General features: G+C 60.5%; 33 protein-coding genes and 1 pseudogene. 17 read left to right on the top strand and 17 right to left on the bottom strand.

What is annotated here, in order from left to right:
* Positions 1-582: 582 nt before the first annotated feature.
* Complete coding sequence (locus J7I89_RS23545; RefSeq protein ID WP_214975559.1) at positions 583-1,161, bottom strand: TetR/AcrR family transcriptional regulator; 579 nt, start codon at positions 1,159-1,161, stop codon at positions 583-585.
* 197 nt (positions 1,162-1,358) lie between these two features.
* Here J7I89_RS23545 and J7I89_RS23540 point away from each other — a divergent pair, with 197 nt between their 5' ends.
* Positions 1,359-2,849 carry a 4-hydroxyphenylacetate 3-hydroxylase N-terminal domain-containing protein gene (locus J7I89_RS23540; RefSeq protein ID WP_214975557.1) on the top strand — a complete coding sequence of 497 codons (1,491 nt, stop codon included), beginning with the start codon at positions 1,359-1,361 and terminating at the stop codon, positions 2,847-2,849.
* A 742-nt stretch (positions 2,850-3,591) separates the two neighbouring features.
* Here the strand turns inward: J7I89_RS23540 and J7I89_RS23535 are convergent.
* Entirely contained in the window at positions 3,592-4,629 is a 1,038-nt protein-coding gene (locus tag J7I89_RS23535) for an MBL fold metallo-hydrolase (protein ID WP_214975555.1), read from the bottom strand.
* A gap of 1,089 nt (positions 4,630-5,718) precedes the next feature.
* On the opposite strand from J7I89_RS23535, the gene J7I89_RS23530 reads away from it, so the two are divergent.
* Entirely contained in the window at positions 5,719-7,875 is a 2,157-nt protein-coding gene (locus J7I89_RS23530; protein ID WP_214975553.1) for a glycogen debranching N-terminal domain-containing protein, read from the top strand.
* Positions 7,876-8,289: 414 nt separating this feature from the next.
* Here the strand turns inward: J7I89_RS23530 and J7I89_RS23525 are convergent, their stop codons facing one another.
* Positions 8,290-8,772, bottom strand: coding sequence for a MaoC family dehydratase (locus tag J7I89_RS23525; RefSeq protein WP_214975551.1), 483 nt, complete (start codon positions 8,770-8,772; stop codon positions 8,290-8,292).
* Positions 8,773-10,218: 1,446 nt separating this feature from the next.
* Here J7I89_RS23525 and J7I89_RS23520 point away from each other — a divergent pair.
* Entirely contained in the window at positions 10,219-10,992 is a 774-nt protein-coding gene (locus J7I89_RS23520; protein WP_214975549.1) for a hypothetical protein, read from the top strand.
* Between the two features lie 1,798 nt (positions 10,993-12,790).
* Here J7I89_RS23520 and mobF read toward each other — a convergent pair.
* Together mobF and J7I89_RS23510 are read right to left on the bottom strand one after the other, a co-directional pair.
* On the bottom strand, positions 12,791-16,363 hold the full coding sequence (gene mobF / locus J7I89_RS23515) for a MobF family relaxase (RefSeq protein WP_214975547.1): 3,573 nt from the start codon (positions 16,361-16,363) through the stop codon (positions 12,791-12,793).
* Positions 16,360-16,893: a hypothetical protein gene (locus tag J7I89_RS23510; RefSeq protein WP_214975546.1), complete on the bottom strand. Its 534-nt coding sequence runs from the start codon at positions 16,891-16,893 to the stop codon at positions 16,360-16,362. Before J7I89_RS23510 ends, mobF begins: the two co-directional genes overlap by 4 nt.
* A 213-nt stretch (positions 16,894-17,106) precedes the next feature.
* Between J7I89_RS23510 and J7I89_RS23505 the strand changes: the two genes are divergently transcribed.
* The 4 genes from J7I89_RS23505 to J7I89_RS23490 all read left to right on the top strand — a co-directional run bounded on the left by J7I89_RS23505 (position 17,107) and on the right by J7I89_RS23490 (position 20,327).
* On the top strand, positions 17,107-17,676 hold the full coding sequence (locus J7I89_RS23505; RefSeq protein WP_214975544.1) for a hypothetical protein: 570 nt from the start codon (positions 17,107-17,109) through the stop codon (positions 17,674-17,676).
* The gene (locus J7I89_RS23500; protein WP_214975542.1) at positions 17,673-18,701 is read left to right on the top strand and encodes a hypothetical protein; all 1,029 of its coding nucleotides are present in this window, start codon (positions 17,673-17,675) and stop codon (positions 18,699-18,701) included. Before J7I89_RS23505 ends, J7I89_RS23500 begins: the two co-directional genes overlap by 4 nt.
* Complete coding sequence (locus J7I89_RS23495) at positions 18,698-19,147, top strand: hypothetical protein (RefSeq protein WP_214975540.1); 450 nt, start codon at positions 18,698-18,700, stop codon at positions 19,145-19,147. The genes J7I89_RS23500 and J7I89_RS23495 overlap by 4 nt, the downstream gene beginning before the upstream one ends.
* Before the next feature lie 127 nt (positions 19,148-19,274).
* Positions 19,275-20,327, top strand: a complete 1,053-nt coding sequence (locus tag J7I89_RS23490; protein WP_214975538.1) for an alpha/beta hydrolase — start codon at positions 19,275-19,277, stop codon at positions 20,325-20,327.
* 8 nt (positions 20,328-20,335) lie between these two features.
* On the opposite strand, the gene J7I89_RS23485 is transcribed toward J7I89_RS23490, so the two are convergent.
* The 8 genes from J7I89_RS23485 to J7I89_RS23450 form a co-directional block, all read right to left on the bottom strand.
* Positions 20,336-21,367, bottom strand: a complete 1,032-nt coding sequence (locus J7I89_RS23485; RefSeq protein WP_214975536.1) for a DUF4192 domain-containing protein — start codon at positions 21,365-21,367, stop codon at positions 20,336-20,338.
* Between the two features lie 1,193 nt (positions 21,368-22,560).
* Entirely contained in the window at positions 22,561-23,025 is a 465-nt protein-coding gene (locus tag J7I89_RS23480) for a DeoR/GlpR family DNA-binding transcription regulator (RefSeq protein WP_214975534.1), read from the bottom strand.
* Between the two features lie 119 nt (positions 23,026-23,144).
* Complete coding sequence (locus tag J7I89_RS26050; protein ID WP_374102041.1) at positions 23,145-23,348, bottom strand: DeoR family transcriptional regulator; 204 nt, start codon at positions 23,346-23,348, stop codon at positions 23,145-23,147.
* A gap of 892 nt (positions 23,349-24,240) precedes the next feature.
* Positions 24,241-25,032 carry an SDR family NAD(P)-dependent oxidoreductase gene (locus tag J7I89_RS23470; protein ID WP_214975530.1) on the bottom strand — a complete coding sequence of 264 codons (792 nt, stop codon included), beginning with the start codon at positions 25,030-25,032 and terminating at the stop codon, positions 24,241-24,243.
* Positions 25,033-25,207: 175 nt separating this feature from the next.
* A complete protein-coding gene (locus J7I89_RS23465) occupies positions 25,208-26,029 on the bottom strand; it encodes a sugar phosphate isomerase/epimerase (protein WP_214975528.1) in 822 nt (273 codons plus the stop codon).
* A 181-nt stretch (positions 26,030-26,210) separates the two neighbouring features.
* A complete protein-coding gene (locus tag J7I89_RS23460) occupies positions 26,211-27,629 on the bottom strand; it encodes an MFS transporter (RefSeq protein ID WP_214975526.1) in 1,419 nt (472 codons plus the stop codon).
* 400 nt (positions 27,630-28,029) lie between these two features.
* The gene (locus J7I89_RS23455) at positions 28,030-28,575 is read right to left on the bottom strand and encodes an AAA family ATPase (protein ID WP_214975524.1); all 546 of its coding nucleotides are present in this window, start codon (positions 28,573-28,575) and stop codon (positions 28,030-28,032) included.
* A complete protein-coding gene (locus J7I89_RS23450) occupies positions 28,572-29,219 on the bottom strand; it encodes a bifunctional 4-hydroxy-2-oxoglutarate aldolase/2-dehydro-3-deoxy-phosphogluconate aldolase (RefSeq protein ID WP_214975522.1) in 648 nt (215 codons plus the stop codon). Before J7I89_RS23450 ends, J7I89_RS23455 begins: the two co-directional genes overlap by 4 nt.
* A 148-nt stretch (positions 29,220-29,367) precedes the next feature.
* Between J7I89_RS23450 and J7I89_RS23445 the strand changes: the two genes are divergently transcribed.
* From J7I89_RS23445 to J7I89_RS23405, 10 genes are all read left to right on the top strand, one after another.
* Entirely contained in the window at positions 29,368-30,354 is a 987-nt protein-coding gene (locus tag J7I89_RS23445) for a Gfo/Idh/MocA family protein (protein ID WP_214975521.1), read from the top strand.
* Positions 30,347-31,342 carry a LacI family DNA-binding transcriptional regulator gene (locus J7I89_RS23440; protein WP_214975519.1) on the top strand — a complete coding sequence of 332 codons (996 nt, stop codon included), beginning with the start codon at positions 30,347-30,349 and terminating at the stop codon, positions 31,340-31,342. Before J7I89_RS23445 ends, J7I89_RS23440 begins: the two co-directional genes overlap by 8 nt.
* Positions 31,339-31,905 (top strand): VOC family protein, encoded by a 567-nt coding sequence (locus J7I89_RS23435; RefSeq protein WP_214975518.1) that lies wholly within the window; start codon positions 31,339-31,341, stop codon positions 31,903-31,905. Before J7I89_RS23440 ends, J7I89_RS23435 begins: the two co-directional genes overlap by 4 nt.
* 3 nt (positions 31,906-31,908) lie before the next feature.
* A complete protein-coding gene (locus J7I89_RS23430) occupies positions 31,909-32,799 on the top strand; it encodes a sugar phosphate isomerase/epimerase (protein WP_214975516.1) in 891 nt (296 codons plus the stop codon).
* Positions 32,799-33,791: a Gfo/Idh/MocA family protein gene (locus tag J7I89_RS23425; protein ID WP_214975514.1), complete on the top strand. Its 993-nt coding sequence runs from the start codon at positions 32,799-32,801 to the stop codon at positions 33,789-33,791. The genes J7I89_RS23430 and J7I89_RS23425 overlap by 1 nt, the downstream gene beginning before the upstream one ends.
* A 103-nt stretch (positions 33,792-33,894) precedes the next feature.
* On the top strand, positions 33,895-35,181 hold the full coding sequence (locus J7I89_RS23420) for a CynX/NimT family MFS transporter (RefSeq protein ID WP_214975512.1): 1,287 nt from the start codon (positions 33,895-33,897) through the stop codon (positions 35,179-35,181).
* A gap of 194 nt (positions 35,182-35,375) precedes the next feature.
* Positions 35,376-36,101 carry a Gfo/Idh/MocA family protein gene (locus tag J7I89_RS23415; RefSeq protein ID WP_251045780.1) on the top strand — a complete coding sequence of 242 codons (726 nt, stop codon included), beginning with the start codon at positions 35,376-35,378 and terminating at the stop codon, positions 36,099-36,101.
* Positions 36,102-36,182: 81 nt separating this feature from the next.
* On the top strand, positions 36,183-36,410 hold the full coding sequence (locus J7I89_RS25465; RefSeq protein WP_251045779.1) for a hypothetical protein: 228 nt from the start codon (positions 36,183-36,185) through the stop codon (positions 36,408-36,410).
* A gap of 122 nt (positions 36,411-36,532) precedes the next feature.
* Entirely contained in the window at positions 36,533-37,282 is a 750-nt protein-coding gene (locus J7I89_RS23410; RefSeq protein WP_214975510.1) for an SDR family NAD(P)-dependent oxidoreductase, read from the top strand.
* A 217-nt stretch (positions 37,283-37,499) separates the two neighbouring features.
* Positions 37,500-37,964 carry a VOC family protein gene (locus J7I89_RS23405; RefSeq protein ID WP_214975508.1) on the top strand — a complete coding sequence of 155 codons (465 nt, stop codon included), beginning with the start codon at positions 37,500-37,502 and terminating at the stop codon, positions 37,962-37,964.
* 948 nt (positions 37,965-38,912) lie between these two features.
* Here J7I89_RS23405 and J7I89_RS25460 read toward each other — a convergent pair.
* The 4 genes and pseudogenes from J7I89_RS25460 to J7I89_RS23390 all read right to left on the bottom strand — a co-directional run.
* Positions 38,913-39,146: pseudogene (locus J7I89_RS25460) on the bottom strand (hypothetical protein); the annotation flags it as partial.
* A 231-nt stretch (positions 39,147-39,377) separates the two neighbouring features.
* Positions 39,378-40,238, bottom strand: a complete 861-nt coding sequence (locus J7I89_RS25455) for a carbohydrate ABC transporter permease (protein WP_214975506.1) — start codon at positions 40,236-40,238, stop codon at positions 39,378-39,380.
* Entirely contained in the window at positions 40,235-41,167 is a 933-nt protein-coding gene (locus J7I89_RS23395) for a carbohydrate ABC transporter permease (RefSeq protein WP_251045778.1), read from the bottom strand. Before J7I89_RS23395 ends, J7I89_RS25455 begins: the two co-directional genes overlap by 4 nt.
* Before the next feature lie 57 nt (positions 41,168-41,224).
* Positions 41,225-42,661 carry an ABC transporter substrate-binding protein gene (locus tag J7I89_RS23390; RefSeq protein ID WP_251045777.1) on the bottom strand — a complete coding sequence of 479 codons (1,437 nt, stop codon included), beginning with the start codon at positions 42,659-42,661 and terminating at the stop codon, positions 41,225-41,227.
* Between the last annotated feature and the right edge of the window lie 1,222 nt (positions 42,662-43,883).

Below are 43,883 nucleotides of genomic sequence, written 5' to 3'. Positions count from 1 at the left end.
CCCTCGGCAAGATGCAACCGCCGAATAAGCGCCCAATCCTCCACTGTGATCACCCACCCAATCGTTTGGAATGAGTGGCTCAGTTTTCAACCGTCACAATGGCTCAGTTTTCGACCGTCACCGACAGAAGGCGCGGCAATCCAACAAGCCATAGTAGAGGGTCGGTACGGCATTCTGGTGACCCGCCACGGAAACACTACTTTCCCCATCGCCGTCAGCGCTGACGTCCCTTACGGACAGACCTTGGAAGTGAACGCGACGTGCCAGTGTTAGGGGCCATGTGAATCTATCGATTACCCATTGACACGAGAAGCCGGCCGCTGGCTGTTTGAATGCCTCTCGGCCTAAAGACGGTCACGAGATAGGGGGAACTACCATCCGCACGCTCGCAACTGCTTCCGCCTCAGACACTGCCCGCTACCCTGATGCGGACCACCACTGTTGGATCCGACGAATAGAAGTCGAAAGGAGCCTAGAGCTCTAAGAGGACGATCACAAGACAGCCGACGCGGCCACGGGTACTCCTACGAAGCGCTTAACGAGCTCCAGTGGGTCTGCCTCCATGGGGCGCTGGGCGGATTATCAAACCTCTACTCGCTGCCAGCGGGAGAGCAACTGAATGGCAGCCGCAACTGCCTCATCCACGTCGAACGTGTCGTCGACGACGCGCTGAAGCGCCAGACCCTTCATGAGCCCCAAGACCACGCCGGCTCTGGCTTCGTCTCCGAGTGCTTTCGCAAGATTTGCACGGAAGCCGCGGTCGGATTCCTGGATCATCTTCCTCGCAAACTGGTGGCTGGCAGACTCGGCCAGGAAGGCGATGTATACCGGCCACCAGTCGTTTTCTGAGGACGCGAGCCCTACTACTAGCCGCGTGACTTCACCTATGTCGTCTTTAGCTGCGACCGATTGGTCCGTTGCAGCACTGGCGTCCTTCAAGGCGCTCATCAGCGTCGCGCGCAGGATCTCTTCCTTGCTTTCGAAGTGGTGATTCACTACACCCCGTGAAGTACCCATGACCTTGGCGATCTGTGCAATCGTTACGGCACCGACGCCTTCAGTGGACACTAGTTTTCGTGAGGCCATGATGATCTGCTGACGTCTCACAGCACTGATGTCGAGGCGGCCGTTGTCCCTGACCGGGATGTCGTTCATAGTCATCTCTCGACTTCTTCCAGTTTGAAGCTAAAGCATGTTCGCAAGAGCCTGTCACCCTACAGGAGAGTAACGCACACGCTCATTGACGTGCTGGCTGACATGTTCTTATGATACATGGCATGGGATGTGACTTACATCATCAATACTCCTTGGTTTGGAACACCAAACCAAGAACCCCGATGAGCCTCTGAATTGTATGTTTGATTTCATTCTTCCGGAAAGAAGGGCTTCCCATGCTACGAAGCGGTGAGGACTACCTGGCTTCTCTTCGGGACGGGCGCCAGGTCTACGTTGGGGGACGGCTTGTTGAGGATGTAGTGCGTTATCCCGGCTTCGCTGGTGGTGCGCGCACAATCGCCCGTTTATTCGATTTGTCCGCGTCAGATCCTTCCCTGAGTTATGTCGAGCCGGAGACGGGGGAGAAGACGAATGTCAACTTCCTCAGGCCGCGTTCGGTCGAGAATCTTGCGGCACGGAGGCAGCTACATACAGCTTGGGCAAACGTGAGCAACGGGCTGTTCGGGCGATCACCCGACCATGTGGCCGCCATGGTCACGGGTATGGCATGTAGGCCGGAGGTGACCGGCTCGACCCGATTCTCGGATAATTTGGTCAACTACTGGCGTTATATCCGTGATAACGATCTCTACCTCTCCTTCGCTGTGCTACCGCCTGCCGGCAGCAAGTCGGGCAAGTCGGGAAGCGTGCAAAATGCGATGCGCGTGGTGGGCACCGACAGGGACGGTGTCACCGTGCGTGGGTTCAAGACGCTTGCGACTGGCGGTGCCTTGTGTGATGAGATACTCGTCGGGAACGCGCAGCCGCTAAGGTCCGGCGACGAGGCCGTCGCTGTCAGCTTCGGGATACGGGCCAATCATCCAGGCGTGCGGATCCTCGCCCGTAAGCCATACGCGGCTCAAGCCGTGAGCAGGATTGACGATCCACTAGCCGACTTTGACGAAACCGACGCGGCCCTTTATTTTGATGACGTCCACCTGCCGTGGGACCGCGTGTTCGTCCTCGACGACCCGCGTGCCAGCTACGGTCTTTTCGTTGACACCCCGGGCCATACCCTCGGCAACGCACAGGCCCACATCCGGCTTCTGGTTAAGATGCGTTTCATGCTCGCGGCCGCGAAGCGACTGGGCGATGCTCTAGAATTCACGGGCAACCCAGCGGTACAGGGTGTCTTCGGTGGGCTCGCGGCCAGAGTGAAGATGCTAGAGGCCGGCGTCGTCGCCCAAGAAGCCCACCCTGAGTCCTGGCCAAACGGGTACGTGTCACAGGACCGGCAATTTATGTATGCCACGAGTAACTGGTCCATGGAGTATTTCCCGGAGTTTGCCAAAGAGATACAAATAATGCTCGCCAGCCATGCATTCCAGCAACCGGCTGACGTCAGCGCTTTCGATGACGAATACACACGATCACTCTTTCTGGAACTCAACCGGACCGAGGACTTCGATTCTGCGCTGGAGAAGTATCGGCTAATCCGCCTGATGTGGAATCTGGTCGGTTCCGAACTGGCGAGTCGAAACCAGCAATACGAACTGTTTTACGCGGGCCCTCCCCACGTCACACGGACGCGCATGTGGGATTTCTTCGACTGGGGGTCCGCGGAGGCCCGGGTAGAGGATTTCCTTGCCCAGGACACAACAACCCCGCCGACGCGTCCGAGTGAACAGACTTGAGAACGTTCGTCCGCGTCGTTGCGTTCTCGCGACGTCGCTGCCTGTTGCTGGTTGCCGCTTGGGTGCGTCTCGTAAAGCCATAAGCCATAAGCTGACTGCTCTAAGTACGGCTCGCCGCGGTAAGTGGGCGCGAGTTTGTCAGTCAGCAAACAGATTCACGTAAATCGACGCGGCCCCCGGTGCGGGAAAGGTGGGTGCCTGCTAGTGGATGCGGTGCACTGTCCAGTCACAGAGATAGACCACCCTCTTCAACGCGGATCCGCGACTGTCAGCAGCGGGGCAAGGATTTGTCCCAAGTTCCATCGGCGCTGTAGCGGCGGTGCCGCTTCCAAAGCGTATGCCACTGACCGAACGGCCGGAACATCCAGCAAGCGATCCCCACCCATACCGGTAGATGATGCCCTCCACAACCCGGCGATCGTCCCGGAAGGGGCGACCCCAGCGACCCGCAAACGACAGCAGCAACGGCTGAATGCGGGTCCACTGCCTATCACTCAAAACAGAAGTACGAGACACCCAACAAGCATCCCGGATAGGAGACCAATGAAGCACCGCAGGGAGGCCCCAACTCGGGCGCCCGAGCAGGAGTCAGCGCAGGCCCACGGCGTCCACTTTTACAGGCAGGCCGGTGCGACGCTCGCTTAACAGGAACGGCCTGCCTGTCCTATTAACGTCATGCATAAGTCGGCTACAGGTCAGGCGGGTCTGCACTTGGCTGCGTGCGTCCCGCTATTCTTTACGGTCACCGCTCTCGCTGGTACTGGTTTGCCCCGTCCATGGACGCCACCATGGCTCGGCCTTGCAGAACCAGGACGTCCAGATGGGCGACAGTCTCGTTGACCGCGAGCATCTGGTGGAAGGAGCTGAGCTCGCTGAATGGGACCACCCTGCGGGTCCATGGGAGCCGGCGCGCTACCTCGAACGCGTCGTGCCTACCATCACCGAGTGCGTCGGCGGTCTCGCGCAGCCGATCGTTGTGGTGGGCAAGCAGCTCGGCGACCCGGGTATGGGTGCTGTCGGCGACGGGTCCGTGCGCGGGCAGCAGGAGGGTGTCGGGGAATTGGGTCATCAGGTGTAGCGAATCGAGGTAGGCCGCCAATGGCGGGCGAGTGGGTTCGATCGGTTCAAAGCCGATGGACGGCGTGATATGCGGCAGAACGTGGTCCCCGGAGAACAGCAGTCCGCGCCGTTTGTCCAGGAAGACCACATGCCCCTGTGTATGGCCGGGAGTGGGGATAACCTGGAGTTCTCCGCCGCCGAAGTGCAGAATCTCAGCATGCAGCCAGCGGTCCGGGGTCTCCCAGTCGTTGGGCTGGTACGGGTTAGGGTGGGTCGCCTGGACGTGGTCTGCCAGTTCGCCGGCTCCTGCCTGCCGCAGGGATTTGAGCGGGGATGCCAGGCCGTCGCGAACGGTGTTAAGCATCTCCAGACCTGGAAGCTCCCCAGCGCCGAGGTAGACGCGGGAGCCCAGTGACCGCCGCAGTTCAACTGCCTGCGCGTAGTGGTCGCGGTGGATGTGGGTGACGAGAATGTGACTAATATCGCCAAGATCTCGACCGATGGTGGATAGAGCTTCCTTGAGGGCCTTGCGCGCTTCCGGGATCGCCCATCCGCCATCGATCATGATCAGCCCGCCGTCCTCGGCGAGGTCCTCCAGCAGATAAACGTTGACGGCCTTCAGGCCGTCATGGGGCAGCGGCAGGGGAACGCGGTGCACCCCTGGCTGTACGGTCTGGATGCCGTCAACAGCCCACGGTCCCTGATCGAACCGTCTTGTCATGACTCTTCTCCTGAGTGGTGTGGTGTTGCGGAACACGCCAGCGGCATGTCGTCCCGTCGTACCCGCCTTCGACGTCCTTGGTTCAACAAGCTGACGCCATTCGATAAATCGACGTCCTGGCGAATGGGCGGACCCGTACCGGGGTCGTCCGACGCCGCAAGACGTAGGCGATGTACCCCTGCGGACTCCATGGGCGACGGTCGTTCTGAGGCGCTGGCCTCTCTTGCCTTTACGCGTTTCCCAGCGCTCGGGCTTTCCTAGTCTGTTATGAAGCGAACGAGTTGAGCATGTCATTCAACATGGATTCATGTCAAGCAACATATGGCAGAACGAGCTGAATTACCTCCCTTCCGCCGTTATCAGACAAGGGCGTCGGGCGAGCTGATACCTAGCTATGGAGATCTAAAGTCCCGGGAGCCCATCCGTGCGGGGGCCCGGGGAGACCCTTGCGATGAGGGCTGAGGGGAGGCAATAAGCGCCAGCCTCCGGTCCATGTTCCGCAATGTCCCAGCTTCCGTCGGAGTCATCGCGTTCGAGGACCCTTCCGGGAGCGCAGGACTAAACCGGGCCTATCCTTAGCCAGCCCTAAAGGATGCTTCTGGCCACGCTGCCAACCTGCAACTGGCTAAGCGGGTTATCGGCCCGAGCGCCGTCCGGGCGCTCGTCAACGCCGGACCCGGCGCACGTCTGAGGCCTGCCAAGGTAGGAGTTCAGCCGGGTGATCGAGGGCAGAATCACTTTACCGCAAGCCAGGGTGTGGCCGGCAGGTGCGTATCGAGTGTGCAAATCGGGACGCTGGCAGGGTTATCGGCCGGGTAAGGGTAACGGTGCAGTCAAGGGTTTCGAGCGGGCTTGGTTCCGTTTCCTAAATGGATACCTCCAAGTGTCATGGCCCGGAGTGGCGTGAGGGATTGTGGGGCAAGGGTTTCCAGAACCGGCGTCACCTCCGCGCAGGAATTCCAACAAGTCTGGGGGTTCTGGTATCCGAGTGCAAGCAAGAGTAGCGTCGATCGAAGAAGGGCGACGACTCACAGCGGCATGAGCTAGAACGGCCAAGGCTCGCTGGTGTTATCTCTTGAAGGGGCCGGGATGGCTGGATGGAATGCTGACACGGCTGCCGGTCCGCTGGGTGCCGGGACTGTTACGTTGGTGGAGGGTTCATCCTTCTGTATCTCTTTAGCAAACGGGGACATCTATCCGGAGTACCCGCACGGGGTTTTCCATGAGGACACCCGGATCCTGTCCCGCTGGAATCTGACCGTCAACGGCCAGGTGCTGGAGCCACTGGCGGCGGAAACGAAGGAGCCGTACCGGGCGCTGTTTGTCGGCCGGGTTCCACGCTCGGACGGGTATGCCGACAGCGCGCTGATCGTGGAGCGGCTGCGGGAAGTGGGGGCCGGGATAGTGGAAGAGATCACGGTCCGGAACCACTCGGCGGACGCCGCCGAGTGCGAGGTTTCCGTCACTGTTGAATCGGACTTCGCGGACCTTTTCGAGGTCAAGGAGGCACGGATCCAGCGGCGCTGGGACGAAACCCGCGAAGCAGACGGTGATTCGCTGACCATCCGGGCCAACTGGCAGGACGTCCGCAAGGGTGTCTTCGCTAAAGCCGACGGCGCCGTCGCCACGGCCGAAGCCCTGATGTATCGGGCGGTCGTCCCGGCGCACGGGCACTGGAGCACCCTGCTCAGCGTGGTGCCTATCGTCGACGGCACCGGTCCGACGCCGCGCTTCGTTCGTTCGACTGCGAGCGGGATGTCTCCGAACGACCGGCGCCGCCGGGAGTGGGTGGACCGGATTCCGGTGCTGCAGATGGGCAACCGGTCGATCGAACGGACCCTGCGGCGCAGCTACGATGATCTGGGCGCCCTGCGGATCGAGGACCCAGACCACCCGTCGCGGGTCGTGGTGGCCGCCGGCGCGCCTTGGTTTATGACCCTGTTTGGCCGCGACTCGATCTGGGCATCCCTGATGGCTATGCCGGTGGACCCGTCCTTGGCGCTGGGTACGCTGCAGACCCTGGCCGACCGCCAGGGCACCGTGGTGGATCCGATGAGCGAGGAGGAGCCGGGCAAGATCCTGCACGAGGTCCGGCTCGGTGTCTCCAGCGGGCTGGCTTTGGGCGGCAGGTCCGCCTACTACGGCAGCATCGACGCCACGCCGCTGTTCGTGATGCTGCTCGGCGTAGTCAGCCGCTGGGGATTCGCCAAGGAGACCATTGCCGCCCTGCAGCCTCATGCGGACCGGGCCCTGGAGTGGATCCGGGACTACGGAGACCGGGACGGCGACGGGTTCGTCGAGTATGAGCGCCTCAATGACCGAGGGCTGATCAACCAGGGTTGGAAGGACTCCTGGGACGGCATCAACTTCGCGGACGGCACCCTGGCCGAGCCGCCGATCGCGCTGTGCGAGGTGCAGGCTTACGTTTACACCGCGTACATGTCCCGCGCATGGATGGCGTACGACGCCGGCGATGAGGCTTTAGCTGCCGATCTCGTAGACCGCGCCGCGCGGCTGAAGGAACGGTTCAACGAGCGGTTCTGGCTACCCGATCGCGGCTACTATGCCGTCGCGCTGGACAAAGACAAGCGCCCCGTGGACGCCTGCACCTCCAACATGGGTCACTGCCTGTGGAACGGCATCGTCGATGTGGACAAGGCACCGCTAGTGGCCGAGCGGCTGATGTCCCCTCAGATGTTCAGCGGCTGGGGGGTGCGCACCCTGGCTTCCGACATGGGCGCCTACAATCCGGCCAGCTACCACAACGGCTCGGTGTGGCCGCACGACAATGCGATCATCGCGGCCGGCCTGGTCCGCTACGGCTTCGTGGAGCAGGCGCAGCGGATCGCCACGGCCCTGCTGGAGGCTGCCGAGTACTCGGAGGGCCGGCTGCCGGAATTGTTTTGCGGATTCAGCCGGGAGCAGCTGACCACACCCGTGCCCTATCCGACGGCGTGCTCGCCTCAGGCCTGGGCCGCCACCACGCCGATCCAGCTGGTGACGAGCTTGATGCGGTATGACGCGCATGTTTCCCGCGGAGGCCTCTGGCTGGACCCGGTGCTCCCGGAGTCGTACGGTGATCTGCACATCTCCAATGCGCCCATGGCCGGAGGTCGGATCAGCATCGACATTTCGGGTTCCGTCCCTGCCGTCCAGGGACTGCCCGAAGGGATGAAGTTTTACCACGGGCATCGGCCATGGATGACGGAACTAGTGGAACAGGCCGGACTCCGACGAAAGGCTTAACGAACGCCTCCCGGCTCGACAGTCGCCTGTGAAGCTCATTCCCGGGCCCGGGTTAGGTGTCCTGCCTGTCGAATCGTTGGACTGATAAACAAGCGCCCACAGGAGACTCGATGAATTCCTAAAGTCGATGTGCGGGCTCCGCTCGCTGCGGAGCCTGCCGCTGAGCTCGTCTGGCCTGGGCGTGATTGAGCCCTAATCCCGTGATGAGTTCCGGCCCCCATCAAATGACCCGGCATGGAGATGATATAGATCAACGCTCGGACGTGAGCCCCACCTTCGGCCAAATGCCATGTCCCGGCGTCGTATGAGATCATGTCGAGCCCCAGCTCTAGGGCCATTACAGAGGCTCTCCCCGCCCATTTTGCGACGCCGTAACCAGCCTTCCGTCAAGGTGGGGAGTGGCACAACAAGTGCTTACGAGGGTCGAATCCGGATCAAGGCGGTGGTACTCATTGTTAACACGAGCTCATTTGCGTCCCGATAAACCTCGATGTTGGTTCGTACGATTCCGCGGTCAGGCTTTGAGCGTGATTTACGTGCTTCGGCGACTACGAACTTGGCCGAAAGCGTATCCCCGGGCCGAACAGGACGATGCCATCGCAGCTCGTCCGCACCTGCTCCACCCAAGCCGGCGTGCTCATTCCAAAACGATGTTGCAAAAATCCTCATCATTAGGGAAACAGTGTGCCAGCCCGAGGCTATAAGTCCTCCAAATGGCCCTCCAGCTGCAGCCACTGGGTCTGTATGAATCCACTGGGGATCGTACTGTCGGGCGAAGCCAATGATCTCCTGCTCAGAGACGAATTCGCTTCCGTAGTAGCAAACGAGACCTTGAGGATAATCTTCGAAGTACCGGTCATGGACAGAAACGGTTAGATCCTGGACTTTGTTCTGCATGCAATGAGGCTAGCAGTGGCTGATTGTGTACCGCCCGGTAATAATCGCTGGAGCGGGCATGGGTCTTCATAAACACGCTCAGGCTCTTCGGCGGCTACCTCAGCCCCGGGATTGACCTGCTGGGTAACGTCTACATCGAGCTTACGTACGGCCGAAGGATCACGGACACTATGCTCGTGTCGGACTACACCAGGACAAGCGGAGGATCCTTCCCGATGTACATGGACCAGCTGACGGAGCTGATTCAGTACCTGAAGAAACGGTCGGCGTTGATCAACATAACGCTCAAGGGCATCACCAGGATCATCCCCGGTCCGCGACCATCTACAGCATCGACGCGGATGCTCAGGCTGCCCCGCCGCCGCCGACAGGACCCTCACCGGACGGTAAATCGGTGTGGCTTGCCAGCCTAGTTGGCGAGACTGACACCTCTGTTGGCGAGCCGACGAGCAGCGCTGACCGGAAGAACGCGCCTGTCTGAGCAGACCGCGAGCGGCTCTCGTTTGTCACGGGAAGTGGCGAAAACTTCGATTCCAGCGGCGTTTGCGATCGTTCTCGCCACCGCGGCCACGCGGCGGCCAGGTCCGACGCGTCGTGCACGGCCCCCATGACCGATCTGCACCGGCGAAATGCCAGGTAGCTGGCGAAATTCGCCAGATCGTTTGGCAATTCGCCAACTAAGCTGGCAAGCCACAATCGGGCCCACTTCTGGCCACTCCCCTGCCCGTTTTATAAGGCCTATAATGGAGATTCCGTAAAGCTGGGGGAGCGGGTGACGTTGAAGAGTGTTGTCAGGAGCCGGTGCTTGGTGCATCGTCCACCGTAGTCGGCTTAGGTCGCGATCGCCGGGCAGCACTATGGAAAATCATCGGGCAAGCCCCAGGTGGAACCCGTATAGAACCATGCGTAAGCACGCAATTTGGTGCGCTTGGTATTCTTAGAGATATGAATAGGCCCTCGATTTGCAACTGTAACGGAAGTTGCGGGAATATCGGGCATAACTCAACAGGACCTCTGCTTGCCGCAGGGGTCTTTTCTTTTCAGACGCGGGTAACAGCACTGCTAGTGACATGCGTCCGCGGTTAAGTTTGGAGCGACTGCTAGCCTAGGTAATAGATAGGAACGTATGCTGCTCCGCGTAACCAAAACCTTTTGACACGACCCGCTATCGTGATTCTTGTCGGCATTCCGAAAGCTAGGGTGCAGACCGCGTCATCGCGGCCGTGGAATTAGTAACGGCGGACAGGCCTACTGCCTGAATAACCTTTGAACCTCTGCAACCGCAGGGGTTCTTCTCTTTTAAGTACCGAAAGGAGCCAGCCTCTTCACCCCAAGCCAGCCTCAAGAATGATCACCCCTCGAAGGACCGTCTCTTGGACGGTCCTTTTCTTTTGCGCTTTTCCAGCATTCGGGCGTCGCAGACGCCTTCAGACACAGGAGGTAACCATGAAGTCACACCCATATGCACTCTTCACCAAGTGGACCGCGGCGACTTACATCGAGGAGCGTCGGCCGGGCGCCAGGCAGTCTCAGGCGATTCTCACCTGGCTGAGGGCTTATGGCATTACAGCCGCAAGGGTCGACGCCTTCCTGCGGCTTAGCCGCGAGCACTCCGCCACGATGCCCAACGGGCTGGTCATGGACATTCTGGAGCTCAGTAGCTCAAAGGTGCGCCAAACGCTGAAGGACGAATATCTTCTCGACGCGCTGCTCAACACGTGGGGTGCCCTGGCCGATGTCTACGGCAGGACAGCTACCCCGGCCGACCGAGAATTGGCCAGAGTACTGCTGCTGGTAGAAGCCGGCCACGCGCTAATCATGGCACAAGGCATGGTTTACCCCGGAGCAGAGACATTGCTCAGGAAGTATTGGCGGGAGACCGATCTGCTAGACCTTTCCCGGATCCACAAAGGCGCACCGGGCTTTAAGGATGTCGGCAGGGACCTTGAGTACATCAAACGGCTGAGAAAGGATCTTCCGAAGAGGCCGGCTCCTGTGCAGGCCGTTCAGCAACCGCAATGTATAAAGCCAACTTCCGTGCAGGGGAAAAGCCCGAATCCTTCGGCAAACCAGCGCCAAGGCACCTCCACGTCCGCCCACGACGAGGACCGGCTGCCGGACCTGCCGACGAGCGGTCGGCATTGGCGTAACCCGTCTGCAAACGTGACCTATGGATTGTTCGGAAACTGGCGCGATCATTGGGACAACACGTTGCCATGAACGGGTCAAGAAACATGTGACTCCAACGCCCGATTGGTGGCAACTGGACCCTCCTGAAATCGGATGAAGGTGCCCAACGCGGAAACCGTTGGAATGTATGCGTGCCACTGTCAGGGAGTCACGGTATCGCCGTGGCGGTGGGCGACCTTCCATTGGCCGTCCTCGCGCCGGTAGATCTGGGGCCGGCAGGGACCCTATTCGGGCAGGTGAAACCGGCCTTTTCCGGGCTCCTCCCCCGGCCATTTTTGAAAAGCCGATAATCGACCTTTCGTCGGCCTGAGCTGGGGGAGAGGCGCTGTAGCGGTGGATCTTCTTCGAAGAGTTCGGAACGAAGACATGGTGTGGAGCAGGAGAAGAGCACTCTCCAGGTAAACGAAAGGACGTTTCGATAACCCGCAGCGGTTGAGGACGCACTAGGAAAAGCGCCCGGCCCAGAAGGACGAACTGTCCAGCACAACATTCCGGAGGGGCCACATCTGCCCAGCCCCGTCGGGGGAGTCCTCGTCGGGGAAGCTCGGCGGCGGATGAAGCTAGCTTCAGATCCTTGGGCGTCCGTGCCATAACCTAGGCTACTCATCTCCTGTTTCAACGTTTGTCGGTCGGTCTCCTATCAGATGGGCTCCCGCAAGGAGTCAATCGCCGTCCACTCACGACCGGATGATGAGCTTGATCGTCACGCCTGTTCCATCATTGGATGGCACGAAGACGCCGTTGACCAGCGAAAACGGTGTTCCAAGGCTACCCACCTCCTACTTTAACAATCACCGGTGCCAACTGCACCCTGGTGGTTGGCGCTCTCCTGGTGGCCAGCCGCAGTCTGAGGTAGCCGCGCGGGTAACGCTGTGGGTCCCCGCGCCCTGGGCCGTGACGGTACCGATCGCCGTCGCCGGCACGTTCAGTGCCGGCATTGCCGGAACAGCCACGTCAGGCGGTCCGCCCGGCGCGTCACTCCCTGGCCCGAGGGTGTCCCCGGACTACTGACGGGGCACAGCTCCTCAGCTGGACCCTTGTAAGGAAACTGATACTCGGCCTCCTACACCCTGAGGGGCGGTCGATCACCCGTGCTGCGGCACTTGAGCGCCAGGGGGAATTTGAGCCAAGTCGCGGCGATCGCAGAAGGCTATTTGTTATGACGACCTATGCCTTCAAGATGTCATGCTGTTGGCGGCATGAGTTCGTGTTCAATGAGGGAGATTGAACTTCTGGTTACCGGAGCTTCAGAACCGGCTGCGAGCAACGTGTCCTGACGACGGGGCCTCGATGGGTGGTGCCCAGGCAAGGGAATCTGAAGCCCGTATGTAGTAAGTTGCTGGCCATGGTGCGCCAGGCCTGACTTGTGCCGGATCCGGCGAAATAAGCAGAACAGATCCGGGCCAGATCGGCTCCGGCAGAGCTTCAATCCATGCGCGCTGGACGTGGTCGAAGCGATTCCACTCGAGGGTGATCCAAGACCCTGTAGGTTCGAGGGCATCAACGCTCAGAACCGTGACCTCTGTCGCCGTGCCACTACTTCGCTTCACGTCGTCGAAGTGGATCCACTTTTCGGCGGCGTCTGCCATCCATACATGAAGCCGGCGCGCTCGGGCCCACCAGACAGCGCCGGCAACTGCGGCCGTGATGAGCGAGGTAGATGCCGCCAGTAGCAGAAACAGGTTAGGTGGCCAGCTGGTGGCAACTGATGCTCCGACGTAATACGTGACGCAAGCAGCGACTGCCACGCTGCTCAGTATCAAAGCAGGTGTCGCAAGTTTCGGCTTTATGACTGGGTTCGCATCCATGGATTGCCTTCTCGACCAGTTTAGAGTTGCCAGCCGACATTGATAAGGCGGTCTTCCCAAGTCTTCGGGTCTTCCGTCCACGTCGGAGCCTCCACAGGACTGGGGGAGGGAAGAGCTGCTTGATCGATGAGGCGACCCATATCTGATCGCTGCACGTCTTGCTGCCACTCGTAGGCGGCCGGAAGTGGACCAAGGGGAAGGCACGAATCCTGTATGCCCCACCGGTCCCTGTAAACGGCGACTTGCCGGATGACAGCAATTGCCTCATCTGGATTGACGAATGGACCCAGACCCTCCAGCAGGTTCCGTTTCCAGGCGGCGTCGTTCATCAGCGCGGCTCTGATGACGTGATCGTTTCTGTGCCGCATCCTGCCCCGTACCTGGCTGATCATGTCGCCGACGTCGGGACGGGCAGTGCGAAGATCCTCGGTCAAAGGATCAACATCTCCGGCGGGCATCGCGGACAGGAACTGCCGGAGCCGCGAGTGGACGACCGCCGCTGTGTCTCGAGCGGATGCATCCGCCCGCAGTGCGACGGCTACGGCACGCTGCGCGCTCGGTCGGCTCACCCCAACGGATCTGCGCCACGCGGCTACGGCTGCGCCCCACGAGGGTGATTGCTGAAGCCCGGGGGCTGTACCAGGCGAGCAAACCTCAAGAAACACCGTCAGATCTTCGGCGGCCGCAAGCTGGGCGAGATAGTCGTACTCAGCACCGAGGCGCTCCAAGCTGTCCGCCTTCGACTGCTCAGCGTCGCGGACTTCGTGAGCCGTCCGTTCGGCGCCTTCGGCGGCAAGAACCTCACCCAGGATCTGACGCCACGAGGGTTGCAAGGCCGGATCCAAAGGCTCGTCATCCAAAGGATCGTTCTCGCTGACATACGCGTGGTTTCCCGCGCGTCCCCGCGTCATGCTCACGTACAACAGTTCACGCGTGAGCCGGTCCTGTGTCACCACGGTGTGGCCAGTGTCCACGGTGATGCCCTGCGAACGGTGGGCGGTCGTTGCATATCCCAGCTCAACTGAAGCCTCCACGTAGTCGCGGCCCAAGCGAATCGTTGCGCCGCTGTCCCGGCGAACGGCGGTCAGCGTGCCGTCACGCCTGCCCGTACGGACGACGTCCAGCATGGTTCCATTCCGGATGAAGTCACCGCTGCTGTCGGTGATGGCGCGGTTATTGAGGCGGGCAATGACGGTGTCGCCGGTGCCGGCATGAAGTCCGTCGCTGAGCGGTACCGAGGTTTCCGCGTCCACGGCACCTTGGACGACACGATCGGCCTGGGCGCGCTGGTTGAGCATGCCCACAGTGTCATTGTCGGCAGCGATGAGAATTGAAGACCTGCCGGCGCCGATGTCGGCCTGCCATCGGAGATAGGCCTCATCGACCATGTCAAGGTACACACCGTGTTGGATGCGCCCGTGGCTGTCGTAGTCATCAATGGCAGCGAAGTCCCCGGCACGAAGCTTTAGCGAGGCGTCTTGCTCCCAAGTCTCCTTGAACCGCCAAATCGTGCTCAGCCGCACGGTCTTGCCTTGCCGGTCCAGCCAGCCGAGGACACCGCCGGCGTCGATGGCGTCCAACTGACCCGGGTCTCCCACCAAGAGCACCTTGGCCCCGGCATCCCGAGCCTGCTGCACCAGCGCTGACAGCTGGAGCGTGCACACCATGGAGGCTTCGTCGACGACGACCAGTTGGTTTGGATGAAACCGCCACTTGTCCTGTTCCGCGGCCAGCCGTGCGGCCTTCTGGGCCAACAAGGTGGCCTGCGGGCCCCTGTCAGCCACGTGATTGATTAGCCGTCGCTCCGTATCGAAGAACTGTGCAGCCCGGCTGCCGGCTCCCTGACCGACGGATTCGTAGAGCCATTTCGTGACGTTCTCCGTGCTCAGTGCGAGCTCGCGCCCAAGAACTTCGGCGCTCGCCGACGCGGGCGCCAACCCGACCACGGTACCGACGCCAAAAGCTGCTTCCCAGGAAGCCTTGATCGCCCCGAGCGTGGTGGTCTTGCCGGTTCCGGCAGGACCGACGACGGCGTCGAGCCGGTTGCCGCTGAGCAGGACGTTTGCTGCCGCAGCGCGTTGGTCGCTGTGCAGCTCGAGCCGACCACCGTGTTTGTAGCTGGCGAGCGATTCCATTGCGACGGTGGAGCTCACTGCCGGGCCGCCGTCGTCGTTCCTTGCTCGCAGGACTACGTCCTCATTGGCGAGGGTCGCCGCGTCCGTGTAGAGGCGGGAGCCGTGGAAATCGAAGATGCTGTGGTCCGCGAAGCGGAGATCGGCTTGCGCGTTCGCGGGGAGGGTGTACCGGTACTCATTGAGGGGAACGGACTGGGCTTCGGCAGATGTGGCGACGGCGTCGATCAGAGCGTTGCGGTCCGCCGGTGCGTGGCAGCTGATTTCGGCGCAGACTCGTTCGGCCTCTGCGAGGAGGTTCCACCGATTCCAGGTGGCGCGCTTCGTGGCAACGCGCTCGCGGGACAATGACCCGACGGCGTCCACCCAGTCCGGGGTGAAGTCGCAGGCGCGGAATGGGGTTCTGCGGGAGCGCCGAATGGTGTTGGCGAGCACGAGACTGGGTTCGAAGCCCTTGGCCAAAGCCCGTGCCCGCCACTGCTTTGAAAGCTGGTGGAGCGGTGTGACTGATTCGGACTTGGCCGTGCGGGTCGAGAGGGTTGCCTGCTGTCGGAGCTTGATGGTGGTTGTTGCGGTTGGGGGAGTGCCGTGGCTTGCGGTCCATTCCGCCACGAGCCGGTCGGTTTCGAGATCGATGAGGCGCGAGCGGTTGGAAAATTCTCGGATCAGGGCGTCGTCAACGCCGTTCAGCTGCTGGCTGGGGTTGTGCGTGTTCGCGCCCGGTTCGCGGATGTCCGCGTCGGTACCGAGGTTCCGGTGAAGGGCGTCGAAGAGGAGCCCGTTGTAGTGTTCGCTGGCAGCCACCGCGGCCCTGTACAGCGTCCGCGAATCCAAGGTGACCCACGCGCCGTCGGTGATGCGCTGGACACGGTTGGCGATGACCATGTGGGTATGGAGCTGCGGATCCCCTGCCCGAGACTCCCAGTGGTCGAAGGCAGCAGCTATCGCCCCGCGGGTGCCGAGGTGGGCGACACCATTGCGTCCGGCCCTCGTGTGGATGACGTACGTCTCGAGCCATTGCAGAGTGGCGTTGACGGCGTCGTGGTGGGTCTGGAGGATTTCGTTCTGGATCTCGCGGGCGCTCAGTGCCCAGAGGACGGACACGGATTTTGGGACACTGAAGGTCAGGTCGAAACCGACGACGGCGTGCCGCGTCTCGGTGCGGCCCTGGCGGTTTTGGACGACGGTGGGTTGGCCGTGGGGGCGGCCCAGAGGAGCGGCGGTGTCCGGGTGGGTGGCGTGGTCGAAGATGGATTTGGCGTCCGATTCTTTAACGACGTCTCCGGCAGTCCGGCTGATGCCGCGCAAGCCGGAGCCGAGCCAACGGCCCTGCGGCGTACCGGCTTTCATGTAGTACGTGGTGGCATCCATTGGCGTGAGTGTCAGATCGTCCATCATGGTCGTCTTGAAGAGGTACTTCAGGCCCGACTGCGCGGAGAGCCGGGCGATGGACATGGTCATGGCTTTTGCGTTTCTAGGTTCCGGTTGGTGGCCGTCCACCCACGACGGCGGAACAGCGCCTTGGTGCTGATGTGGAGCTCGACGCCGGTGGTGCGGGAATGTGCGAGTAGCCTGCCGGCGAGGTGGACCAGGTCACGGGCATCGGTCTGCTGGATAGTTTGGAGACGTGCGACGTCGGCACGCAGGTTGCGGATGACGCCACGCTGGTCGGCGTTCTCAGCTTCGAGACGGTCGATGTCTGCGGCTTGAGATCGGAGCTGGGTGCCGAGGGATTTTTGCTGGTGCTGCCTGATGCCGGCGCTCGCGGTCAGTAGGCTGGCCTGCGACTTGCGCCGGGTCGGAGTCGGGCCCGACTCCGCGACGGTGATCCGGCGCCGGGCGGGTACAGCGGAAGCCGGGCTTGCTACGGGAAGTCGCTGCCGCCGTCGGCGGTCCCGTTGCCTGTTGGCGCAGCGAGTGGAACAGAAGCGCTGGGACGTGCGCGACGGCACGAAGCGCTCGCCACATTCCCCGCAACTCTTCCCGCTCACGTTTGATCATCACTGCTGGCTCCGGAGACGACATGACTTGGCGTGAGTCCGCGCTCACGGCGAATGCCTTGGATGCCAGAGGTGTGAGGCTGTGCGCGGTTGGTGCACTCCGGGGCTCGGACTGTCGGAGAACCGGTGCGCCGGCCGAGATGAGGCAATGGAAGGCTCTGGACATGTCCAGAGGCGAGGCGTTCAATGGAATTGAGGCGATTCTTGACGGCCCAGGAAGAAAGGACCGTTGGATTGAATGGCGACCGGGCGGCACGAGTCGGCGGCCGCAGGATGGGGACTCCGATGGACCGTACAGCTTCCGCCAAATATTCGCCGGCGCGATTCGCTGCAGAAGGCTTCCTGGCACTTAATCTGCCGAGCCGTCTTTCGCTGGACGGGCTGATTTCGATTGTTGAGAACCTCCGGCAGCGGCCGATTGAGATCGATGTTTCCGAAGCCCTGAATGGGGGATCCGTCTGCGGGCTGTGGTTGTCCACGGACAGCACCGAGATAATCCTGCACGCACCGACGCCGTCGGCGCTGCATCGCCAGCAGTTCATCCTTCACGAACTGGGCCATATGGTGCTCCGTCACGATGAGTTGGTGGTGTCTTCAAACTATGCCGAGACGTTGTTCCCGAACCTCTCCGGCGAGAAGGTGTCTCGGATCCTGGGGCGAAGCGACTTCCTGGACCATATCGAGGCCGCCGCCGAAACCTTGGCGGATCTCTTTGCCGCTGCCATCCGGGACAGCAGCCTCGAGCCGCGGTCGTTCGAACGGATTTTCGGATGATTCAGGGAATTGCCGCAGCTGTGATCTGGTGCCTGGCGCTGTGCCTCCTGCCGGATCTGAGACGGCGCAAGGACCAAAGCATTCTGGTGGCGGCCGTTACCATCGCCACTGCACTCACGCTCAACGTTGACGGCATCTACATGGCGGGCGACTCCCTCCTCGGGAACCGCAATCTGCTGGACCTTGTCGCCAATGTCTTCATGGTTGTCGGCATCTACTTCCTGTCCCGCGCGATCCTGCGGGCCGCCAATGTCAGCGAGACGGTGGACATCCACAACAGGTCCGGGCAAGCGGTTCTCGGGATGGTCGTAGTGGCCCTGATCGTCAGTTTCAGCCTGGTTGAAGCTCCGCAGACGTCCACCTCCTTTATGAGGGATTTTGGCAGCCAGTGGCCAGCCGCCGCGTACTCGGCTGTTCAGTTCCTGTACATCGGCTCGGTGGTGGCCATCACCGGCGTTACTTGTTTCAGGTTCCGTGGCGAGATGGCAAGGCCGTACTTTCGCGTCGCCTTTGTGTTCATCGGCCTCGGCTGCGCGCTGGCTGTGGTGTTGGTCCTTGCCGTGCTGGGCATGGACGTTCTTCATCTCATGGGGGAGCTCGAGGCAATGATGCGTCTCTCCTACGTCTACGACGCCGCGTTAGTGGGCGCCATGGTTTTCCTTTGCGTGGGTCTGGCCTTGCCTCCCGTCGCCCGTCGGCTGGAACGTCGGTCCGATGCCCGGGCCGCGACTGTCCTCGTGGAAAGACTGTCCGAGCCGTGGGGCCGGATCACGTCGGGGCGCTCCGAGATCCGACTAAACGTGTCTCCAACTGCGATTGACCGCCAGGATGCTCCCAAGCGCCGGCTGCACCGGATGCTCGTGGAGATCCAGGACGCCCTATTCGTGGACCCGCACCTTGCCCAGTTGCTGAGCCAGAATGACGTTGACGTTCTGCGGGAAGCGGAGCAGCATCTCGATGCCCGGTTTGCAGGTGCAGGAGATCGACGGACAAGGTCGCTAGGGAAAGGAGGCATGAATCCGTGACCGACGCCGATGGCGGGACACCCGAGCAGCCCCAGGCGAAACTCGCCCGGAAGCTGAATCTCCTCCTGGATCTCTTTGAGGCACAGGGGTCATCGCCCCTGACGTATCCGCAGATAAGCAAGCACATGTCAGACCGGGGAACGCCCCTGTCGCGCTCCCGGTGGGCGTACATGCGTGCCGGCGACGGTCCCATGGCGACCGACCCGGCGCTCTTGCAGAACCTCGCCGAATTCTTCGGCGTCGATTCCAGATATCTTTTGGACGACGACGGCGAGGTCCCCGACTTGGTGGATGCGCAGCTTCAGTTGCTACGGACACTGCGGGAGAACCGCGTCAAGAACTTCGCTGCACGGCAACTGCAGGGGATTTCACCGGAGACATTGCTACGCCTACGGCAGGCGATCGACGAACGCCTGAAAGCTCCCGAGGACGACGCCGATGCGTAGGGCTGTCCTTGGCGTCGCCATCGGTTGTGGTTTGGTTAGCGCCGCGGCATTTCTTGGGGCAGCCTATTTTGCCCGGGAAGTTGTAGTGCCGAAGACGTGGCGGAGAGAAGATCTGCCAATCCGCCGGGTGTTCCACGACGCCAACGAAGCGCTGCTGGTCGAGTTGCCGGCATCGGCACGGACCACGGTTCCAGGCCGCTACAGCATCTGGTTTGCCAACGGAACGGGCCACGCCTGCATCGGCGAGATTGTGTCTACTGACGCTGGCGCCGGGACGGTGACCCGCCGCGTTGAACGGGTTGATTCCGGGGATCTGTTGCTGGCAAAGGCCGGCATCTGGAGCGGGTACGTCTACCCGACTCCGGATCCGTTGGGGCTGCCCTACTCGGACGTTGAGATTCCAGTCGAGAACGGCGTGGCGCCGGCGTGGAAGTTCGCGCCTCCGCGTGCGTCCGCGGATTCCTCCACATGGGCGATCCACATTCATGGCCTCGGCGGATCGAAGGCCGGGGCACTCCGCGGTGTGCCCGTTGCGGACCGGCTGGGATACACATCCCTGGTCGTTTCATTCCGGAACGACTGGGATGCGCCTGCATCCGCGGACAGGCGGTACCACCTGGGGGAGACCGAATGGCACGACGTCGAAGCTGCGGTCTTATATGCCGTGAGTCAGGGTGGTGCGCGTAACGTTGTGCTTTTCGGCTGGTCCCTTGGTGCCTCAATCGCGCTCCAGCTGGCGGCGTCGTCGGAGTTTCGCCACCGCATCTCCCGGCTGGTGGTCAACGCACCCGTTATTGATTGGCGAAGCACGCTGGTGGGCAACGCCCGGTCGAGTGGGCTTCCAGGTTGGGTTGCCCGGCTTGGACTGCAGATGCTGGGTTCATCCGGAATGCGCTGGATCACCGGCCTGGACGCCCCATTGAGCTTTCATACCCTGGGCTTTTTGGCCCGGGCGAACGAACTCAATGTCCCCATCCTTGTCATCCACAACGAAGGGGACCGCTCGACGCCCTTTGCCATTTCCCGCGATTTTGTCGCGCGTCGCCCCGGGCTGGCAACGTTGCTCACTTTCCCCTCGGCGGAGCACACGCAGGAGTGGAACTCGGACCCGGACGGGTGGGACACGGCGGTGTTCGACTGGCTGAGGACCGCCCCGCCGTCGCCCGCCGCATCCCCCTGACAGAGGGTCTAGGATGCCTCGAGGCCCCAGGGCCGGAAGGCCCGGTCCTTGTCCATGTTCCAGCCGGCAACCATTCCGGAGCCGATCATCAGGTCGCTGAGCCTGGCCAAACGGTAGGCGGGGTCGGCTTCGAGCGCGAGCTGCAGGAACTGGTGGGCTTTGCTGCCCTTGCCTTCCCACCAGTTGACGTAGGCGATCGCGGTGAGGATGGGCGCCGAGTGATCGGTGCTGCTGTGCGTGTAGGCGTGAAGCAGCAGCTGCTGCGCCCATTCGACCCGGGACCACTGCGGGTTGCCGTGGGTTTGGGCGAGGAGAACCCGGTCCATCGGTTCGTCGATTCCCGGGATATCGGCCATGAGCTGGTCACGGATGGCAGGGACCTGGAAATTGGCGATCAGGCTGATGGTCTGATCGTCGTCCGGGTAGCTGATCGCGTCGAGCATGCCGTCCCACAGTGCCCTGCCTTGCTCGAGCGCTTCGCCGGGGTTCATCCTGCGGATGGTTTTCACGCGGTCGTCGACGGCGTCCGCGGTCCGGGTTTCCTTCGTCGAGGCCGGCAGGGTGATGCGGTCACTCGGTTCGATCGCGCTGCCGCGGTAGACGAATTCGGCGTTGATCTGGCTGGACTGCGTGGCTGTCAACGGCAGTGTCACACCGTCCCCTGGGTCGCCGTCGTACGGGGAAACAGTCTCGTCTCCGACGAGGAGTCCGTCCCGGATGGTCATTCCCCGTTCGGCCAGCGCGCACGTGAGTGCTGCGATGGTTGCGGCGTGCGGTTTGGGTTGCCCGCGTTTCTGGGGCTCGGAGGTGTAGACGGCGAAGAGGACGCTCGCGGCGCTCGTGTCGTGGGCGAGGTAGTCGGCGACGGTGCGGGCGTACCGGAGTCCGCCCGCGCGGGTGGGGAGGTCAACCCTGAGTGTTGCGCCGACACGGTTGGCGTCCAAGGTGATGCACACGAGGCTCTCGTGCGGCCAGAACCCGAGCGTGTGACCGACGAAACTGAGGACGTCGGCGGGGGTTTTGATGGTGAGCGGTTCCATGATTTCTTCTCCTTCAGCTACTGGCGGGCACCGGGTGTGTCTGTCAGGGTTGTGCGTCGTTCTGATAACGGAGTCACCGCTGGGTTTGAGGGTCCGGAGTGCAACTTGGGGAACCGCGGAGCGGTCCATAATTTCGGGAGGAAATAAGCGACGGAGGAGCGCCGACCGAAATTGTGGGTAGTGAGCGGCGCGTAGCGCCCTGGTTGCGCGGAGGACCCGCCCAGCGATGATGGAGGATCAGAATGACAAACAGCGAAGATGCTTCTGATGGTTCATGGACGCGGGGGAACGGGACCGTATGACGGACAAGTCGCCAGCTCAGGGCAGACCCCTGTCCGCATTGTTCTCGTCAATTGGGAGAAGCTTTCTAGACAACCTGCACGGCTATCGGAGGCTTCGCCAATCTGATATTGGCTAGGGGGATGTTTGGTTCATGGCGCGATCTACGATCTCCGAGAACGACCGGTGACTACCCCCCACCCGGCATCGCGATAAGAACCGACCTGTCGCCTTGCCCAGGAATAGAAGTGATGGCCAAACGGCGGCCGCCCGGAACAAAAATGCGTGCGATCAGCTCCCGTGTAACGCTTGGGCGCACCGTCAGCGGGCTCTTTTGAGGCAGGCAAACGCCATGGAAGACCAGGATTTATGCGATGGTGCCGCTGGGACAAGTCAGAAGTGTCAGGCTGTGATCTATGAGTTTCTCGAGTTTCTCGAGTTTCTCGAGTTCATCGTCAGAGAAAGAAGAAAGACCCCTATCCTGACAGCTCCGAGCCACCCACCTGACGTCAGGTTGGGGTATAGCGCAAGCTGACCGCTTTCCGTCCGAGGATTTGTTGACGACCGGAGTGGCCAGCTCGCGAGGTACAACTGCAAAATGCAGGTGCAGGTCCCGGGTTCGCTGTGAGGCTCTTGAGCTTGGAGTTCTGGCAGATGGATGGCGTCAGCCGGCTGTGCGGCCTTAGGGTGTGTTTCCGGCCTTTGGAGGTCTCCCTGTCGAAGGATCGCGGACGGCCGCCTTTGGAACCGCGACGGCCCGTCCGGCGATCTGATCTGACCGCTCGGGTATGGTGACTTTGATGATGCCACTGCCGGTCAGGTAGCTGCGGTTGGCGCTGGAGGTGCACGCCAGTTGTCTTGGCCAAAAAGGACCACAAGTGTCGTCGGCCGCGGCTACTATTGTTGCCCGCAGGTTAGGTTTTAGCAGCTTTGCTGAAAGTCGCCAAGCGGACGGCAACACCAAGTTCCCGAATGTTGTCTTGCATGTCCAGGGGCAGTTGATCGTCAGTTACGACACCGTCGAGCCTTTCCAAAGGTACAACGTTGAAACGGGAGACCGTGCCGAACTTAGTGCTGTCCGCCAATAGGAAGCGCGATGACGACGCTTCGAGGGCTGCCCGTTTTACCTCGACTTTGTCCACGGAAGACGCCATGAGACCCCTGGAAGTGTTCCAAGTGCCGGTGCTGAGGAAGGACAGATCGATGTTGACGAATTTGAGCACTTCTGCGGCGAGGCGGCCGTAGCTGGAAGCGCTAGTCGGGTCCACCGCTCCGCCAGTGTGGATTGTTTCAATGTTCGGGTAGTCGAACAAGCTGGTGACGATGTAGAAGTCGTTGGTCACCACGGTAAGGTGCTGGCGCGCGGCGAGGAAGGGCACTACTGATTGACAAGTGGTGCCGGCGTCGAGGAAACAACCATGTCATCCTCGACTGGCCGCAAGTTCGGCAATCGCCTTTTCGCGCGGGAGTCCAGGTTGGGCCCGAATTTCAAGTTTCCCTAGGAGGTTCTTGGCTGTTCCACTCGGCTAGCCGAACGCCGCCAATGGACTGAGGCCACTTGGCCACTGGCCTCCAAGGCAGTGATGTCACGGCGGACCGTCATGTGAGAGACATTCATATAGGCAGTTAGGTTGCGAACACTCAGGATGCCCTCCTGCCGCAGGAGGCGGAGGATTTCTTGGTGCCTCTGCTCGGGAATCATGGATCGCGCTGCAGGACTCACGAGGTTCCCTTCCAAGGTCTCGGTCGGCACGGTAAGGCGGGGCCTGATTCTGGCAAAGACTGCAATGCGTGCCCGTGCTGGTTCGGAGCGTTGCGGACTCAAAGAAGATGATGCCCTGCGGGCTTCCCAGTGCCCGTGAGCGCAAAGATCCGCTGCAGAGGTAGGGAAACTTCGAACCAGAAGCGGTCTTGTCCGGGATGCGGGTCACCCTCCGGCGGTGTGCGCGCCTGCGGGCCAATTGTGGCGTCTTGGTCCTGCCAGGTATTCGAAAGCGCTCCATGTTGGCGAAACCAGCTGGCAGCCGTGACGGTGCCGGGCCGCGAATGACGGCCGGCGCTTTTGTCCTGCTCGAAATACCGCGGGGCCGTCACAGGACAGGCATGCCAATTCCTGCCGGGCTACTTTCCGTTTTTCTGGTAGGAGTCCCGCAAATTCTGTGGCGGTCCATTCCGTGCCATCCAAGACGTTCTTTGCGATATACAAGGCGCCTCCTCTTGTATTGATATCTGGGAATGAGGATCAGGGTGACCGTCTATGCGCCCTTGGCGGCCTGCCGCTTCCCGCGAAGCCTCTGAATCTGGATTGCCCCATAAATCCACCTGTACCAGTCCCGGCCGAGAAGGTGATGCCCCCTCATGAGACCTTGTGCGACACCCACCGGCACCACGCGTGCTTCATTACCGTGCCGGCCCGACGAAGGGACAGCTGAGCGGGACCGCCCCCAACGCGTAACGGTGCTCTACCCGGCGACGTCAGGCCAGGGCAATGCGTGGGTTTGACGTCGCCGGGTGGTGAGCGTTGCGGTGGCGGGGTTGCCGTTGCTCCGGGCGACGGCTACGTCACTTTCCGGGGTGTCGGTACGGACCGGGTGTCAGGATTTGGAGCTGGGTCGACCAGGAATATGGCTAAGAATAGACTTAGAGAATCCACCATCGACACAGATGTCTTGCCCGGTGACATAACCCGATAGAGGGCTTACGAGAAATTCGATCACGTTCGCAATGTCCGTGGGATCTCCAATTCTTGCCAACGGGATAATATCTTCCCTTGCCTTCTTGATTTGAGGATCTTCATACATTTTTTCAGTCATCCGTGTGTGAGTCATACCCGGGGATACCACATTTACACGAATTCCTTCAGGTGCCCATTCCAGCGCAAGTGTTTGGGCCAGCATCGTCAACGCAGCCTTGCTGGGGCTGTAAGCACCTGATCCGGCATGTGGTAGCTGGCCAGACATTGAAGAGGTAAAACAAGCTGAGCCGCGGCTCTGCCTCAAATGCGGGTAGCTTGCTTTGGCAAGAAGCCACGGGCCGCGGAGGTTAACGGAGAACATGCCGTCCCAGTCCTCAACAGATAGGTCACAGATTGCGCCAGGCTTAGCCATTCCGGCATTCGCTACCAACGTGTCCAGGCCACCGAATTCGGCTACCGCAGCTCCGACCAGTTGACTTGGCACCTCGGGATCTCCGAGGTCGCCTGCCAATGCGATGGCGGTACCTCCCATTGACTGGATGGAACGAACGACTTGCTCTTGGCTACCGTTCGATTCGTGTCCACACACCGCAATCATCGGGTGCACGCCCCGAGCAAGAGCCGCCTCTGCGATTCTCAGGCACGTAGACGCGCCTATGCCGCTACTTCCGCCACTAACCAAAGCTCTCATCGTACACACTCCTTTTATCTGGGATTGACAAGAGAATCATTTTTGACTACCAGATATGGTAGAAAATCATGGACTGCAAGTCTCAGATCGCTTGCAGTTCAATTCGCAATGTAAATCAGTCCCATTATTTTATTACAACGATCAGCTGATGCGTCGTGATCTCCCCATTCAGGGGTTACTTTCCCAGTTCCCAGCCTTGATTTTTGAGGTCCTGCATTGCCTTCTCGAATTCGTGCACCGGGTTCTCTTCGCGAATGATCTCAAGAACGACGTTGTTGACTCCGCATGTTTCTCTGACGGCATTGCCCAGTCCCTTCCAGTCGATCACTCCGGTGCCGATTGGATCGTGACCCCAGGTTTCCGTGCCTGTATCGGAAATATGCACAAGTCCAATTGATTCGTGGTTGGCGAGCAAGCTCTCTACGGGATCCTCTCCTATGTAAGCAGCATTCGCGACGTCGTACACGATCTTGACTGAATCGTCGTTGATAGTGCTTACGACGCCTGCCAGGTCCTGGATGGTAGGGGTGAAGCAATAAGGAGTGTTTTCGAAAAGTAGTCGCGTGCCAGCCTGTTTGGCCAGCGGAATCAGATTCTCCAGGCTCTCGTACATCCACCCGGAGGTCTTTTCGAGCGAAGGTGAGATCATTGGGCGTCTTGTGCCCGGAGATATTACAACCTCGGGGACATCCCAGGCTGCAGCCAAGTCAATTACGGACTTAATGTGCTCGATGCTTTTGCGACGCATATTAGCGCCAGGGCTGGCCAGATTGATGTCATACCCACCGGCGTTGAGTGACCTGATTTTGGCGCCGTATTCATTGAGCCTTGTATAAGTTGCCGAACGCTCCGAGTTGGAGATTTCATCCGGCCAACAGTGTGGAGAGCTAATCGGAACTTCAAAAGTCTTATATCCATGATCGACCAGGTCGGCTATTGCATCAATTGCCGTAGATGACCATAGATAGGAAAATGTATTAATAATCAATTGGTTCACTTGAAAGCGTCCTCTCAGTTCTGCGCCTATGGAGAAAGAGTGTTTCACTCATAACGCAATTTTGAATTTGATCTGCGCAAGGGATCGCGCCCTTGGCGAGCCGGGCGGCTCGACGAGACCCGGGGAAGAGACGCCCCTTGTTGTCTGGGCGAGCCGCCACGGCTTCCTAGGGACATGCGTGCTACCGGGAACGCCTAGCCTCGTTGGTGGCCGACTGAGTGCCCAGGAGCAGGTGCTCGCCTTCGAGTACCTCAGAGTCAGCGAGTGCCACGGTGGCGCGGCCACTGCGGGCGCCGGTCTCCGGGAGCGTGAAATAGACGGCGAGGCAGATGGCGACGATGACTGTCATGTAGATCGCTACGAACATGGGATTTCCGGCGCCGACGAATGCGGCGGCGATCAGCGGCGCGGTACCACCGAAGACGGCAATCACGATTTGGTGTGCGAAGCCAATGCCCGATACCCGTACCGCGGCTGGGAACAGTTCGGCCTGGATGGTCGGATACACCGACTGCCAGATGCCGAGAACGACCCACCCGGACGCCGATACCAGAACATAAACGCCGAAGCCCGGCTGGTTCAGCAGCAGGAGCATTGGGTAGAAGAGAACGATCATGCCGATGGCACCGATGATGGGAAAGATTTTGCGCCGGCCGAGTCGATCAGAGAGCGCACCGCAGACGGGCACGATGATAACGAGCAATGCCAGTCCGATAACGCTCCCGGCCAGGGTGGAGGCCAGGTCCCGGCCGGTGGTCAGCTTGGCGTAGGTGGGAAGGAACGTAGCCCAGGTGTAATACGCCACGGCGGGGGCAGAGAGCGCTGCTGCCTGCAGCAGCGCCTTCGGGTGTTCGCGAAGCAGGTCCATCAGGCGGGCCGCGGCGGACTTTTGATCGACGAGGGCACTTGCCTCAAACTCAGGGGTCTCTTCTGCGCGTGCCCGCAGAATGAGACCGACGACGCCGAGTATGCCCCCTACGACGAACGGGATGCGCCAACCCCAGGCGGCGAGGTCCGCTGGAGTAAAGGATGATGTCACAATGGCCGCGGCGCCGGTCGCTACGAGGGTCGCGAGGCCGCTCGCCATGTTGGTGAAGGAACCGAACAGGCCCCTCCGGTTCGCGGGAGCGTGTTCAACCATGAATGCAATGGCGCTCTGCCCCTCACTACCGGCCGAGATGCCCTGGATGACGCGTGCGAACAGGAACAGAGCAGGCGCTGCGTAGCCGATGGTCGCAAATGAAGGTGTGAGGCCGATAATGAGCGAGCCGAGCGCCATCCCGGAGATGGACAGCGTCAAGATGAGCCTTCGGCCGAATCGGTCGGCCAGTGGAGAGATGATAATTCCGCTGAGCGGGCGTACAAAAAACCCGACCGCATAGGTGAGCAGTGCTGCGACAAGGGAGGCGAACTGGGAATCGCTTGGAAATATCTGCGATGAGAACACCGCCGCCAGCAGCCCGTAAATGTACCAGTCGTACCACTCCACGAAATGGCCGATCGTGCCTGCCACCATATTGAGGGTGCGGCGAGGGGGCTCAGACGCTTCGGGAAGCTCCGAAGTGTCTGGACTGCCGACGGATTCTTGTGAGGTCTTCATTGAACTCTCCATATTTTCACGTTTGCTGCGAAGGGGTATTTGAGTATTCCCGGACACCTCGGTGTGCGGGTCTCGCCCGGCTGTAAATCGGGTCGACGGGACAGCCGACTGCCAAGACCAACAGCCGGAGCAACGCCTAGGCGCTGCCTGACTTGAAGTGGGAAAGAAGCTTATCCAGCCTCCCCATACTTCATGAATGAGATCGGTTGCTGAGATCGGTTGCAAGCAACGATACGGATGAAATGTGATCCTTGTCAACGTTCTGTGTGGTCGCGGCGCAGATTGCCACGACGGGTCTTGGCTTCGAGGCAGACACGCGGGTTCAAGGGCGCGCCTCCTCTTTGCCTCGTTGATCATCGTGCGCAAGCCGGTGCCACTAATCACCCGACTCCGGTTCACTTCAATCGACCGGAAGGTGCGCCTCATTGTTGAAGTCCTGGTAATCCGCTCCGGACCAAGCGCACTCCAAGCTGCCATAGACCGACCAGTAGTCATCCCAGTGGGCAAGTTTCCACTGGTCTCGTTCCAGTCCGCGGCGGATGAGCCGCGTACGCAGAACGTCTTGAGGTACCCGGACCCGTATCACGGTGATCGCGGACGACGGCCACTGGAAGTCTTCCGCCGCCCGAGTCAGATAGTCTGGGTCGCCGAAAAAGGCTCCAAAGGGAGCATCAAGGACCACTGACCGGCCGAGGCGCAGGTTTATCCCCGCCACATCCATGAGAGTCTCATACTCGAGGGGCAGCAAATTGTCGCGATAGTAGTCGCTGGACTCGCGGTCGGTGGGGTCATGCCCGGTGGCGGTCAGCGCGAATTCGACGAAGCGGCCACTGACCCGGTCCTTGTCCAGATACGCAGCCTCATGCTGTTGTGCTGTTTGCTGGGCAATCGTCGTTTTCCCTGAGCCGGCAGGACCGATGACAATGAAGACTTTGGGGGCCTTCATTGACGGGCCTCTGCCACAGCTGACAGGAACTCCTTGGCGGCCTCGGTGACGCGGGAGAAGTCGCCATCGGGTTGCCATGCTTTTGTCACGTAGCTGCCCACGCCGACGCCTGCCACGCCAGCCGCGAACCATTCGCCCACGTTCTCTACGGTTACGCCGCCAGCTGGCATGATCGGCAGATGTGCGAGCGGCGCGAGGACTGATTTGGCGTAGGGGATGCCGCCGGCTTCGGTGGGGAAGAGCTTGAGGATGTCGGCGCCTGCCTCGGCGGAGTTAACAAGCTCGGTCGGTGTATAAGCGCCGCTGATTGTCGGCACCTGGTATCGGTTCGCGGTACGGATCATCGCGGGGTTCAGCTGAGGACTGACCAGGAACTGAGCGCCGGCCCGGATACATTCATAAGCTGAGTGCTCGTCCAGCACTGTTCCGGCACCGATTGCCACGCCGGTGGAGCCGTGTTTGGCGGCGAGCCGACGGATCACGTCGACAGCGCCTGGAATAGAAAGCGTGATCTCGAGGGCCCGGAAACCTCCTTCGATAGCAGCTTCCGCAACGCGCTCGGCAACCTCCGCGCTCTCCAGCCGCACGATGAGGACGGCCCCTGACTCTTCGATGGTCTGCAGGATGCGAAGTTTCTTGTACATGTTGGCCTCTCTCTGGCCGGGTATCTCCTACTTCTTGAGCGACCCGACCCCTTGCTGGTGTTTGGTTGTCGTTGACAAACTCTCCCACCATCCATAGTGTTATTGCAACCGATCTCAGCAACCGATCTCATACAAGGGGGTATTGCGGTTGACTCACACACGCACAATCATTCTTGGTGCTTCCCATTGGCATGTTCCGCTCTGCGCGCCGGCAATTGCCGAAGAGCACGAGGTGATCGGAGTCAGTGACGACGACGTATCCCGCGTGCAGGTGCAGGACCTGGCCGAAGGCTGGGGGGCGCCGGTTGAAGCCGACTGGCAAAAGCTGGCTGATCTCCCCGACGTCGGACTCGCATATGTCTTCGGCCCCCATGAGGGGATGGCTGAAAAGTGTCTCGCCCTGATCGCGCGCGGTATTCCGTTCGTCGTGGAAAAGCCATTGGGCACTTCCCTTGACGAGCTTTCTGCCGTGCGTCAGGCCGCCGAGGCAGCTGGCGTGCCTGCCACTGTCCCCCTGGTCCAGCGCGGCGGACCCACAGATCAATGGCTTGCCAAGGCAGGACGGCCCGCTTACCAGCGAACCTCATTTATTGCTGGTCCACCATCCCGGTATCTCGACAATGCCAATCCCTGGATGCTCGACCCGCTCAAGGCGGGCGGGGGTTGCCTGGCCAATCTGGGTCCGCATTTTGTCGATCTGTTCCTCAGGGGCAGTGGCGAGACTGCAGCACATGTGGACTCCCGGCTCTCATCGGTTCTTCACAGCCAGGCTGTTGAGGATCATGCCAGCCTCATCATCACGACACCGGACGGCCGCGAAGCCATCGTGGAAGTTGGCTACGCATTCCCTGGCTCGCCGCTCAAGCGCTACTGCAGCTTCACCTCGGTCGGTGAGGCAGGATTCGCCTCCGTTGATTCGGACGGTACAGCTACGTTCACGGCATTGGATGGCACCACGGAGGTCGACAAGATCAATGTGGATAGCGACCCTCTTTACGATCCGTTCGTGCGGAGCGTCGCCCGGACGCTGGATGATGGATTCCGGGGCCTGCCGACGCTGGCCCAGCTCGAAGACGTTATGCGCCCGATTTGGCAGGCCTATGACGACCAGCACGGAGGAAGAGAACATGCCTGATCTGAGTATCGACGTCGTCGCCAAGGCTGCCGGTGTCCACCGGTCCACCGTTTCCCGGGCATTCTCCCGGCCGGAAGCCGTGAAAAGGGAAACGCGTGAACACATCCTCAAAGTTGCCGAAGGGCTCGGCTACACGATGAGTCCACTCGCCCAGGCTCTTCGGACCAAGACCAGCACATTCATCCCGCTGATCGTTCCTGACATCACCAACCCGTTCTTTGCTGAACTTGCCAAGACGATGACTCAGGCAGCTGACGACCGCGGTTACCAGCTACTGCTCTGCGTCACCAACGGGGACCCGGCCAAAACCGACGGATACTTCACCGCCATGCAGGCCATGTATGCCCCCTTCGGCATCGTCGCGCCGTCCACAAAGGTCGATACCGAGGCCATGAAACGCTTCGATTTCGGCCACAAGGTCGTGGTGATCGACCGGGTTGAAGGGGACGATGCCGTCCCAACGGTCACCGTCGACAGCCGCCGCGGAATCATGATCGCCCTGGAGCACCTGCACTCTCTGGGGCACACGTCGATCGGCTACGTATCCGGCATCGCCGGAACGCACACCGCCCAGGACCGGATGGACGCGTATTTGGAGCTGTCCGCCGAGAGCGGCAGTGCACCTGTTGTACTGGACAGCGGGTCGGATCTGGATGCGGGCACGCGCGGGGCAGAACATTACCTCGAGATGGACAATCCTCCAACGGCAATCATCGCGGCCAATGACATGGTGGCCTTTGCGGTCATCTCGGCACTCGGCCAACGTGGCGTACGGGTACCGGAGGACGTGTCGGTCATCGGCTTCGACGGTCTCGCTCTCGGCGCCCGGTTTAACCCTCCTCTGACCACGGTTCGCCAGCCGATCGCCGACATGGGACACATCGCCATCGAACTGGCTGAGAAGCAGAACATTGACGGCTCCGTGGACCACATCGTCCTCGAACCTCAGCTTCTGGTCCGCGGCTCCACCTCTGGACCACGCAAATGACCAGGGGACAGGAGTCAACGCTCCGGCGTCTGCCAGGGCTCCAACACACAGACCACGTCGGCCTGACAGTGCCAAACCTTGAGGAAGGCATCCGCTTCTTCGTCGAAGTCCTCGGAGCTGAGGAGCTCTACCGCTCCGAACGCGGGCCGGACGAAGAATTCATGCCCACAAACTTCGAAGTCCCGGCAGATGCCAGGCTCACGCTCGCAATGTTGCGCCTGCCACCAAACCTCAACATCGAGCTTTTCGAATGGAGCAGCGCTGAGCGGCGTGATACCCCGCCGCGGCACTGCGACGCCGGCGGCCACCACCTGTGCTTCGTCGTGGACGACGTCGACGAAGCGATCGCAGTGCTGCAGGCAACACCTGGAGTACGCGTGCTCGGTGAGCGCAAAGAAGTCGCCGGCGACAGCCCCCGAGTAGCCGGCAATCGCTGGACATACTTCATCACCCCTTGGGGATTGCTGATGGAAATCGTGGATCGATCCCGCGTCGCAGCCCCGCCCCGGCTGGTCGGTCCCACGGACTGGGCAGCACCTCCAAACACTTCAGAAAGGACATAAACAATGCGGCTAGCCGGTCACACACTAGGCACCCCGGACCACACGGTTCCCCAAGCACTTGATCTATTCCGAGCCGCAGGGCTCGATGCCGCCGAAGTCATCTACCAGAATGACTACAAATCAGGATTGCCATTAGGTGACCGGCGTGCCGCGATGGAGGCAATGAAAGCGGCCGAAACCGCAGGGATACCCATCGTAGGTCTGACGCCTTACACCACCGCCATCAACTCGCTGGACGACGCGGAATGGCGCACAGCAGTCGATGAATTCCGCGGCGCCATAGAAACCGCACACCTGCTGGGCGCTGACCGGGTCCGTGTCTATGCTGGTTCGTGGCACCCTGGGGACAACGATCACGCCGCGCGTTGGGGCAAACTGCGTAAGGCGCTGGAGGCCCTCGCGCCCGAAGCCGGCCAGGCCGGCGTTCGCCTTTGCGTGGAAAACCACTTCGGCACCATGACCCAGACCGCGGCAGACACCGCTGCCCTTGTCCGGGAAATTGCCCATCCGGCCGTCCGCGTTCTCTATGACCAGGCGAACCTGACATTCACGCACGACGAAACGTACGAACAGGCCTTCGCAGTTCAAGGTGACCTGATCGGTCACGTTCACGTGAAGGACCTCGTCTTCACGGATCCCAACGCGGCCTTCCGCGCCACGGAAACAGCCCGAGTCAACGCTTCCGAGCGAGCCGTCCGATCCCGCGTCGTCGGAAGCGGCGTCGTTCCATGGTCGGACATCCTCGCCGCGTTGCTGCAGCATGGCTACGACGACGTGCTGAGCATCGAACTCGAGTACCGTTGGCACCCGCAAGACCTCCCCGCGCCCGAGGACGGATTCCGCGAATCCGCCGCCGTCCTGCGCTCAATGCTCTCTGAAGTGAGGAACGCCTGATGAACACCACCCGTCTGCGCGTCGGAGTTGTCGGCGCGGGCAACATCGCGACGATTGCCCAATTACCCACCCTCGTACAACGCGATGACGTTGCGTTGGCCGCTCTGGTGTCCCGGCGTGAGGATCCAGGTAACCTGGTCCGGCGCTGGGGCTTCAAGGCCGCCTACAAAACGGTGGAGGACATGCTGGATTCGCAGGAGCTGGATGCCGTATTCGTGCTGACGCCACGCTCTGAGCACGCCCATGCCGTCCAGCTGTGCCTGAATCGTGACGTCGACGTGTTCTGCGAAAAGCCGTTGGCTCCGGCAACCGATGAAGCAGAACGTCTTGCAGATCTCGCCGACGAGCGGGGCCGCATCCTGATGGTGGACTTCAACCGCCGCTATGCGCCGGTCTATACCGCCGGTCGGGAAGTCTTTGGTGCCAAAGGCGCCACCTTCTGCGTTGCCCAGAAAAATCGCCCTGGATCGGAATACCGTGCGACATTCGAGAACGCCATTCACATGGTCGATCTCCTCCGCTGGTACTGCGGCGGCGAACCGGAGGACGTCGCCGCCCACGCCGCCGGTGATGACCCTTGGGAAGAAGACGGCGTCGCAGCAACTATCCGCTTCAGTACCGGGAACACGGGCGTCCTGATGGCAGCCCGTACGGCAGGAGCATGGAACGAAAAACTGGACGCCTACGGCGACGGAAAGACCGTCGAAGTCAGGGCGCCGGAGACGGTTTCGACCACTGTTAAGGGCGTCACCACCTCGCGGGAACTGAGCGCCGAGGCGTACGGTTGGGCTACAGCCACCGAAACCTTGGGGTTCTCGGCGGCCGTTCATCATTTTCTGGACCGGGTTGCTGACAGGGCGCAGCCACTTACCTCAGGCCGGGAAGCTGTCCATACCCAACGCCTGCTCGACCGGATTCTCGCTGCCGCCGGTTTGCCGACAGAAGAGCAAGCCGGCCGGGAATGGGCCAGCCACGCAGTAAACGGAAGCTAACAACCAACCGAGCTCGCCCATTCTCAACTGCACTTCCAGTCCTTGATGCAGGCACTGTGGAACCGTGGCCTGAACAAACCTGCGGAAAATAGGAGGCGCCAACATGGCTCGACTTCGCCTCCGTCAGGGCAGCCCACACATCGGGGGAGCGGGGAGACAACCGTTCCGCGGCCGGCTCACCGCGCTTGCCGGCATCCTGCTGGTCGCGTTCAGCGCCAGAGAAGCGGTTTCGGCGGTGTCCCCACTCCTTGGTCCAATCAGCGAGGACCTTCCCCTCGACGCGGTGACGACAGGGATCCTTGGGATGCTGCCGACCGCCGGCTTCGCAGTGATGGGCTTCCTGGCTCCGCCGCTCCTCCGGCGTATCCAGCTCGAACACCTGCTCCTGGTTGCGATCCTGCTGACAACACTTGGTCAGGTCGGCCGCGCACTGGGATGGAACATCCCGGCATTTTTGGTGTTCACCTGGATCGCCATGCTCGGGATCGGGACGGTCAATGTCGTGATTCCGCCTCTGCTGATGAAGTACTTTCCCGACAAAACCGGGATCCTCGCAGCGCTCCACATAACCCTCCTGGGCGCCAGCACGGCCGTGGCCGCCCAATTCGCCATACCCTTGAGCAATCATTATGGCTGGCGGTTCTCCATCGGCATTTGGGCGGCCCTCAGCGTGGTCGCTGCGATGCCTTGGCTGATTGTTCTTGGAGGCAAGCGCACTGTTGCCCGCTCCAAGACATCACCAGCCAACGATAGGCCATCTCTCCCTACGAACCCGATCAAACCCTGGAGATCATCAATTGGCTGGGGTGCAGCACTGATCTTCGCGGGTTGCTCAAGCAATACTTTTGCGGCGCTCAGTTGGCTTCCGGCTGTTCTTATCGACAGAGGAATGAGTCAGGAAACCGCTGGATCAATGCTGGCGCTCTATTCAATCCTTACCGTGCCTGTCGCCTTGATTGTGCCTCTGGTAGTAGTGAGAATGCCTCGCCCGCTACCCGTTGCAATCCTGTTTGTCCTCGCATTCGCCATCGGTTACGGAGGCATCCTCTTTGCTCCACCAAGCTCTGCAGTGGTCTGGGTCGTCATAGCCGGACTTGGCCAAGGCGCGTACTCCTTCGCGTTCACGATGATCAATAAGCGAACACGAACGCAATCCGGCTCAGGGATCCTATCCGGGTTCGCCCAGGGAGTCGGTTACGCCCTTGCAAGCGTTGGCCCGTTCTTTTTTGGTCTCCTGCATCATCCCGGGGACGGCTGGCTGCCCTCGTTCGGCATGCTCGGAGCGTGGCTCCTGGTGCTTTCGGCAGGAGCGATGATGGTCAACAAGCCGCGCTTGCTCGAAGACGCCTTCCTGGTGGTACAGCCAGGCGCTAAAGAAGCAAGACACTGATGCAGAGCCTGACTGCAGCAGATACAGAACCGAGATCAGTTTCGCTGACAACCGAGACCGCCGGGCCCGCGAAAACCTGAACCACGTAGATCCTTGACAGACCCTTTTTGCGACCCTATGTTTATTGCAACCGATCTCAGCAATCGATCTCACTAACACTAAAAGAACGTCACCGATCTCAAGGGAGAGACTTTATGGTCACCTGCTTCGTCCCTGGCAGCATCTTCGGGCGGCCCGACATCATGACCGCGACGGCACATGCCCCGCGCGTCGCCGTCGTGGGAGCGGCCGGCTGGGCCGGATCACGGCACGCCCGGGCATTCGCCGCGGCAGGTGCCAAGGTCTCCATCCTTGTGGAGAAGGACGAGCGCGGCCTCGCCCTCGCTCAGGAGCTCGGCGCACAGTTGGTGCCCAGTACAGCGGAACTCCACCCCGAACACCTTGACCTGGTAGTCGTAGCACTGCCCACCACCATGCAACCGGTCATATGCGCAGATCTGCTGAACAGGGGATTCCGTGTGCTGACTGAAAAGCCGGTGGCCGCAGATGCCGAAGGTGCTGCCGTCCTGGCTGCCGCTTCCGGGGTGCACGACAGACTCATGGTCGGGTATACGCTCCACCACCATCCCGCCGCCGCACTGGTCTCTCAATGGATCAGGAACAAGAACGTGATCGCCGTGGCTGTCCGTTCCGTCGCCCACAAACAGAACGTCCACTCATGGCGCGCTGACCCGAAAGAGGGCGGCGTCGCTGTAGTGAATGGCATTCACGCCATCGAATTAATCTCATCATGGTTCAACGGCGACCCGAAAGTACTGGCCACCAGCGCCAGCAGCAACCTCTATGGGTCGCCGGTGCCGGAGCACGTCGTCTCCACCCTCGAATTTCCTGAGGGCGCCGTATTCACCATGCAGAGCTAGTGGTCTCCCTGGCAGGAGCCTCAAGGACTCAATCAGGGCGACTGGAGCCTCACCATCGACGTCCTGGCCACTGAGGGCCGGATGTTATGGACCAACGACTCCCTTCACGTGTGGGAGCGTGACGGCGGCCAGTACGAAAAGACCTTCGAGCCCTCCGACCTCTTCCTGCGCCAAGCTGAGACGGCGCTGAAGTTTTGCAAGGGTGGAACCCCTGCAGTCACATTCGCCCAGGCACTCCGCGCGACAGAAATCGCCGATGCAGTCCTGGCAGCGGCAACATCCAGCGCTGAGGATGTGGTCTCCCCGTAACATCTCAAAAACCTGACCGTCGACTGAACAACCATAACTAAGGAATTAGACATGAAGCGAGCAACCCACGGCCGGACCGCAGGAGAACCGCGGCGCAGCCGCATCCAGAGTGGGGAGAACCGATGAGCCTCAAAGACCAGGTGGTTCTGGTAACCGGATCGAGCGGGGGAATCGGCGATGCTGCTGTCAGCGCATTCCTAGCCGCAGGCGCCCTCGTCGTCGGCGCTGATCGTTCCCCCAAGGAGGACCAGGCCCTGGGGGCCTTCTATCCTCTCGACATCACGTCCGAGCAACAATGCGCAACGGTTATCCAGGACATCAAAGCCAGATTCGGCCGCATCGACGTCCTCGTCCATGCAGCAGGAGTGCTCGGCACCACGCCGGACATTATGGAGACAACCACAGAAGAGTTCGACTCCATTCTGAGGATCAATGCCTCTGCAACGTTCTCGATGGTACGAGAGACAGCAAAGTCAATGCTTGAGTCCGGCACGGCCGGCGCCATCGTGGTCTTATCCTCCGTCGCGGCCAAAGAAGCACGCCTGAACTACCTGCCTTATAACGCGAGCAAGCTCGCAGTCCTACACATCATGTGGTCATTCGCAGAATTACTCGGGCCTCAGGGCATCTCCGTCAACGCCGTCGCACCAGGCCCGGTGAACACACCCATGTGGGCACAGTTTGCCAAAGATTCAGGCCCGGATGCGGCTGCCAACCGGGCGAAGAGGGCAGCGCAACTGCCGATGCGCCGGTTTGCCGAACCCGACGAAGTCGCCCGCGCCATCCTCTTTCTGACAGATCCCGACAACCGCTACATCACCGGAGTGTCTCTCGATGTGGCCGGCGGAGCACACCTGGGAATAGGAACCTGAACCCCCTGCACGGTGCCTTGCAATCAAAGGGCCCCGTCACACACCTTTTGCAGGTGGCAACCCAGCGTACACATACGCCAGGCAAACCCAGCACCGACCCCTCAAGGCTGTGTCTGAGCAACCCCAGCGAAGTCTAAGTCTGAATCTACGAGGAGAAATCGATATGTCCGTTCTTTTGGTCCAGTTCAAGCCCCTCGGGAATGTTTAGGTGAGAGAAATGAAAACTGCGATTCGACATCATCACACTGCCCTGCACGTTACGGACATGGAGCGCAGCGCCCGGTTCTACGCGGAAGGGCTTGGCCTTGCCCGCTTGAAAGCGTGGACATCGGGCCCATACGTCGGCGAACTTTACGGCCGTCCGGACGTTAAGGTCAAAGCACTAATGCTCTCAACGGGTGACGGTACCTTCAACTTGGAGCTGGTCCAAGTTGAGGATCCGCCACCGGCCGTCAACCCATCAGAGGCGCAGCCGGGGACTGCACATCTTGCTTTTACCGATATTGACCTGCGCAAGGTTTACGCCAGAATGACAGCGCTCGGGTACAGCGCTTTGTCCGAACCGGTCGCACCCACGTCGGGCCCGGTTGCAGGAGGCTTGCTGATCTACCTGCTCGATCCAGACGGAAATCGTGTGGAGCTAATTCAGCCGCCAGACTGGCCGCCAAGCGACAACTCTTGAGCTGTCCGCACCCGGGTAAAGATGCTCGGTGTGCCTAGCGCCAGGTGACCAGACTGGGAAAACCAGGGGAAACAGCGCATGGAACGAGGAGCGCGGCTTAGGATTCCGGCCGAAACGGGTCCGCCACTCATCAACCGAGCCTTGAGTTTTTTCGATAGCAATGACACCTTTGCCGAGAAGGCCGATGATTGGCAAGTCCGTGGCACGAACTTGCTGCGCCACCTGATGGTTTGGCTCGTGCGAGGACAGAAGGCGTCCCCCGTGGGTGCTATCCCCAAGAGCAGCCGACCTTCAGCGGCTGGCACGGCAACATGCCTCAAACCCTGTCCTTTCGCAAAAACGGTACACGGACGCGGACTGCAGCCTGGTCCTCGCCCTATTAAACGGTGAGCACGGTTTAAGAGGGCAAGGTAGTGGTCCCTGTTCGGGAGCCGCTTGTGGTGGGCGAGCAGTAGGCTGGGCCTGTGTTCCGCATATCGACTGTTTGGTTCATGATTCAGAGCTTCGTGGGTGAGGGGATCTCCCCGACGCCGCGTCGCGAGGTCGCTGCGACACATGCAGGAATGGTCTAGGGGGGGAGCGCTGCCAGGCTTCGCGCAAGGTGTGGCTACCCCTTGCATCCTTGGGGCTCCTGCTATTCGGCCTGCGGCATCACCCGGATGGCAGTTGGATCCCATCGTGTGGGGGTGAGATCTGGTTGCTCGTGTGACCGTAGGAGCAGCCTTGAGAAGCCATCCCCGTATGCTCGGGTCCCTAATGAACTCTGCCGCTTCGTAGCGGTTCATCGATTGAGTTACGGGTTGCAGATGATCCTAACCTCAGCAGTGCGGGCAGTGCCCTTCATTCCGCGAAGCAGACGGCCACGGTCAATCAGCCCCGCGCCAATGCCGGTGGAAGATTCAACAGCGATCATTTTCGTCGCGGCAGGCCTCAACAGGTGTTCGCCGTCCCCCAAGAGCGGGAGCCGACGCTGGCTTCATGGCGGAATTCGAGCTCATACCAGCGCCAGGTCTCCAGACGGTCTCCGGAGACGGCGATTTAAGGGCCGTCGTAGCCCCATCCCGAGGCGAGCTTGCCGTCTTCGTCGAGGGGAAGATTGGCCCACTGGCCGGTAGGCGTTCGGGCGGTGCATTGGTCAGGCTCGTTCGCTGGCGTTGGTGTTGGTGTTGAACGAGATTCCATGGAGGGACAGGCGGTGGGGCCTGGCTCGTCTACACGTTGAGCTCTTGCCCGTGAGTTCCAGCGAATTCGGACCCGCGGGTACTCATGACGCGGGCTGAGGGGCTTGTCAGAGTTTAGGGATTGCAGTTCCGGTGAGTTGGTCGCGAAAGGGCACGCCACATGACCGCTTGGAAGCGGCCATGTGGCGTGCTTTTTTAGGTTGGGCCTGGGCAGCAGAAACTCTTGCCGTAGTTATCCCTTGACACCACCGGACGTCATGCCGGCAACAAACCAGCGCTGGAAGGCCAGGAAGATTGAGAGAACGGGGATGAAAGCGACGACGATGAATGCAGCGAAGAGTCCCCAGAAGCTACCGAAGCCAGTGGTTATATATCGCACGATGCCGTTCTGGACGGTCTTCATGTCTTCTGTGGTGGCGAGGACGGTGCCTACAAGGAAGTCGTTCCAAACGAATACGAAGATGAAGATAGCTACAGCAGCGATACCGGGACGGATGAGTGGGAGGATGATTCGCCACAAGATCTGTATCCGGGAGCAGCCATCGATTGCGGCCGCTTCTTCAATCTCGACGGGTATGTTCTCGATGAAGTTGCGAAGAAACAGGATGGTCTGTCCACAAATGATGGCCGTGTAGACGACGATCAGCATCGGATAGGTGTTGATCAAGGCTGTTTTAACGAACATGGAGTACAGCGCGATAAAGACCACGATTGCCGGAACCATCGATAGCACCAGGATCCCGGTCATGAGAGTTTCCATGCGGCGGCTTCGGTACCTGGTGGCAACATATGCTGCAGGAATGGAAATCGCCAACGCGAGGGCGATAGAACCGCCAGCGTAGATGAGGGAGTTAACAAAAAACCGGATGTTCGTTGAAGTCAGCAGGCCCGCATAGCCCTCGAATGAGATCGGGTCCGGAATCCATCTTGGCGGGAACTCAAGGGTATCCGATGCGGTTTTCAGCGAGGTGGATACGATCCATGCGACAGGCGGTAGAACGATCGCAGCTGAGAGGGTGACGTATGCCCAGGCCGGAACCGCCCGAAGGGCCGCGTCGACGCGGCCTTGGCGACGTGAAGTTGTGGTGCTCACAGGCTTTCCTTCCGTCGGAAGCGAATCGCGACAAGAGTGAGGACAATGTTTACGGCAAAAAGGAGGATTGCCGTTGCTGATGCCCCGGAGAGATCGAACTTGTCGAACATCTGGTTGTATACCCGCATTGACAGCGTCTCGGTCGATCCGATGGGACCACCTCGTGTCGTCACCAGGATGATGGTGACCATCTGTACATAGAGCATGAGTAGAACGATCACGACGGAGACGATGGTGTTGCGCAGGTGAGGCAACGTGATGTTCACAAATGCATGCCGGATCCCCCCGCCGTCCACTTTGAGGCTTTCGTACAATTCCTCTGGAATGGTTTGAAGGGCGCCGAGAAAGAGAAGCATGGCTTGCGGGTATGACCACCACGCCGTCATCAGAGTCACGGCAACGAGCGCACTATTCGGGGACGAGAAGACATCAGTAGGACCGAACCCAAGGGATTTGGTGATAGCTGAGGCCGGCCCGTAATTGGGGTTGAGAAACCACAGCCAGATTGTTCCTGCTGTGGCCTGGGACATGAGCCACGGCAACAGGAAGAGACTGCGGACGGAGCGCTTGAATCGATGCAGGTTGTTCAGCACAAGTGCAGACAAGAGTCCCGCCGGCAATGCAATGACCAGCGCCCCGAGCGAAAATACAAGGGTTGTCCAGATGCGGGCTGGCAGATCGGAGTCTGAGAACAGCTTGGTAAAAGAGTTCAGACCGGAGAATTTTCCGATCTGGTAATACGAAGTCTCGTGAAGCGCCGTCCATGCCGTGTAGATGAGCGGTCCAACAAAGACAAAGAGGAACACGGCAGTGACGGGGACGACGTACAACCAGACCATGCGGTCCTTACGAGCCCGGCGGGAAGCCTGGATGCCTGTGGGTGGTGTGGCCGTCTGAGATGAAGTGCGGGTCGGGCTGTTTGTTGACATTATCTCTCCCTTCCGTGGGGAGCCTGATTTCTCAGGCTCCCCACGGACGTTGGGGGGCTATTTCTTGTTGGCCGCATCCTGGGCGGAACGGATAAAGTCGCTGCCCGAAGTTCCGTTCAGGGTCAGTTTCTGTCCGGCCTGGGAGAGCCCGGTGGCCAGCGAGGTCCAGTTATTGGAGTATGTGCGGGGTTTGCTGTTGCTCTTGACGTAGGCGGCGATGTCGTTCACCGTTTTCGCTTCGGGCGTGGAGAAGAATGGCTGCTCATAAGTGGCAGCGCGTGTGGGGACCTCACCGCCGGTGGCCATCTTTGCGCCGGCTTCGGGACCGGTCATGTACTCGATGAACTTCCAGGCCGCCTCTGTGTGCTTGCTTCCCGAGCCTATTCCCAGAGTCCACCCGATGGTGGTGCCGGTGGTGTCGCCAGTAGATGCCTTTGGCAGGGAGGTCCACTTGAGGTCCGGGTTCTGCGAGGCGAAGGAAACGGCTCGTTCCGTGCCGAGGACTGCCATTGCGACAGTGCCGCTGGCCATGCCGTCTGCTACGGTGCCGTACGTATCGGAAACGACATTGCTACCCAGAGCCTTTGCGTCCCGGAGCTTGGTAAGGAAGTTGCCGAACTCCTCGCCCTTCTTTGCCGCAAAATCTGCCTGTCCGTCCCCAGTCCATATTTCCTGATCAACCTGCGTCATGAAGCAGTTGAAGAAAGTGCTGATGATGGCTGAGTTATCGGTGTCCGAGAACCCGGTTCCGAACCCGGTGAACCCAGCTGCGGCAGCTTTTCGTGCAACGTCGACGACTTCCTCGTAGGTGGTTGGAGTGGCCGCACCGATCTGAGAAAGAATTTTCTGGTTGTAGTACAGCGCGCAGGTGCGGTATTCATAGGGCACCGCGACCTGCTTGCCGTCAGGTCCAGCGAGAGTGTCGATGGGGCGAAGCCAGTCAGTGACCTTGGACGCAGCATCAGGCAGCGGCGAGTAGACGCCGGCGCCGGCCATTTGGGGGACGAGCGGGGTGAACATCTTAAATACATCCGGCGCCTGACCGGCCGCTGCTGACTGCGGCAGCCTGTTCAGCATATCGCCCAGAGAAACCACCGAGAGATTGATCTTAATGTCAGGGTTTGCCGCCTCAAAATTGGCAATGTTCTCCTTCAGGGCTTTTGAGCGCGGATTAGCCTGGCTGGGATCGAGGAAGTCCCAGTAATTGAGCGTCACCGGCCCCCCAGATTCCGGAGTTGAGGGGGAGCAGCCGCTGAGGGCAAGGCTAGCTACGACTGCTGTGACGAGTGCCAAGCCCCATCGCTTCTTGATCATGAATCTCTCCTGTGTGCTGGGTTGCTGATGCGGGAGCATGCCGTACTCAAAACGACGCCTGCTGAATGTGGGGCTACCGAAGGTCCGGGGATGAGCCAGTTGATCATCGAGTCTCTCCTTTGAGATCGGTTGCATTAACGAGCAGTGAGATCGGTTGCTGAGATCGGTTGCAATAAACATAGGACTGCAGGAAGGCTCTGTCAAGGATTCTTTTAGTGCGGATCTTGGGGGTCCGGAGTTCTCGATGGTCATCGAATATTTTGTTTGTCTTCTGCTGCGATCGGGCTCTATCCGCTTCTTGCTTCCTTAGAGGGCGTGCCAGCTCCCGTGTCGGTGTGCGGATCTAGGAAATCCCTTTAGTCACGTGCGCGGCTGCAACCTCGACGACGTAGCCAGCGAACTCATGGCCGAGGCTATGAGGCCCTGTTTCTCCCATGATCGGGTTCGCGTAATCCTGAGGTACGGGTGCGTCTTGGTGAAGCGCCAGGTCCTACTGGCTCTATAGCTCCTGCAACCGCGTGCGAGAGGTGACTATCCATGTCCGCTTTGGAGGTTACATTGAGGTCGGCTACGAGGGTTCTCATTTCTCAGGTCCTTTCCATGAGGAGTCAAAGAGTCTGCTTATTAGGGCATAAGGCCCGTAGCCCAACGCCGGCGGACCCCTCGGCTTTCGTGGCTTAAAATTCTTGGAGCACGAAGCGTCCGGTGGGCAGTGTGAACATGATGCTGCGGAAAGTTACGGATACAGTGAAGGTCCGCTGATGGCGGGCCTGGAAGCCTCCTTCGGCTATCCGCGGCGCTTAAAGAAGAGCAGTTGCTGGGGTTCAACCCAGACCTCATCGCCATCGAGTTTCTCGATTAACATTCTCGACTCGACGCCTTCCTGCGCGATTCATAGCAGCTCCGAAGTTGCTTCTACCACGCGGCCAGTTCTGAAGTATGTTCCATTTCGGCGGACTTCCACAGTTGCTCCCCGCAGGTCGGACCAGTCATTGAGACGGTGTGGATGCGTTGTTCGTGCCATGAAAATCCTGTGGTCGACGTTGGCCGTCCATGCGGTTGGATGTCCTGCTGGTGAACTCATGTGGGTCCTTGGCTGTGCTGGTTATTCGAATCAGTGGGATTGATGGCGACCGCGGGCGGGATATCCTGCGGCGGCACGGCTGACAGTTGGTTGCAAGAGCCGAAGAGCGGCTTGGTATGTTGTGCCGCTGGCTGTGTGCTTGCCAGCCGGATAGGTATCACTACTCGCAAGCGGTTACTATGCGGCAGCCCAGGGAAGCGCCGCTAAACAATGCAACTGAGGTATGTGTTCGCAGCAGCTTCAGCGCACTGTAGACGGGTGCGAGGAGTCAGCAGCAACCCGCCCCGTCACCTAACGGGGCTTGTATCTCTTAAGTAC

This window comes from Arthrobacter sp. ISL-5 (assembly GCF_018613835.1).
Classification (GTDB): Bacteria; Actinomycetota; Actinomycetes; order Actinomycetales; family Micrococcaceae; genus Arthrobacter.
This window is presented reverse-complemented; position numbering and strand designations above follow the sequence as displayed.

What these genes read in the sequence shown, in the direction of transcription:
- J7I89_RS23545 (WP_214975559.1), bottom strand. Translation starts at nt 1,161, where the DNA reads ATGACTATGAACGACATCCCGGTCAGGGACAACGGCCGCCTCGACATC.
- J7I89_RS23535 (WP_214975555.1), bottom strand. Translation starts at nt 4,629, where the DNA reads ATGACAAGACGGTTCGATCAGGGACCGTGGGCTGTTGACGGCATCCAG.
- J7I89_RS23530 (WP_214975553.1), top strand. Translation starts at nt 5,719, where the DNA reads ATGGCTGGATGGAATGCTGACACGGCTGCCGGTCCGCTGGGTGCCGGG.
- J7I89_RS23525 (WP_214975551.1), bottom strand. Translation starts at nt 8,772, where the DNA reads ATGCAGAACAAAGTCCAGGATCTAACCGTTTCTGTCCATGACCGGTAC.
- J7I89_RS23520 (WP_214975549.1), top strand. Translation starts at nt 10,219, where the DNA reads ATGAAGTCACACCCATATGCACTCTTCACCAAGTGGACCGCGGCGACT.
- mobF (WP_214975547.1), bottom strand. Translation starts at nt 16,363, where the DNA reads ATGACCATGTCCATCGCCCGGCTCTCCGCGCAGTCGGGCCTGAAGTAC.
- J7I89_RS23500 (WP_214975542.1), top strand. Translation starts at nt 17,673, where the DNA reads ATGATTCAGGGAATTGCCGCAGCTGTGATCTGGTGCCTGGCGCTGTGC.
- J7I89_RS23485 (WP_214975536.1), bottom strand. Translation starts at nt 21,367, where the DNA reads ATGGAACCGCTCACCATCAAAACCCCCGCCGACGTCCTCAGTTTCGTC.
- J7I89_RS26050 (WP_374102041.1), bottom strand. Translation starts at nt 23,348, where the DNA reads ATGATTCCCGAGCAGAGGCACCAAGAAATCCTCCGCCTCCTGCGGCAG.
- J7I89_RS23470 (WP_214975530.1), bottom strand. Translation starts at nt 25,032, where the DNA reads ATGAGAGCTTTGGTTAGTGGCGGAAGTAGCGGCATAGGCGCGTCTACG.
- J7I89_RS23460 (WP_214975526.1), bottom strand. Translation starts at nt 27,629, where the DNA reads ATGAAGACCTCACAAGAATCCGTCGGCAGTCCAGACACTTCGGAGCTT.
- J7I89_RS23455 (WP_214975524.1), bottom strand. Translation starts at nt 28,575, where the DNA reads ATGAAGGCCCCCAAAGTCTTCATTGTCATCGGTCCTGCCGGCTCAGGG.
- J7I89_RS23450 (WP_214975522.1), bottom strand. Translation starts at nt 29,219, where the DNA reads ATGTACAAGAAACTTCGCATCCTGCAGACCATCGAAGAGTCAGGGGCC.
- J7I89_RS23440 (WP_214975519.1), top strand. Translation starts at nt 30,347, where the DNA reads ATGCCTGATCTGAGTATCGACGTCGTCGCCAAGGCTGCCGGTGTCCAC.
- J7I89_RS23435 (WP_214975518.1), top strand. Translation starts at nt 31,339, where the DNA reads ATGACCAGGGGACAGGAGTCAACGCTCCGGCGTCTGCCAGGGCTCCAA.
- J7I89_RS23430 (WP_214975516.1), top strand. Translation starts at nt 31,909, where the DNA reads ATGCGGCTAGCCGGTCACACACTAGGCACCCCGGACCACACGGTTCCC.
- J7I89_RS23425 (WP_214975514.1), top strand. Translation starts at nt 32,799, where the DNA reads ATGAACACCACCCGTCTGCGCGTCGGAGTTGTCGGCGCGGGCAACATC.
- J7I89_RS23420 (WP_214975512.1), top strand. Translation starts at nt 33,895, where the DNA reads ATGGCTCGACTTCGCCTCCGTCAGGGCAGCCCACACATCGGGGGAGCG.
- J7I89_RS23415 (WP_251045780.1), top strand. Translation starts at nt 35,376, where the DNA reads ATGGTCACCTGCTTCGTCCCTGGCAGCATCTTCGGGCGGCCCGACATC.
- J7I89_RS25465 (WP_251045779.1), top strand. Translation starts at nt 36,183, where the DNA reads ATGTTATGGACCAACGACTCCCTTCACGTGTGGGAGCGTGACGGCGGC.
- J7I89_RS23410 (WP_214975510.1), top strand. Translation starts at nt 36,533, where the DNA reads ATGAGCCTCAAAGACCAGGTGGTTCTGGTAACCGGATCGAGCGGGGGA.
- J7I89_RS23405 (WP_214975508.1), top strand. Translation starts at nt 37,500, where the DNA reads ATGAAAACTGCGATTCGACATCATCACACTGCCCTGCACGTTACGGAC.
- J7I89_RS23395 (WP_251045778.1), bottom strand. Translation starts at nt 41,167, where the DNA reads ATGTCAACAAACAGCCCGACCCGCACTTCATCTCAGACGGCCACACCA.
- J7I89_RS23390 (WP_251045777.1), bottom strand. Translation starts at nt 42,661, where the DNA reads ATGTTTATTGCAACCGATCTCAGCAACCGATCTCACTGCTCGTTAATG.